General features: G+C 66.5%; 54 protein-coding genes and 1 tRNA gene (2 of these 55 only partly in view). 13 read left to right on the forward strand and 42 right to left on the reverse strand.

From position 1 onward, the window contains the following. Both Tchl_RS07830 and qhpE read left to right on the forward strand, forming a co-directional pair. On the forward strand, positions 1-365 hold the 3' end of the coding sequence (locus tag Tchl_RS07830) for an ABC transporter ATP-binding protein (RefSeq protein WP_075147908.1). The gene continues 1,333 nt to the left of window position 1, outside the view; the window shows 365 of its 1,698 coding nt (coding positions 1,334-1,698); its start codon lies off the left edge, out of view; its stop codon occupies positions 363-365. 13 nt (positions 366-378) lie between these two features. Continuing rightward, complete coding sequence (qhpE, locus tag Tchl_RS07835; RefSeq protein ID WP_083945297.1) at positions 379-1,137, forward strand: subtilisin-like serine protease QhpE; 759 nt, start codon at positions 379-381, stop codon at positions 1,135-1,137. Between the two features lie 90 nt (positions 1,138-1,227). Here qhpE and Tchl_RS07840 read toward each other — a convergent pair whose 3' ends face one another. The 14 genes from Tchl_RS07840 to Tchl_RS07905 form a co-directional block, all read right to left on the reverse strand. Beyond that, positions 1,228-1,578 (reverse strand): c-type cytochrome, encoded by a 351-nt coding sequence (locus tag Tchl_RS07840; protein WP_232311698.1) that lies wholly within the window; start codon positions 1,576-1,578, stop codon positions 1,228-1,230. Beyond that, positions 1,575-3,221, reverse strand: a complete 1,647-nt coding sequence (locus tag Tchl_RS07845; RefSeq protein ID WP_075147910.1) for an FAD-binding oxidoreductase — start codon at positions 3,219-3,221, stop codon at positions 1,575-1,577. The genes Tchl_RS07840 and Tchl_RS07845 overlap by 4 nt, the downstream gene beginning before the upstream one ends. Further along, a complete protein-coding gene (locus tag Tchl_RS07850) occupies positions 3,221-3,844 on the reverse strand; it encodes a hypothetical protein (protein ID WP_075147911.1) in 624 nt (207 codons plus the stop codon). Before Tchl_RS07850 ends, Tchl_RS07845 begins: the two co-directional genes overlap by 1 nt. 74 nt (positions 3,845-3,918) lie before the next feature. Beyond that, a complete protein-coding gene (locus tag Tchl_RS07855; RefSeq protein ID WP_075147912.1) occupies positions 3,919-4,926 on the reverse strand; it encodes a zinc-dependent alcohol dehydrogenase family protein in 1,008 nt (335 codons plus the stop codon). 38 nt (positions 4,927-4,964) lie between these two features. Beyond that, the gene (locus tag Tchl_RS07860) at positions 4,965-6,149 is read right to left on the reverse strand and encodes a lipid-transfer protein (RefSeq protein ID WP_075147913.1); all 1,185 of its coding nucleotides are present in this window, start codon (positions 6,147-6,149) and stop codon (positions 4,965-4,967) included. A 41-nt stretch (positions 6,150-6,190) separates the two neighbouring features. Further along, positions 6,191-6,937 carry an SDR family NAD(P)-dependent oxidoreductase gene (locus tag Tchl_RS07865; protein WP_198159001.1) on the reverse strand — a complete coding sequence of 249 codons (747 nt, stop codon included), beginning with the start codon at positions 6,935-6,937 and terminating at the stop codon, positions 6,191-6,193. 41 nt (positions 6,938-6,978) lie between these two features. Beyond that, positions 6,979-7,782: a glucose 1-dehydrogenase gene (locus Tchl_RS07870; protein ID WP_075147914.1), complete on the reverse strand. Its 804-nt coding sequence runs from the start codon at positions 7,780-7,782 to the stop codon at positions 6,979-6,981. A gap of 22 nt (positions 7,783-7,804) precedes the next feature. Next, complete coding sequence (locus tag Tchl_RS07875) at positions 7,805-9,340, reverse strand: FAD-binding oxidoreductase (RefSeq protein WP_075147915.1); 1,536 nt, start codon at positions 9,338-9,340, stop codon at positions 7,805-7,807. A gap of 127 nt (positions 9,341-9,467) precedes the next feature. After that, a complete protein-coding gene (locus tag Tchl_RS07880) occupies positions 9,468-10,349 on the reverse strand; it encodes an HAD-IIA family hydrolase (RefSeq protein WP_075147916.1) in 882 nt (293 codons plus the stop codon). Beyond that, positions 10,342-11,829, reverse strand: a complete 1,488-nt coding sequence (locus tag Tchl_RS07885) for a biotin carboxyl carrier protein (RefSeq protein ID WP_075147917.1) — start codon at positions 11,827-11,829, stop codon at positions 10,342-10,344. Before Tchl_RS07885 ends, Tchl_RS07880 begins: the two co-directional genes overlap by 8 nt. Before the next feature lies 1 nt (position 11,830). Next, on the reverse strand, positions 11,831-13,213 hold the full coding sequence (locus Tchl_RS07890) for an acetyl-CoA carboxylase biotin carboxylase subunit (protein WP_075147918.1): 1,383 nt from the start codon (positions 13,211-13,213) through the stop codon (positions 11,831-11,833). Then, on the reverse strand, positions 13,210-13,701 hold the full coding sequence (locus Tchl_RS07895; protein WP_075147919.1) for an acetyl-CoA carboxylase biotin carboxyl carrier protein: 492 nt from the start codon (positions 13,699-13,701) through the stop codon (positions 13,210-13,212). Before Tchl_RS07895 ends, Tchl_RS07890 begins: the two co-directional genes overlap by 4 nt. After that, positions 13,698-14,936 carry a Tm-1-like ATP-binding domain-containing protein gene (locus Tchl_RS07900; RefSeq protein WP_075147920.1) on the reverse strand — a complete coding sequence of 413 codons (1,239 nt, stop codon included), beginning with the start codon at positions 14,934-14,936 and terminating at the stop codon, positions 13,698-13,700. Before Tchl_RS07900 ends, Tchl_RS07895 begins: the two co-directional genes overlap by 4 nt. Before the next feature lie 36 nt (positions 14,937-14,972). Then, on the reverse strand, positions 14,973-16,967 hold the full coding sequence (locus Tchl_RS07905) for an acetoacetate--CoA ligase (protein ID WP_075147921.1): 1,995 nt from the start codon (positions 16,965-16,967) through the stop codon (positions 14,973-14,975). Positions 16,968-17,277: 310 nt separating this feature from the next. Here Tchl_RS07905 and Tchl_RS07910 point away from each other — a divergent pair, with 310 nt between their 5' ends. Then, positions 17,278-19,107 carry a sigma-54-dependent Fis family transcriptional regulator gene (locus tag Tchl_RS07910; protein ID WP_075147922.1) on the forward strand — a complete coding sequence of 610 codons (1,830 nt, stop codon included), beginning with the start codon at positions 17,278-17,280 and terminating at the stop codon, positions 19,105-19,107. A gap of 36 nt (positions 19,108-19,143) precedes the next feature. On the opposite strand, the gene Tchl_RS07915 is transcribed toward Tchl_RS07910, so the two are convergent. From Tchl_RS07915 to Tchl_RS07975, 13 genes are all read right to left on the reverse strand, one after another. Further along, positions 19,144-20,160, reverse strand: coding sequence for a hypothetical protein (locus Tchl_RS07915; RefSeq protein WP_075147923.1), 1,017 nt, complete (start codon positions 20,158-20,160; stop codon positions 19,144-19,146). Between the two features lie 31 nt (positions 20,161-20,191). Continuing rightward, a complete protein-coding gene (locus tag Tchl_RS07920; RefSeq protein WP_075147924.1) occupies positions 20,192-21,226 on the reverse strand; it encodes an IS630 family transposase in 1,035 nt (344 codons plus the stop codon). 221 nt (positions 21,227-21,447) lie between these two features. Further along, on the reverse strand, positions 21,448-21,918 hold the full coding sequence (locus tag Tchl_RS07925) for a universal stress protein (protein ID WP_075147925.1): 471 nt from the start codon (positions 21,916-21,918) through the stop codon (positions 21,448-21,450). A gap of 19 nt (positions 21,919-21,937) precedes the next feature. Continuing rightward, entirely contained in the window at positions 21,938-24,334 is a 2,397-nt protein-coding gene (locus Tchl_RS07930) for an efflux RND transporter permease subunit (protein ID WP_075147926.1), read from the reverse strand. Further along, on the reverse strand, positions 24,334-25,473 hold the full coding sequence (locus Tchl_RS07935; protein WP_232311699.1) for a WD40/YVTN/BNR-like repeat-containing protein: 1,140 nt from the start codon (positions 25,471-25,473) through the stop codon (positions 24,334-24,336). The genes Tchl_RS07930 and Tchl_RS07935 overlap by 1 nt, the downstream gene beginning before the upstream one ends. A gap of 164 nt (positions 25,474-25,637) precedes the next feature. Continuing rightward, positions 25,638-27,008: a DUF1329 domain-containing protein gene (locus Tchl_RS07940; protein WP_075147928.1), complete on the reverse strand. Its 1,371-nt coding sequence runs from the start codon at positions 27,006-27,008 to the stop codon at positions 25,638-25,640. Positions 27,009-27,036: 28 nt separating this feature from the next. Then, positions 27,037-28,722, reverse strand: a complete 1,686-nt coding sequence (locus Tchl_RS07945) for a DUF1302 domain-containing protein (RefSeq protein WP_075147929.1) — start codon at positions 28,720-28,722, stop codon at positions 27,037-27,039. Positions 28,723-29,138: 416 nt separating this feature from the next. Continuing rightward, complete coding sequence (locus tag Tchl_RS07950) at positions 29,139-30,590, reverse strand: aldehyde dehydrogenase (protein ID WP_075147930.1); 1,452 nt, start codon at positions 30,588-30,590, stop codon at positions 29,139-29,141. Between the two features lie 113 nt (positions 30,591-30,703). Further along, positions 30,704-32,254 carry an FAD-binding oxidoreductase gene (locus tag Tchl_RS07955; RefSeq protein WP_075147931.1) on the reverse strand — a complete coding sequence of 517 codons (1,551 nt, stop codon included), beginning with the start codon at positions 32,252-32,254 and terminating at the stop codon, positions 30,704-30,706. Positions 32,255-32,300: 46 nt separating this feature from the next. Further along, a complete protein-coding gene (locus tag Tchl_RS07960; protein ID WP_075147932.1) occupies positions 32,301-32,888 on the reverse strand; it encodes a hypothetical protein in 588 nt (195 codons plus the stop codon). A gap of 9 nt (positions 32,889-32,897) precedes the next feature. After that, complete coding sequence (locus tag Tchl_RS07965) at positions 32,898-33,200, reverse strand: c-type cytochrome (RefSeq protein WP_075147933.1); 303 nt, start codon at positions 33,198-33,200, stop codon at positions 32,898-32,900. Positions 33,201-33,460: 260 nt separating this feature from the next. Next, on the reverse strand, positions 33,461-34,843 hold the full coding sequence (locus Tchl_RS07970; RefSeq protein WP_075147934.1) for a sigma-54-dependent transcriptional regulator: 1,383 nt from the start codon (positions 34,841-34,843) through the stop codon (positions 33,461-33,463). After that, positions 34,833-36,980 carry a XylR N-terminal domain-containing protein gene (locus Tchl_RS07975; protein ID WP_075147935.1) on the reverse strand — a complete coding sequence of 716 codons (2,148 nt, stop codon included), beginning with the start codon at positions 36,978-36,980 and terminating at the stop codon, positions 34,833-34,835. The genes Tchl_RS07970 and Tchl_RS07975 overlap by 11 nt, the downstream gene beginning before the upstream one ends. Positions 36,981-37,242: 262 nt before the next feature. Between Tchl_RS07975 and Tchl_RS07980 the strand changes: the two genes are divergently transcribed. From Tchl_RS07980 to Tchl_RS07995, 4 genes are all read left to right on the forward strand, one after another. Beyond that, entirely contained in the window at positions 37,243-38,697 is a 1,455-nt protein-coding gene (locus tag Tchl_RS07980) for an alanine/glycine:cation symporter family protein (RefSeq protein ID WP_075147936.1), read from the forward strand. A gap of 72 nt (positions 38,698-38,769) precedes the next feature. Next, positions 38,770-39,669: an RNase adapter RapZ gene (rapZ, locus tag Tchl_RS07985; protein ID WP_075147937.1), complete on the forward strand. Its 900-nt coding sequence runs from the start codon at positions 38,770-38,772 to the stop codon at positions 39,667-39,669. Further along, positions 39,666-40,055, forward strand: a complete 390-nt coding sequence (locus Tchl_RS07990; protein ID WP_075147938.1) for a NusG domain II-containing protein — start codon at positions 39,666-39,668, stop codon at positions 40,053-40,055. Before rapZ ends, Tchl_RS07990 begins: the two co-directional genes overlap by 4 nt. Further along, positions 40,036-40,584 carry a Gx transporter family protein gene (locus tag Tchl_RS07995; protein WP_232311700.1) on the forward strand — a complete coding sequence of 183 codons (549 nt, stop codon included), beginning with the start codon at positions 40,036-40,038 and terminating at the stop codon, positions 40,582-40,584. The genes Tchl_RS07990 and Tchl_RS07995 overlap by 20 nt, the downstream gene beginning before the upstream one ends. A gap of 246 nt (positions 40,585-40,830) precedes the next feature. Here Tchl_RS07995 and Tchl_RS08000 read toward each other — a convergent pair whose 3' ends face one another. The 12 genes from Tchl_RS08000 to ybgC form a co-directional block, all read right to left on the reverse strand. Continuing rightward, positions 40,831-41,721 carry a dienelactone hydrolase family protein gene (locus tag Tchl_RS08000; protein WP_075147939.1) on the reverse strand — a complete coding sequence of 297 codons (891 nt, stop codon included), beginning with the start codon at positions 41,719-41,721 and terminating at the stop codon, positions 40,831-40,833. Between the two features lie 221 nt (positions 41,722-41,942). Further along, a complete protein-coding gene (gene infA / locus Tchl_RS08005; RefSeq protein WP_075147940.1) occupies positions 41,943-42,215 on the reverse strand; it encodes a translation initiation factor IF-1 in 273 nt (90 codons plus the stop codon). A 642-nt stretch (positions 42,216-42,857) separates the two neighbouring features. Then, positions 42,858-42,933: transfer RNA gene (locus Tchl_RS08010), tRNA-Lys, on the reverse strand. Between the two features lie 76 nt (positions 42,934-43,009). Next, entirely contained in the window at positions 43,010-43,714 is a 705-nt protein-coding gene (gene queC, locus Tchl_RS08015; RefSeq protein ID WP_075147941.1) for a 7-cyano-7-deazaguanine synthase QueC, read from the reverse strand. Positions 43,715-43,787: 73 nt separating this feature from the next. Continuing rightward, positions 43,788-44,450: a 7-carboxy-7-deazaguanine synthase QueE gene (gene queE / locus Tchl_RS08020; protein WP_408646125.1), complete on the reverse strand. Its 663-nt coding sequence runs from the start codon at positions 44,448-44,450 to the stop codon at positions 43,788-43,790. Between the two features lie 13 nt (positions 44,451-44,463). Next, positions 44,464-45,177 (reverse strand): tol-pal system protein YbgF, encoded by a 714-nt coding sequence (ybgF, locus tag Tchl_RS08025; protein WP_075147943.1) that lies wholly within the window; start codon positions 45,175-45,177, stop codon positions 44,464-44,466. 1 nt (position 45,178) lies between these two features. Next, complete coding sequence (pal, locus tag Tchl_RS08030; RefSeq protein WP_075147944.1) at positions 45,179-45,691, reverse strand: peptidoglycan-associated lipoprotein Pal; 513 nt, start codon at positions 45,689-45,691, stop codon at positions 45,179-45,181. 65 nt (positions 45,692-45,756) lie between these two features. Further along, on the reverse strand, positions 45,757-47,034 hold the full coding sequence (tolB, locus tag Tchl_RS08035; protein ID WP_075147945.1) for a Tol-Pal system beta propeller repeat protein TolB: 1,278 nt from the start codon (positions 47,032-47,034) through the stop codon (positions 45,757-45,759). Positions 47,035-47,074: 40 nt separating this feature from the next. Beyond that, positions 47,075-47,977, reverse strand: coding sequence for an energy transducer TonB (locus Tchl_RS08040; RefSeq protein WP_075147946.1), 903 nt, complete (start codon positions 47,975-47,977; stop codon positions 47,075-47,077). Continuing rightward, positions 47,974-48,387 carry an ExbD/TolR family protein gene (locus Tchl_RS08045; protein WP_075147947.1) on the reverse strand — a complete coding sequence of 138 codons (414 nt, stop codon included), beginning with the start codon at positions 48,385-48,387 and terminating at the stop codon, positions 47,974-47,976. The genes Tchl_RS08040 and Tchl_RS08045 overlap by 4 nt, the downstream gene beginning before the upstream one ends. Positions 48,388-48,409: 22 nt before the next feature. Beyond that, positions 48,410-49,078, reverse strand: coding sequence for a protein TolQ (gene tolQ / locus Tchl_RS08050; RefSeq protein WP_075147948.1), 669 nt, complete (start codon positions 49,076-49,078; stop codon positions 48,410-48,412). Beyond that, positions 49,075-49,533 (reverse strand): tol-pal system-associated acyl-CoA thioesterase, encoded by a 459-nt coding sequence (gene ybgC / locus Tchl_RS08055; RefSeq protein WP_075147949.1) that lies wholly within the window; start codon positions 49,531-49,533, stop codon positions 49,075-49,077. Before ybgC ends, tolQ begins: the two co-directional genes overlap by 4 nt. A 241-nt stretch (positions 49,534-49,774) precedes the next feature. Between ybgC and hslV the strand changes: the two genes are divergently transcribed. The 3 genes from hslV (at position 49,775) to Tchl_RS08070 (ending at position 52,624) form a co-directional block, all read left to right on the forward strand. Continuing rightward, positions 49,775-50,311, forward strand: coding sequence for an ATP-dependent protease subunit HslV (gene hslV, locus Tchl_RS08060; protein ID WP_075147950.1), 537 nt, complete (start codon positions 49,775-49,777; stop codon positions 50,309-50,311). A gap of 10 nt (positions 50,312-50,321) precedes the next feature. Further along, positions 50,322-51,659 (forward strand): ATP-dependent protease ATPase subunit HslU, encoded by a 1,338-nt coding sequence (hslU, locus tag Tchl_RS08065; protein ID WP_075147951.1) that lies wholly within the window; start codon positions 50,322-50,324, stop codon positions 51,657-51,659. Positions 51,660-51,748: 89 nt separating this feature from the next. Then, positions 51,749-52,624, forward strand: coding sequence for an AEC family transporter (locus tag Tchl_RS08070; protein ID WP_075147952.1), 876 nt, complete (start codon positions 51,749-51,751; stop codon positions 52,622-52,624). A gap of 16 nt (positions 52,625-52,640) precedes the next feature. Here Tchl_RS08070 and Tchl_RS08075 read toward each other — a convergent pair whose 3' ends face one another. Beyond that, positions 52,641-53,195, reverse strand: a complete 555-nt coding sequence (locus Tchl_RS08075; RefSeq protein ID WP_075147953.1) for an SEL1-like repeat protein — start codon at positions 53,193-53,195, stop codon at positions 52,641-52,643. Positions 53,196-53,415: 220 nt separating this feature from the next. Between Tchl_RS08075 and Tchl_RS08080 the strand changes: the two genes are divergently transcribed. Further along, complete coding sequence (locus tag Tchl_RS08080) at positions 53,416-53,838, forward strand: pilin (protein ID WP_075147954.1); 423 nt, start codon at positions 53,416-53,418, stop codon at positions 53,836-53,838. A gap of 116 nt (positions 53,839-53,954) precedes the next feature. Here the strand turns inward: Tchl_RS08080 and Tchl_RS08085 are convergent, their stop codons facing one another. After that, entirely contained in the window at positions 53,955-54,269 is a 315-nt protein-coding gene (locus Tchl_RS08085; RefSeq protein WP_075147955.1) for a hypothetical protein, read from the reverse strand. Positions 54,270-54,519: 250 nt separating this feature from the next. On the opposite strand from Tchl_RS08085, the gene Tchl_RS08090 reads away from it, so the two are divergent. Beyond that, positions 54,520-54,753 (forward strand): TA system antitoxin ParD family protein, encoded by a 234-nt coding sequence (locus tag Tchl_RS08090; protein ID WP_075147956.1) that lies wholly within the window; start codon positions 54,520-54,522, stop codon positions 54,751-54,753. Then, entirely contained in the window at positions 54,750-55,028 is a 279-nt protein-coding gene (locus tag Tchl_RS08095) for a type II toxin-antitoxin system RelE/ParE family toxin (RefSeq protein ID WP_075147957.1), read from the forward strand. Before Tchl_RS08090 ends, Tchl_RS08095 begins: the two co-directional genes overlap by 4 nt. A gap of 121 nt (positions 55,029-55,149) precedes the next feature. On the opposite strand, the gene Tchl_RS08100 is transcribed toward Tchl_RS08095, so the two are convergent. Next, positions 55,150-55,352 carry the final stretch of a GGDEF domain-containing protein gene (locus Tchl_RS08100; RefSeq protein ID WP_075147958.1) on the reverse strand. It continues 835 nt past the right edge of the window, so 203 of the gene's 1,038 nt are visible here — the last part of the coding sequence; the start codon falls outside the window, past its right edge; the stop codon is at positions 55,150-55,152.

Raw genomic sequence — 55,352 nt, forward strand, 5'->3', positions numbered from 1 at the left:
CCGAGGCCGACGACGCGGCGGTGCGCGCGGCCGCCGGTCGCGCCCGCCTCGACGAGCTGATCGCCAGCCTGCCGCAGGGGCTGGACACCCCGCTCGGCGAGCGCGGCCAGCAGCTCTCCGGCGGCCAGCGCCAGCGCATCGCGATCGCCCGCGCGCTGCTTCAGGCGCCGTGTGTGCTGGTCCTCGACGAGGCGACCTCGGCCGTCGATGAGGCCACCGAGGCGCAGGTGATCGCCGCGGTCGATGCGCTGTTCGCCGGCCGTACCCGGATCCTCGTCAGCCACCGCGCGGCCACCCTTGCCGGTTGTGAATGGCGGATCGTGCTCGACGGCGGCAAGGCCGACGTGCGGGCGATGCAGGCGTAGACCGGTGGAAGCGATGCGAAGCGAGCCGCTGCCGCCGCGGCCTGAGGATGAGGGAAACGCCGCCGCGGGCGGTGGCGACGCGGTGCGCGTCGGCCTCGTCGACAGCGGCCATGCTCCGGCGCTGGCGGCGCGGGTGGTGAGCGCGGCGGCGTTCGTCATCGGCGAGGACGGCGTTCGCTGCGAGGCCGCCGGCCCCGACCGCCTCGGCCACGGCAGCCGCCTGGCGGAAATCATCGCCGCGTGCGCGCCGCGCGCGCAGCTGTGCGTCGCCCAGGTGTTCCATGCGCGGCTGGCGACCACCGCCGCCCAGGTCGCGGCGGCGATCGACTGGCTGGTGGCGCAGCGGGTGGCGCTGATCAATCTCAGCCTCGGCCTGCGGGCGCCGCGGCCGGTGCTCGCCGAAGCCTGTGCGCGTGCGCGCGCGGCCGGCGTGCTGCTGTGCGCGGCCGCCCCGGCGCGCGGCGAGCCGGTGTACCCGGCGGCCTTTCCCGGCGTGCTGCGGATGACCGGCGATGCGCGCTGCGCGCGGATGGAGATTTCCGCCCTCGGCACCCGCTACGCCGACTTCGGCGCCCACGTCCGTCCTCTCGACGGCAGCCTCGCCGGCGGCGGCGCCAGCGTCGGCTGCGCCCACCTCAGCGGGCACATCGCCCGCTACCTCGACGACTGCCGCGCCGCCGGACGGACGGCGGACGAAGAGGACGTGCGGCGGTGGCTGTGCGCTCAGGCCCGTTATCACGGGCCCGAGCGGCGCAGCAGCCAGGAGACGTGATGCGCTCGAGTTGATGGAGCGGGCCCGGCTTCATCCGGTCGATTCATGCGTGCCGGAAGGGACTGGCGCGGCACGCATTTCGTGCAAGCGCTAGCGTGGGTTGTTACGTGACAGGTAGCTTCCCAACGCATCGAGTTCAGCATCGCTGATCTCGACCTTGCGGAAAAACGGCATCACCGAAATGCCGTTCCGCACGAATGCCCTGACGATCTCGGGGGACAGATCGGTGCGCTGCTCCAGCGCGCCCGGGAGGGCGCCCTGATAGCGAAGATCGAGCGCCTGCGTTCCCGGATGACCAGGGCCGATCCCGTGGCAGGAAACACACCACTCCTGGAATACTGCCTGGCCGCGCTCGACCCCTGCCTGTCCGCTGGCCCATATCTGACCGGATGCCAGCGCCGCCATCATCGCGGTGCCCACGCAAAGCAGCTTTTTCATCATGCGCCCTCCCGGTAGCGTTTGGGCCAGATGCCGCCGCGCCCCGGCGCCATGATGCCGTGAGGGTCGATGACGTCCTTGAGCCGCTCCTGGAATCTGAGCAGGATGTTGTTGTTGAAGGAGTACGTTGCCGCCACTGCGTCCTGGAATATGGGGGCAGTGCGGTATTCGGACCAGCCGTTTTCAGCGGCCAGTTTGATCAGCTTGTTGAAGTCGTCGACGGATTTCCGGTTGCGCTCCTTGTCGGAACGGGAAACGAACACCGGGAACAGGTAGAGGTAGGTACGGTACTGCCATGACATCGGCACGTTGGTGACGCTGATCGGGGCCGAGGTGATGTTCATTTCGCGCGCGGCCTGGGTGAAGACCTTGTGCGCGTGGATGAATTCTTCGCCATTGCGGGGGACGATCGGTGAAAACCACGCATGGCCGTCCCCGGGTTCCGGCATCGCCGCGGAGCGGGCGCCGATCGAGAAGATCGACATGTTCGGAATGCCCAGTGCAACCTTGTGACGGACCTTTTTGATCGCTTCCGGATTTTCGAGCGGGAACGCGTAGTTTTCGATTTCTTCGAAGCGGACGCCGGGAATGGCGGCGAAAACCGTCTTCTTGGCATATTCCCAGTTGGCGTAAACGGTTTCCTTCGGGCCGTAAAAATTGAGCATGACATTCCAGAATTCATGCCCCTGTTTCTCGGCATAGGCCTGGTACTCCTCGACCGTGGAGCCGCCTGGACGGCTGTTGAGCGCCATCAGCTCGGGGGTCGGCTTGTAGATTTCCGGCTCCATCTGCATGCAAAGCGGATCCATCGGGCAGCTGTAGCGCGGATGGCCGATCAGCCCCTGGTCTTCCATCTTGTTGACGCCGTTGATCAGCGGGATCAGGTCATGGTATTTCGGGACCTTGACCTGGCCGCTGAGGAAATGGTCCGGCTGCGGTTGCATCCAGAACCCCATCTTGGTGACGATGCCGAAATTGGATTGGGCGAACAGGCCATCGACGTAGGCGCCATAGCCGTACTTGTTTTCCGCCCAGGTCTTCGAGCCCGGTATCGCCGCCATCCCGGTGCGCATGATCTCGCCATCGGGGAGCACCACTTCCATGCCGCAATGAGAGCCGAAGTGGTCGCGGTAATTCATCCAGGTGTAGCCGAGGCCATGGTCAACCGCGTTCCCGAGCGGGCTGCCCCAGCCCGGATCGGGTACGTCCATCATGACCTTGAAGCCGCGCTCGTGGATGTACTTGTACAGATCGAAATAGGAAACGCCCGGCTCGACAATGCAGAAATTCCTCTTGTCATCGACTTCGATGACTTTGTTCATGCGCTTGAGATCGACGATGACGTTGCCCGCCATGTTCGGAGCGGAACCGCCGTAGCCCAGGTTCTTGCCGGTGGAGATGGCAAACAGCGGGATCCTGTACTTGCTGGCGATGCGCACCACGGCCTGGACTTGCTCGACGTTTTCCGGCGCAACCGCTGCGGATGCGACCAGTTCGTCGGGTTCTCCCCACTGCAGGGAATAGGCATCCCGGTACAGATGCATGTCCTCGTCGCCGGTGAACACCCAGTTTTCACCCACGACCAGGCGGAATTCTTTCAGTGCAGCGTTGAAGTCTTCGGCGCTGACGCCTTTGGGAAGTTTCATCACACGGTCCTTTCAACAGTAGCAAAAGCGTTGCGCGCCGAGGCGGAGGAGGGGCGCGGGGCAATGACCCAGGAAACCAGCGGAGCAGGGTTGGGCACAGCGTCCAGCCCGGGGCGGGGCCGTGCCGTGATCGCCAAGGTCGATGGCGTCTGCTCCGGACGGTAGCAGCGGGACAACATGCCGGCCACGCAGGCGCCCAGGCCGGGGTGCTCCGAAGCGGCCTTCTCGAATGCGTTCAACATCACGGCCGGGCCGGTCAGCTGGTGTTCGATGCGGCCGTTGCCCTGGCTGCGGTGCTGTGCGCGAAAAATGACGCGCAAGCCATGGTCCCACCCCATGCGCTCGAGCACGAACAGGGCGCTGGCATGGGTCAGACCCGCGATGGCCACGGGTTCGTGCCGCCACCGCGCGGCAAGGTGGTTCATCCAGAACTCGGTCACGTCGCCGTCGATGTCATGGGTGGCGTAGCCGTGCTGCCCGGCCGCAGCGCCGAAAGCGGCGCTGGGGGGAAAGCCGTTGTCGTAGAGGACGGAAAAAAGGGACAAGGGTGCGATGTCCCGGCCGGGGGCGAGCGCGGAGGTGAAGCCCGGGATCGACATCCCGGCGAGCGCCAGACCGCTCATTGTCATTGACCCTTGGAGAAAAGCTCTTCTTGAAAGCACAGGGAGTCTCCACGAAGACGATTGGGTGGCTACGCTCAGAATTCGAGGCAGATCTTGCCGAAATGCCCGCCGGCCTGCTGCAGGCGGAAGGCGTCGGCGATGGCTTCGAGGGCAAAGGAGCGGTCGATGACAGGCACGATCCCGGTCGCTTCGAGCGCACGGACGAGCTCGGTCTGCTGGCGGCGGTTGCCGACGATCAGCCCTTGCAGGCGTTGCTGGCGCTTCATCAGCGCGGCCGTCGGCACCGGCCCTGCGCCGCCCGTCAGCACACCGATCAGGGCGATATGTCCCCCGATCCGGCAGGCCTGGATCGACTGCGCCAGGGTGCCGGGCCCGCCGACTTCGATGACGTGATCGACGCCGCGGCCGCCGGTGAACTCGAGCACGCGCGACGCCCATTGCGCTTCGCGGCGGTAGTTGATGGTGTGGCTGGCGCCGAGTGCCCGGGCATGTTCGAGCTTCTCGTCCGACGACGAGGTCGCGATCACGCTGGCGCCCATCGCCTTGGCGAACTGGAGGGCGAAGATCGACACTCCTCCCGTGCCCAGTACCAGGACGCTGTCGCCGGCTTTCAGACCGCCGTTGTAGACCAGGGCGCGCCAGGCGGTGAGGCCGGCGGTCGTCAGCGTGGCGGCCTGGGCGTGGCTGTAGCCACGCGGGGTACGGGTGAATGCCGTCGCCGGGCGGACGACAACTTCACAGGCGTAGCCATCGACCCCGTCACCGGGGGTGGTGGAAAAATCCGCGATCGGAGCTTCGCCATCCTGCCAGTGTGGGAAGAAGGTCGAGACGACGGCGTCGCCGACGGCGAATTCATCGACCCCTTCCCCGACCGCTTCGACGACGCCGGCGCCGTCGGACATCGGGATGCGTCCGTCGGCGGCCGGCATCGCGCCGCTGACGACGCCAAGATCATGGAAGTTGAGGGAGCTGGCGTGAATCCTGACCCGGATCTCGCCCGGCCCGGGCCGCCCGGGATCGGGAAGTTCGACCAGGTCGAGGTGATCGAGGCCGCCGGGAGTGCGTAATCTGATTGCTTTCATGCAATTTTCCTACTGTCAAAAAATGGACGCGGACCTGATCAGATGCCTTTCCCATACAGGGTCACGACACAGGCGCCGCCCAGCCCCAGGTTATGCTGCAGCGCAAGGCGCGCCCCGCTGACCTGGCGGGCGCCGGCTTCGCCGCGCAATTGCGAAACCAGTTCCGTACACTGGGCGAGGCCGGTCGCGCCCAGCGGGTGTCCCTTCGACATGAGCCCGCCGGACGGATTGACGACGTATCTGCCGCCGTAGGTGTTGTCGCCGCGCGCGATGAAGCCTTCCGCCTCGCCCTCGCCGCAGAGCCCCAGCCCTTCGTAAGTGATCACCTCGTTCGAAGTGAAGCAGTCATGCAGTTCGACGACGTCGATGTCCTGCGGGCCGATCCCGGCCTGTGCGTACACTTGCGCGGCGGCGTTGCGGGTCATGTCGGCACCGGCGAGATCGATCGGGTTGTCGTTGCGGGCCGGACGGTCGGTGGTCATCGCCTGGGCGAGGATCGGGATGCCGCGGGCAAGGCCGTGGCGGCGGGCGAAGGCTTCGCTGCACACGACCGCCGCTGCCGCGCCGCAGGAGGGCGGGCAGGCTTCGAGACGGGTCAGATAGGGCGCGAAAATCACCGGCGACTGCATGACCTCGTCGACGGTGAGCGGCTGGTTGAAGATCGCCAGCGGGTTGTTCATCGCGTGCTTGCGGGTCTTCACCGCTACTTTGGCAAAGATGTCGGGGTTGGCGCCGGTCTTTTCAATGTAGGCCAGAGCGGCGGAGCCGAACAGGCGATGGGCGTTGGACGCCGGCGGTACGCCCGGCACGATGTTTTCGAGCTGATCTTCCATCTCGAGCAGCGGGGAGGTGCGATCGTTCCACACTGCGCCCAGTGCGCCCGGGCGCATTTCCTCGAAGCCGAACGCCAGCGCACAGTCGACGCTGCCGGAGAGCACCGCCTGGCGGGCCAGGAACAGGGCCGACGAGCCCGACGAGCAGTTGTTATTGACGTTGAACAGCGGGATGCCGGTCATGCCGACCCGGTACAGCGCTGCCTGGCCGCAGGCGCTGTCGCCGAAGACGTAGCTGGCGTAGGCCTGCTGGATTTCGTCGTAAGGGATGCCGGCGTCGGCAAGGGCGGCGCGAATGGCCTTCGACGCCATGATTTCATAAGGCTCCTGAGTGCCGGGCTTGACGAACTTGACCATCCCGACGCCGATGACCTGAACAGGTGCAGACATGAATGAATATTCCTTCGATGGATTTCAATGAGTGATGACGGTTATCGCGCCAGGTAGCCGCCGTCGACCGCGTAATAGCTGCCGGTGACGAAGCTGGCCTTGTCGCTGCTCAGCCAGGCGACCAGATTGGCGACTTCCTCGGTTTCGCCGAGGCGGCGCAGGGCGTGCATCTGTTCGAGCTGCTGGCGCGTTTCGGGAGGAACGTTCTGGACCAGGGTGGTATTGATGAAGGCCGGGCCGACCGAATTGATGCGGATGCCCTTGCTGCCGTATTCCCAGGCGACCGTTTTCGTCAGGCCGACAACGCCGTGCTTGGCGGCGGTGTACGGGGTGATTCCTTCGATCCCGATCTGCCCGGCGATGGAGGAAATATTCACGATCGCGCCGCCGCCGGTTTCGAGCATCGCGTGCAGCTGCGCGCGAACGCCGTAGAACACGCCCGACAGATTGATGTCGATGACGCGTTGCCACTGGGCATCGCTCGTTTCAGCCGTGGGGGTGAATTCGCCGCTGATGCCGGCGTTGTTGCAGGCCACGTCGAGACGGCCGAACGCACGTTTGGCCGCGGCGATCAGGACGTCATGGTCTTCGGCGCGGGCGGTGTCGGCGCGCTGGAAAATGGCCTTTCCGCCCTTGGCTTCGATCAGGGCGAGCGTTTCCCGGCCCCATTCTTCATTGATGTCGGAAACGACGACATTCGCACCCTCGGCAGCGTAGGTGAGGGCAATGGTGCGGCCGATGCCGTTGCCGGCGCCGGTGACCAGCGCGGTTTTTCCTTCGAGCAGCATGATGTTCTCCTTTGATCTGGCTTGTCCGGGCGGGTGGGGGATCAACTGATTGTCATGCCCCCGTCCACCACGATTTCGGTTCCGGTGATCCAGCTCGATTGTTCGCTGGCGAGGAAGAGGGCAGCGTTGGCAATGTCGCCGGGGACGCCGGTGCGGCCGATGGGATAGGTTTCCCGCATTTGCCGCAGTGCGGTTTCGCGATCGGCGAAAACCCCGAGGCCGACGAAATCATCTACGAGCTTGCTGCCCATGTCGGTATCGACCAGGCCCGGATGGATCGAATTGACCCGGATGCCGTAACCGAGGCGGCCGCACTCGACCGCGGCGGCCTTGCTGAGCAGCCGCACTGCGCCTTTCGAGGCGCTGTACACGCCCAGCGCCGGCGTGCCGATCAACCCGGCCACCGAGGACAGGTTGATGATGCTGCCGCCTTTGCCCGCGCTTCCGCCCGGGCGCATCGTCCGGATGGCGTGCTTGTGGCCGAGGATCACGCCGGCCACATTGACGGCGAGGAGCCGGTTGATGTCGGCCAGTTCGACGTCGGCGAGCAGGCCGGTCTGCTCGATGCCGGCGTTGTTGACGAGGATGTCCAGTCCGCCGAACTGCGCGACTGCGTGTGCCAGCGCGCGTTCCCATTGCGGCTCGTCGGCGACGTCGTGGTGAATGAACGCGGCCTTCCCGCCCTGGTCCCGGATCTGTGCGACAAGCGCCTCACCGCGCGCCTGCTGGACGTCGCCGAGAAGCACCGATGCGCCTTCCGCCGCGAAAACCCGGGCAATGGCGGCGCCGATTCCCGCCGCCGCACCGGAGACATAAGCGACTTTTCCAGCCAGATTCTGCTTCATGCAATGCACCTCCGCTGTCCGGTCATGAGCGATTGGCCAGGTCGATTCCCGACTTGCCCGGCGACAGGATGTTGTTCGGATCGAAGAGCTGTTTCAGGTCGTGGCAGATGTCCCGGAACGGTCCGAGCTTGCGCATCAGGTAGTCGCCGGTGGACAGTCCGGTGCGGTAGGGCAGGTAGCCGACCTCGCAGTAGCGGTCGTACATTTCCCGCTCACACAGCTCGGCGCGGCGGCGCTCTTCGGCATCGCTGCGATCGAACAGCAGCCAGATGATGTGGTGCAGATCGCGGCCGGTCCCCAGGATCAGCTCCGCGGCATAGTGGAAGCCGTACTTCGCGTAGGTCTCTTCGGCGATCCGGATCTGCTGTTCGACGGCCTCGTTGGTGACGGGGGCGACCGGCGAGATCCACAGCGCCCCCGCCTTGCCTTCCCAGTCCGACATGTCGAATTCCCACAGCGGCTCGCCGCGCATCGCCTTTTCCCGCGCACGCCAGTAGGGGCTCGCCGCCTGTTCTTCCGCGCTCAGGAAGCGGCAGCCGGGAAGGGCCGAGCGGAAGGCGTCTTCGACGATGCCGCGATAGGTCCGGACCGTTTCTGGCAGGCCGTAGAGCGCGCCGGCGAAGTTCCACTCACCCAGCGCGTACGTCTCTTTCAATGCCTTCAGGGTTTCCGCCGGGTAGTCGAAGCGCCGGCCGACCCGGGGCAGGATGTTTTTCCCCTCGCCCCAGCACGCCGTCAGTCCCAGCGCCTTGCGCACGTGGGTGACGCAGGCGCCGTTGGGGATGACCATGTTGAGCTTGAGCGGGCGCAGGATTTCGACCGCCTTGTAGACCGCCTCCGGGTCGTCCATGGTCACCGCGAGCGGTTCGTAGGCCGGCGGGCGCGGCATCAACCAGAAGCCGGCCTTGGTGACGATACCGAAATTGGACTGGGTGAACAGGCCGTCGAGCGACGGTCCGTAGCCCCACTTGAAGACCTGCCAGGTCTGCGAGTTCGGCAGCGTTCCGGTGCCGGTGCGCAGCACCTGTCCGTCGGCGAGGACGACTTCCATGCCGCAGCTGAACAGGAACTTCTCCCCCAGCGGGGTGTACCCGGCCCCGCGCTCGGTGATGTTGCCCAGGCACGAGCCTTCGGGGCTGCCACTCGGGACGTCCATCCACAAGGGAATGTCGTTGTCCCTGAGATAGCGATAGAGCTGGGCGAAGGTCACCCCGGGTTCGACCAGGGCGTAGGCGAGCTCGACGTTGACCTCGAGGATGCGGTTCATCCTTTTGAGGTCGATGATGAGGGTCCCCGGCGTGGCGGCACAGGCCATGCCGTAGCCGCGGTTCTGCCCGCCGCTCAAGGTCCATACCGGTGTCTTGCAGGTGTTGGCAATTTTCAGCACCTGCTGGAGCTCTTCCGTCGATGTCGGCCGTACCACGGCGGCGGGCAGGATGTCGGCGGTGGCGAGCATGTTGACGGAATACCGCGAAAGGGTTGCGGTGTCGGTCAGCAGATGTTCCGCGCCGACGACGCGCTCGATCTCCTTCAGTGCCTGTTCTACGGTCGGTTTCATTGCACTGTGCCTCCGTTGCGTGGATCGCTGGACCGGAATGTCCGGCTTGTTCTGGAAAAAAGGGAAGGCCGCTGCGGGCCGGCGCCGGGGGGAAGGGATTCATCGGGCGCCGGATGCATGGCGGGGTCTAAAGTGTCTGGCCTTGCAGCAAGCGCAGCAGCTCATCGACGCCGTGCACGGTCAGGTGCGGCCAGCGCGCCGGCGGCAGATGCGAAAACGAATCTGCATCGCCCAGCCCGGTATTGACCGCGACGGCGAGCGAGCGGCCGCGGTGTGCCATTGGGACCTCCAGTTCGGGATCGTCGCCGACCACCGCCAGGTCCTTGGCCCGCACCCCGAGGCGGCGGGCTGCAGCGCTCAGGGCATGGATCGAGGGCTTGCCCACGATCTGCACCCGGCAGCCGGTCAGATCCTTGAGCATTGCGGAAATGGCCCGGGACGTGCCCAGCGTCTTGCCCGCCGCGGTGGCGAAAAACATGGCCTGTGACGAGCTGAAGGCCTGCGCCCCGCCCCAGACCGCGTAGCAGGCCGCTTCGAGGTTGTTCATGGTGAATTCGCGGTACCAGCCGATCAGCACGGCATCGGCCTGGGGCCGGCCCACCGGGGCGACGACCTCGATTCCCGCCTTGCGCAGCGGCATCGCCAGGCCGTCGCCGCCGAGCACCAGCACGCGCTTGTAGCCGCGCTGGACGAACAGATCCACCGCGCTGCTCGCCGGCGTCATCATCGCTGCGTCGGGCAGCGCGAAGCCGAGCTTGCGCAGCGTGGTGGCGTACTCTTCGGGCGAGCGCGCGGTGCCGTTGGTGAAGACGGCAAACGGGATGCTGTGCTCGCTCAGCCAGTGGGTGATTTCCAGCGCGCCCGGGAGCGGCTTCATGTCATGGTTGCGCTCATTGCCGAGCAACAGCGTGCCGTCCATGTCGAAAACGAAACCGCGGGTGCGGCCGAGGCGGGCGAGAGTGGCTGCGGGGATGCCCTGCCCGGTAAAAGCGATGCTGTCGTCACGCATTGGCGTTCTCCTTGCTGCCGTTACCGTGCAGTTCGAGGTGGAAATTGGGTTTGTCGATCACGATGTCGGAGACGCCCGGGCGGGTTTGCAGCGCGCGCAGCAGCTTCAGCACCGGTTGCACGTCGGGGTTGTAGTGCCGGCGCGCGGGGCCGGCGGCGAGCATGGCCTCGACCTGTTCCGCCGGCATCGTCGCGCGCAGCAGGAACTCTTCGTCCGAAATGCCGGGCGGGAACTGGCGGCGCATTTCCGCCAGCGGCGGCGGCGGCGGCTCGTTCATCAGCTCCTTGGCGCGCGGACGGGCCAGGATGCGGTCCTTGACCTGGGGGTCGATGATGCCGGTCGGGCGGCCGAAGTTGCCGAGGACGTAGCGGATCACCTGGTCCGAGACGTTGGCGTAGCGTTCGTTGCCGATCACGTTGTAGAAGGCCTGCGAGCCGAGCATCTGGGGGAAGGGCGTGACCATGATCGGATAGCCCAGTTCGGCGCGCACCCGGCTCAGCTCCTCCATGACTTCGTCGAAGCGATGTTCGAGCTTCAGTTCCGCGAGCTGGCGCCGGGTGGTCGAGATGTAGCCGCCCGCGGCCTGGTGGCGCAGGAAGGCGGCATCGAACTCCTGGGGCATGCCCACCGGCAGGTTCTCGGCGGCGGCGATGCGGGTAAAGTAGTTCGACACCAGGGCCAGCGCGCGGTCGTCGACGTCCACCGTGTGGCCCAGTTCGCGCAGGTTGGCGACGACGCGCTGCGCGTTCGGCAGCGCCGTGCCGCTGCTCAGTGCGCCGCAGCCGATCTGCAGGGCGTCGATGCCCAGCTCGGCGGCGGTCATGTAGGTGATCGGCGCCAGCCCGATGTTGCAGTGGGAATGCAGTTCCAGCGCCTTGCCGCCCAGTTGCGCCTGGATCGCCGGGATCAGCGTGCGCGCCCGTTCGGGCGTCAGGATGCCGGCCGGGTCCTTGATGTAGAGGCGGTCGATGTCGGGCGAGCGGGCCAGTTGCGCGGCGAAGTTCGCGTAGTAGGCATCGTCGTGCACGACGCTGATGGTGTAGGTCAGGGCCGCGATGATCTCGCTGGCGCCGGCCTTGCGCATCATCTGCGCCGATTCGAGCATCGCCTGCGCATCGTTCATCGGGTCCATGACGATAAAGCGCGAAATGCCGTTGATGACGAGCCGGTCATACACGAGTTGCATGAACTCGGGGTGCTGACTCTCCCAGGAGATGAAGCGCAGCCCGGTGCCGATGAATTCCAGCGGGGTGTTGGGCATCGCCGCGTGGGTGAGGCGGATGCGTTCCCACGGATCTTCGCGGTGGGTCTTGATCGCCATCCCCATGTGCGTGCTCGAGGCGTAATTGATGGCGCGGAAACCGACCCGGTCGAGGATCGGGGCGATCGACAGGATCTGCGGGGTATTGAGCCCGGTTGCGCCCCACAGGCTCTGGTTGCCGTCGCGGATCGAGGTGTCGATGAGCTGGAGATGGGCCATGTCAGCTTCCTTTCGCGACACACGGGTCGCGCAATGCGGTCGCCCGGTTTTCCAGGAACCAGGGGAAATAAGCGGTATTCACGCCGCCGCGGGCGAACTCCTCCTGCTGCATCAGTTCGACGTGCATCGGCAGGTTGGTGCTGACGCCGGTAATCTCGCACTGCGCCAGCGCATGGCGCAGGCGCTCGAGGGCCTGGGCGCGGTCGGGGCCATGGACGATCAGCTTGGCAAGGAGGGAGTCGTAGAACGGCGGTACGCGCGCGCCGCTCTGGATGTGGGTATCGACGCGCACGCCTTCGCCGAGCGCAAACAGCGCGCGGCTCACCGTGCCGGGGCTGGGGCGGAAGTCCTGTGTCCAGTCTTCGGCGTTGATGCGGCACTCGATGGCGTGACCGGCGAGATGCACATCGTCCTGGGTGAAACGCAGCGGCTTGCCTTCGGCGACCGCGATCTGCTCGGCCACCAGGTCGAGCCCGCAGATCGCCTCGGTGACCGGATGCTCGACCTGGATGCGCGCGTTCATTTCGAGGAAGTAGAAGGTGTCGCGCTCGCAGTCGACGAGCAGTTCGACGGTGCCCAGCCCGCGGTATTCGAGGTGCCTGGCGAAAGTGACCGCGGCCTCGTGCATCGCGGCGCGCAGGCCGTCGCGCAGGTTGGGGGCCGGCGCTTCTTCGACCAGCTTCTGGTAGCGGCGCTGGATCGAGCAATCGCGCGTACCCAGATGAATCACGTTCTCGCCGTCGCCCAGCACCTGCACTTCCACATGACGGCCGGAGGCGACATAGCGCTCCAGGTAGACCCGCGGATCGCCGAACGAGGCATGGGCTTCGGCCATCGCCAGTTCGATCGTCGCCGCGAGCTGGCCCGGTTCGTGCACCAGCTTCATGCCGCGGCCGCCGCCGCCGCTGACGGCCTTGATCAGGACCGGCCAGCCCGTTTTTTCAGCGACCGCGCGCGCTTCCTCGATGCTGTCGACTTCGCCGCCCGGGACCACCGGAAGCCCGGCGGCCAGCGCGTGGCTGCGCGCCTTGAGCTTGTCGCCTACGGCATCGAGCTGGGCTGCGGTCGGGCCGATGAAAATGATCCCTGCGGCAGCGCAGGCCTGGGCGAGACGCTGATTTTCGGACAGGAAGCCGTATCCGGGATGGATCGCATCGGCTTTGGCCGTGCGCGCGGCGCCGACCACGGCATCGACGCTGAGGTAGCTGGCGGACGACTTCGCCGGGCCGATGCAGATCGTCCGGTCGGCCAGGCGCGCCGCCAGCGACTCGAGATCAGCCTCGGAGGCGGCGAGGACGGTTTCGATCCCGAGGCGCTGGCAGGTGCGCACGATGCGCACCGCGATCTCGCCGCGGTTGGCGATGAGAATGCGGCGGATGGTCATGCGTCCTCCGGCTCGATGAACATCAGGATTTCGCCGTGCTCGACGGTGGCCGCGTCCTTGGCGCAGATCTCCACCACCGTTCCGGTTGCCCCGGCATATACCGAATTCATCAGCTTCATCGTTTCGACGATGCCGACCAGGGTGTCGGGCCCGACGCGGCTGCCGACTTCCACGAACGCGGGGGCGCCGGGCTTGGGCGCACGGTAAAAGGTCCCCAGCAGCGGCGTGCGGACCGGGGTGAGGTGTTCCTTTTCCGCGTGCCTGGTTTCCTGCGGCGCATGGGCGGCCGCGGTGGCCGGCGCTGCTGCGGTGGCGGCCGGCGACAGCAGCTCGGGGGCGGCAAGGATTTGCGCTTCCTGCGTCCACATGCCGTCGCTGCCACGGCGCAACTGCAGCTTGAAGCGCAGGGTCTGCAGGTTCAGTTCGTTGAAAGGTCCCGCGTCCAGCAGCTGCAGGATCTCGTTGACGTCTTCGTTGGTCAGTTTCATTGGCTTGCAGCCTCGCTGCGATTTTTGGAAAAAGCGATGGCCTGCTCGACCAGCGCGTCGGCGAATTGCTCGTCGTTGATATGGAGGGGCAGCTCGATCACCGGTACGCCGGGGGGCATCACCTGTTTCAGGTGGGCGGCGAACACCGGAGGCAGGGACGGATCGTGGAGGTGGCCATCCGGGCTGTCGTGATTGGAAAAGCCCTGCAGTGGCACGAAGAAGGCGACCGGCCCGCGGGCATTCCGGATCAGGCCGGCAAGGTGCTCGGCATCATTGCGGAATTCCTGCGCTTCGGCGCGCACTGCAGTCAGTGCGGGGTTGTGCTCGTGGTAGCGTTTGCCGGGGAATCGCACCCTGGCTTCCTCCAGCGGCCCGGCGACGAGGAAATCCAGATTGCCGGGGGCGAAAATGGTCGGCACCCCTTTCTCCAGCGCTGCCTTGCCGCGATCCGGACCGGTCGCGCACAAGCCGCCATGGAGGTATTCGCTGATCTCGATCAGGGACAGATCGATGACGACTGCGACGTCGCGCTCGCGGATGATCTGCTCCATCGCCGCGCCGCCGGTGCCGAGGGTGTGGAACACCATGACCTCGAAGCCTTGCTCCTCGAGCGATCGGCGGATACGTGCGCTGCATTTTTCCGTGGTGCCCAGCGTCGAGATGGTCACCAGCGGCTTGTTCCCGGCTTCCCCGGACGGGTAGTCGTGGGCCATCGCCGCCACGGCAAGCGCGCCACTGCGGAAGGCGCTGCGGGTGATCGAATTGAGCCCCGAAATGTCGCACACCGGGTTCACCATCACGATGTCCTTGGCGCCGACGAACGGGCGGGTCATGCCCGAGGCCATGGTGGAAATCATGACCTTGGGCAGGCCGTAGGGAAAGGTCTGCATGATCCGGGTGGCAAGCACCGTCCCCATCGAGCCGCCCAGGCCGATGATGCCGCTCAGGCCCACGTCGCGGTCCAGCTCGTGGACACACTTGAGCGCGCCCTCGATCATCGCTTCCAGGCATTTCCCTTCGTGCCTGAGCGCGCGGATTTCGGGCATCGTCCTGCCTGCGGCGGCGGCGATCTGCTCAGGTCCGATCTCGGCCCCTTCGTCCACCGTGCGACGGATGCTGGGGTCCAGGTGGACGACCTCGACCCCCGCCTCTTCCAGGCATTCCCGTATGTATTTCGCTTCCTGATCCTTGGTGTCCCGGGTGGCGATGAGAAGCACCTTCGGTTTGTCGGCCATGATTGTCTCCGGATCTTGTGGTTGCCGTGCCCGCAGTCAGCTCAGTGAATAGTCCTGCTGGGTCTTCGCGTAGTGGATGAAAAAGTCGAGTGCCTGGGGGTTGGCCATGGCGTTGCGATTGACCGCCTTTTCGACCGCCACGCCCATCAGGATCTTGCGCACCGGCACTTCCATCTTCTTGCCGGTGAGGGTCGCCGGGATGGCGGGTACGGCGATGATCCGGTCCGGCACGTGGCGTGGCGTGTATTCCCTGCGCAGGAGGGCGTTGATCCGCTGCACCAGGTCGGCATCGAGCTGGATGCCGGCACGCAGCTTCACGAACAGCGGCATGAAGAACGCGTTGTGCGGCAGATCGAGATTGACGATCAGCGCGTCCTCGATCTCGTCGAGCGCGGCCAGCGCCCGGTAGATTTCCGCCGTGCCGATGCGCACGCCCTGGCGGTTCAGCGTTGCGTCCGAGCGGCCGAGCACGAAGCAGCCGCCGCGCGCGTTGATGCGGAAGAAGTCGCCATGGCGCCAAACCCCAGGAAATTCTTCGAAGTAGGCTTCCCGGTAGCGCACCTGCCCGGGGTCGTTCCAGAAGCAGACCGGCATCGACGGCAGGGGCTCGGTGATCACCAGCTCGCCGACTTCATCGACGACCGCCTCGCCGCGCTCGTTGAACGCGGCCGCGGCCACCCCGAGCGACGGCGCCTGGATCTCGCCGGCATGAACCGGCAGCGTCGGCACGCCGCCGACGAAGCCGGTGCAGCAGTCGGTGCCGCCGCTGCCGGTGGCGATCCACAGATCCTTCTTGACGTTGTCGTAGAACCAGGCGGTGCACTCGGGCGACACCGGTGAGCCGGCCGGCATGATCGCGCGCAGTTTCGACAGGTCGTAGCGCGCCCCCGGCACGATGGCGGCCTTGTTCATGATGTCGACATAGGTCGGGCTGGCGCCGAAAAAGGCGGCGCTGCAGTCCTGGGCCATCTTCCACAGCACGTCGGGGGTCGGATAGGCCGGGTTGCCGTCATAGAGCACGGGGCACGCGCCGACCAGCAGCGAGCTCGCGACCACGTTCCACATCATCCAGCCGGTGGTGGTGAAAAAGAAGCTGCGCTCGCCGGGATGGATGTCCATGTGGAAGGCGAGCAGCTTGTGCATCTCGAGGAGGATGCCGCCATGGCCGTGCACGATGGCTTTGGGCAGGCCGGTCGTGCCCGACGAGAACAGGATCCACAGCGGATGATCGAAGGGCAGCTGCTCGAACCGGAAACCGTCGGCCGGAACGGGAGGGTGATCGAGCAGGCTTTCCCATGACCGCACCCGTTCATCGGCCGGGGCCGGGCTGTGCGGCTCCAGGTGCGGCAGATGTATGACGTGCTCGATGCTGTCGAGTGCGCCGATGATTTCCCGGACCTCGTCGCGGCGGTCGAAGGCCTTGCCGCCATAGCGGTAGCCGTCGACGCAGAACAGCACTTTGGGGGCGAGCTGGGTGACCCGGTCGAGAACGCCGTGAGAGCCGAAATCCGGCGAGCAGCTTGCCCACACGGCACCGATGCTCGTCGTCGCCAGCAGGGCGATGATCGCCTGCGGGATGTTGGGCAGGTAGGCCAGGACGCGCTCGCCAGGCTTCACGCCCAGGCGGCGCAGTTGCGTCGCGAGGATGCGCACCTGGCCGGCCAGTTCTTCCCACGCCATGGCGGTCAGGGGGGCGTTCTCGCTCAGGTACATGAGCGCGTCACTGCCGGCGCGTTCCTGGCGCAGGACGTGCTGCGCGTAGTTGAGCTTCGCCCCGGGGAACCACTGGGCGCCGGGCATTTTCCGGGAGCCGAGCACGCAGGTGGGCGGAGACGAGGCCTCGATCGAAAAATAATCCCAGAGCGCGCCCCAGAACGATTCCAGGTCGGTGACCGACCAGCGCCAGAGCTCGCCGTAATCCGCGAATTCCAGCTTGCGGGTGGCTTGCAGCCAGTTCATGAACGCAGTCACGTTCGCGTTCGCTACCCAGTCGGCGCTGGGGGTCCAGAGCAAATCGCCTTCCTTGATCATCGATGCATCCCGGGTCCGTTGGACAAAAATTTGGTGCTTAAACTGCGTACATCGCTCGATGTCTGATGTTCGTCACGCTGCCTTGTATTGAGCAAGACTGATGCCAGGATGGTCGTGGAAGCGCGGATTGTGCGGCGCAGCAAGTTTTGATCATCGATTTTCGATAGACATTCCTGCTGGGTGGATCAAAAATACTGCTGTGCAGCATTTATGGCCTCTGGCCTGGGTTCATAAAATCGTGAAAACAGTCCTATGAATTTGCGGTTGAATTTATAAAAATGGAAATGTGGTTCAGTGAAGGAGACATGTCGTGATCAAAAGCAAAGGCAGGGCTGCGACCGGAGAAGAAGGCTCGGAATTCTCGGCATCGCAGCTCGGAGACTATGCCAGCTCGCGCGCTGACGCCCGGCCATCGTTATCGGACATTTCGGCATGTCTGTCGTTTTCGCCTGATGACGGATATATCTGGCTCAATGATCAGCGCATGATCTTGATGCATGGCAATGCATTCGGAGCACTGCGGCGCGAGCTGATCGACAGTCTGGGAATGGAAAAGGCAAGAGGTTTATTCACCCGCCTGGGCTATATCGCGGGAGCGCGCGATGCCCGCATGGAGCAGGCCCGCTGGCCCGATGCCGATTTGTCCGCACTGTACAAGGCCCGCCTGCATTCCTTTGAGGGCATGGTCAAGGTCGAGCCGGTGAGATTCAACTTCGACCAGAAGAACGGCCAGTTCGACGGTGAGTACTTATGGCATCACTCGATCGAGGCGGACGAGCACATCGCCGCCTATGGCCTGGGGACTGCAGCGACCTGCTGGATGCTGACCGGTTATGCGATGGGGCACGGGAGCACCCTGCTCGGACACCTCGTGATTGCGCGTGAAGTCAGTTGCCGGTCGATGGGGGATTCCGTGTGCCGCCTGATCGCAAAATCGGCTGAGCTGTGGGACGACATCACCGAGGACATGCGGCGTCTCAATGCCGAAGACTTTGTCGGCTCTCCGACGGGCAGTCGTGCCTCTTCCGTGGTGGTGCCGGTGACCGGGCTGAAAGACAGCGCGGGAATGCTTGCGCAGAATGCACCCTATCACGCCGCAATGGTTGGTGCGTCGGCCGCTTTCAATGCAGCCTGCCATCAGCTCCGGCGCGTCGCCGGTACTGATGCCACTGTCCTGTTTACGGGGGAGTCCGGGGTCGGTAAGGAAGTGTTCGCCAACATGCTCCACCGCATCAGCACGCGGGCTGAAAACCCCTTCGTCGCCGTCAACTGTGCCGCGATACCGGACACGCTGATCGAGTCCGAACTGTTCGGTGTCGAGCGTGGTGCCTATACCGGAGCGGTTGCGTCGCGTCCCGGCCGATTCGAGCGGGCCGATGGCGGAACCTTGTTCCTGGATGAAATCGGGACATTGAGTCCGATCGCGCAGGGAAAGCTGCTACGAGCGCTGCAGGAAGGGGAAATCGAACGAGTCGGAGGCAGCCGGAGCACCCGGGTCGACGTGAGAGTGGTTGCTGCGACCAATGTCGATTTGCGGCAGGCGGTGCAGGATGGAAATTTTCGCGAGGATCTGTTCTACCGATTGAACGTGTTCCCCATTCGACTCCCTCCGCTTCGCGCTCGCAAGGACGATATTCCGCTGTTGATGAATCATTTCCTGAACTATTACTGCGACAAGTACCATCGAAAAGTGGTGGGTTTCACGCCCGCAGTCATCAGAGCCTTCCTCTCGTACGAATTCCCCGGAAACATAAGAGAACTGCAAAACCTGGTCGAGCGCGGCGTGATTTCTGCCGAGGATGACGGGGTGATCGACTTGCCAAACCTGTTCACCAGTGGTGAAACCCTGCCGCCGGATGTCCTGTCGATTGCGATGGGGGCGGGAAAGGGCGTGCTCAGGAATGCGCAGTCCGAAACCGGCGAAGTCCCTGATACGTCACCCGACCTGCTGCAGATGTTGCTGCAGACGCAAGGAGACGGAAAAAGCATTTCCCTGGAAGAAATAGAACGGACCCTGGTTGAGAACGCAGTATCCGTTTCAAATGGGAATTACTCCGCTGCGGCACGACTGCTTGGCATTACCCGGTCGCAACTGGCGTATCGATGCGAAAAATACAAGCTCGCTGGCGGCGAAGGCTGACATTCCGGAAGGCCGGGAGTGGCTTCAGCGCTGAGTTCAATGCCTGTCGTCGTTTTTGAGTGGCCAGAATGCGAATCCTTCTGCATAGGCGACGATGAGAGGGAAGGTTATCGACAGCATCGCCGTCGCTATCCACAAATCCAGGTCATATGCCGGCGGACCTGCCTGAATATGGGCGAAGGCATTGATGGAGGCGAAACGATAAAGCTCGTAGGTGAGCAGCGCCAACAGCGCAGAGCCGAAAATGAGCGCGCATCCCTTTGCCGGCTGTGCCAGTTTTTGAAACGGAGCGGTCTGAAACAGGGTCAGAAGAATGAACGTGCCGAATACGAAGGAGACTGGAATACGAACGAGGTAATCCACCGTGTCCATACCTGACAGATTGACTCCGGTCTCCCAGACGACTCCGGCAACGGACAGCACGATCACGGTCGAAATCAGGCCGAAATAAGGCTGAGTGCCGAATGCGGGTTTCTTGCTCACGATGGTCGTAATCGGCCAGAAGTCGAGCAGGATGAGCCCCATGATCACCGCGACAGTCGTGATGGCGTATGAGAGGACGTTCCATGCCGGGAATGCACCTTGGGGGTCAAGATGCTCATGGTAGAAGGGCGCATCCTGCATCGCTCCAAAATCGAATCCAGACCGGAAAACGACCCAGGCAGAAAGATAGGAAAGCATCAGTGTTCCGAGTCCGAGCACTGCGGGATGCGATGAAATCGCCGAAGATGGCCAGCACTGGAATACTGCGACCAACCAGAAAGTCGCAACGATGCTCAGGATTATGTACATGTTCAGGAACGGCGTGGGAGGTGTGATACCCCCGCCGACTAGCACCAGGGTTGTCGGGGCGATCACACTTCCGGCCGCAATCAGGAGGCCGAGAATGGCTATCCCCCGCGCAGGCTGAGGCAGTCTGGCAAGAACGCCGGGATAGCGGTTGTTCCAGACGAGCCCGATGATGATTTGTGTCGGGACGATGCACATCGCAAGAAAGGCCACCCATGAACCAAAGAAGCGAGGCTCGAATCCGATGCTTATTGCCAGCGACAATCCGATTGTACTAACTTTTCAATAAGTAGTGTCATCCCAGGATATAGCGGCACTCTGGCTGCCTGAAAAATGACTTCACGAGTTCGGGGAGCTTCTGGATGCTACGCAAAGCACGGAGCGCGAGCCGTTTCATTTCCTCGGCACTCTCTACCAACTGCCGCGAAACCCTCCGCTTCACATGAGCCCAAACCGTTTCATCCGGATTCAGATGCGGAGAGTACGGCGGCAGGTAGAACAACTTGAGCTTGCCGCCCAAGCTCTCGATGTAGCTCTTGACCATCTTCGCCTTGTGGATCGGATGACCGTCAACAATCAGAAAGACCGGCTTCTCGGCGTTGACCATCAAGCGCTTGAGGAACTCGACGAACACTTTCGCACCGACCGATCCTTCATGTAGCATGAACCGAAATTCGCCCTGCGTGCCGACGGCCGAAATCATGTTCAGCGAGAAGCGCCGGCCCGTCGCCTGCACCACCGGTGTCTGTCCCTGCGGCGCCCAGGTCGTGCCAGTGTGGTAGTCCGAGCGGATGCCCGACTCGTCACCGAAGTAGATCGTTGCACCGAGCCGCTTGGCTTCGGCGCGAATCGCGGGGTAGGTCTCCGTCTCCCAGGTTCGCACCAGCACCGGATCTTGCTGCCACGCTTGGTAGAGCGGCTTCTGGGCACTGAAGCCCAGGATCTTCATCAGACGATGGACCGAGGAGACCGACAGCTCTTTCTTGAACTGTCGTTTGATCAGGTGACGGATCAGGGACAGCGTCCACAAGCCGAACTCGAACTTGAACTGCTGAGGGTTATGGTCACGAACCGCTTTCGCAATCCACGAAAGCTCCTCGGCATTGAGTTTGCTGGGGCGCCCCGGAATCGGCTTGGCGAGCAATGCGTTCTGTCCGCCATTGGCAAACTCGGCGAGCCACCGGAAAACGCTGCGCTCATTCACGCCAAACGCCGCCGCGACGCTTTGCACCGTCTGGCCCTCACGTACGGCTTTGACGGCCTGCTGCCGCATGACCTGCAAGGTGTGATGATCGAAAGCCCGGCCGTCGGAAAGTCGTTTGCATTTCATGGGCGATATTATCGCTCACCTGACACTACTTATGGGAAACTTAGTAATTGCGGCGCCAATCAATCCAGCAGCCGGCTGTTTCATGACATTGTCAGGCATGGGGCTCCATCCTTTTCAGATTGCATTCGTGTTCAAGCGAGAAAGCCTGGCTTCGTCTCGCAGCGGGAAGGGGGCGTTCATACCCCCGGTCCAGTGAATGACCGTGTGCCGATGACGATTCTTCACGCCGTCATGTCGTTTCCTCGGAGAGGCGCAGCCTTTGCGACAAAGACCGGCAGCGGCGAATGGGTGAGCACTTTCTGGGTCTGCGATCCGAGCATCAGCGCCTTGAGTCCGCGACGGCCGTGGGACGCCATGTAGATCAGGTCGCAGCCCTTGTCCCGGGCGACCTCGATGATCTGCACGTACGCTTCCGAGCCGACGCGCACGACCGCGTCACAGGTCAGTCCGGCCGCCTGAGCGGCCTCCGTGGCTTTGGACAGGATGGCCGAGGCCTGGCGCTTCATCTCGGTTTCGAACCTTTCGGGAGACAGCGTGCGCATCAGCGCCCCTTCCTGGGTGGCGCCGTAGTCTTCGACCATCGTGAAGAAGGTGATGCGGGCGCCGAGGGCGCGGGCGAATTCGACGGCCTGGGCGAGCAGGGCGCCGGCCAGCTCCGAGCCATCGAGCGGCACGAGGATGTGACGGTACATTGCATTTCTCCCTTGTCTTTCAGCCCCGCGCGACCTGTTTTGGCCGCAGCAGGAAATGCCCCAGCGCGGGCAGCAGGATCAGCGCGCCGAGCATGTTCCAGATGAACATGAACGCGAGCAGGATGCCCATGTCGGCCTGGAACTTGATCGGCGAGAACGCCCACGTCGCGACGGCGATGCCGAGTGTGATGCCGGTGAGCACCACCACCTTGCCGGTGAAGGTGAGCGCCTTGTAATAGGCGTCCGACAGGCTCATGCCTTCCTTGAGCCGGGCCAGGGTGACCGTCATCACGTAGAGCGCGTAATCGACGCCGACCCCGACCCCGAGCGCGATCACCGGCAAGGTGGCGACCTTGACGCCGATGTCGAGCCACACCATCAGCGCTTCGCACAGCATCGAGGTGATCGTCAGCGGCACCACCGCACACACCACCGCCCGCCACGAGCGGAAGGCGATGAACGCGAGCACGATCACCGCCGCATAGACCAGGAACAGCATCTGCACGTTGGCCTTCCTCACCACGATGTTGGTCGCGGCCTCGATGCCGGCGTTGCCCGCCGCGTTCAGAAAGCGCACCTCCTCGGTGCCGTGGCGCGCGGCGAAGGCTTCGACCACCTCGACCACGCTTTTGAGCGTGTCGGCCTTGTGATCCTTCAGGTAGGCATAGACGGTGAGCAGATCGCAGTTCTGGTTGAACATCTCGCGCGGGGCGCGGGTGATGATCGCGTTCAACATGTCCTGCGAGCGCGGGATCTCGAACCACTTCAGGCTGCCCTCGTTCATGCCCGCGTTGGCCACTTTGGCCAGCCCGGCCAGCGAGCTGGTCGTCTCCACCCCGGGCAGCTGCTGCAGCTCGCGCTCGAGCGCATCGACCGCCATCAGCGTGTCGTACTGGCCGCAGGCGTACTGGGGCGTGCGCACCATGACGATGTACACGTCGCTGCTCGCGGCGTAGTTGGCGGTCATGAAGGCGTTGTCGCGGTTGTAGCGCGAGTCCGGGCGCAGCTCGGGCGCGCCCGGGTCGATGTCGCCGATCTTGAGCTGAAAGCTCACCGCGAGCCCCACCGCGCCCATCGCCAGCCCGGCCAGCACCGCGATGGAGGCCCACTTACGCTGCGTGAAGAGATCGAGGAAGGCCCAGAACGGGTGCTTGTCATGCGTCCCGCTGGCCTCCATGAGCTCGGCCTTCAGGCTGCGCTGGGCCGCCATCGGACTCACCCCGGTGTAGGAGAGCAGGATCGGCAGCAGCACGAGGTTGGTGAAGATCAGCACTGCCACCCCGATGCTGGCAGTGATCGCCAGATCCTGGATGACCTGGATGTCGATCACCATCAGCACCGCGAAGCCCACCGCGTTGGCCAAGAGCGCGGTCATGCCGGCCAGGAACAGGCGGCGGAAGGTGTAGCGCGCCGCCACCAGCTTGTGCGTGCCGCGGCCGATGTCCTGCATGATGCCGTTCATCTTCTGCGCGCCGTGGCTCATGCCGATGGCGAAGACGAGAAAGGGCACCAGCACCGAGTAGGGGTCGAGCTCGTAGCCCAGCGTGGGCAACAGGCCCAGCAGCCACACCACGGCCACCACCGAGCACGACACCACCAGGAGCGTGCTGCGCAGGCAGCGGGTGTACCAGTACAGCACCGCGGTACAGATCACGATCGCCATGGCGAAGAACACCATCACCTGCAGCAGGCCCTCGATCAGATCGCCCACCACCTTGGCGAAACCGGTGACGTGGATGCGGATCGTGTCCGACTCGTATTTCGCCCGCAGCGCCTCGATGCGCTGCGAGAGCGCGTGGTAGTCGATGCGCTCGCCGGTCTCGGCGATCCTGTCCTGCAGCGGCACGAGCAGGATGCTCGACTGATAGTTGGCCGCCACGAGCTGGCCGATCTCGCCCGAGCGCTCGACATTGACCCGCACCTGCTCGATCGATTCGGGCGAGCCGTCGTAGTCGTCCGGGATCACCGGGCCGCCGTCGAGCCCTTCCTCGGTGACTCCGGTCCAGCGCACCGCGGGTGCCCACAGGGATTTCATGTAGGGGCGATCGACGCCGGGCAGCAGGAACAGCTCGTCGCTGAGCTTGCGCACGGTGTCGAGGTACTGTGCGTCGAAGATGTCCCCTTCGCTCACCGCCACGGCGATGCGCAGGCTGTTGCCCATGCCCGCGAGCTGGCTGCGGTTGTCGAGGAAATTGACGACGTACGGGTGGCTGGTCGGGATCATCTTGTCGAACGCGGCGTTCAACTTCAGTCCGAGCGCCTGATAGCCGAGCACCAGCGTGGCCAGCAGGCACAGCAGGACGATCACCAGGCGGTTGTTGAACAGCACGCGCTCGGCCAGCGAGCCCGAACGCGCATCGAAGTCGGCCAGGTTGGCGATCACCGCTTCGGCCGGAAGGGAATGTGCGACAGCCATTATTTGCGTTCCGTAACGACGAGTTGAGCGGCATCGACGCGGTTCAGGCCGCGTGCGCCGGACAGCACCAGGGCGCCGCCCTCGATCTGCACCAGGGCGGTGACCGCGTTGGGGGCCTTGGCCTCGAGCGCGCGAAAGCTGCGCCCCTGATCGTCGCTGCGCAGCAGGCGCCCGCTCTCGTCGGCGAGCACGACGGCGCCGTCGGCCAGGCGCAGGCCGCTGGTGAGGGTGATTTCCTGGTCGAGGGCGATCTGCGCCCAGTTCGCGCCCCCATCGCCGCTGCGCCAGACGTTGCCCCGCAGGCCGTAGGCCAAGAGCGTGTCCGGCCCGAGCGCGAGGACGCCGAAGAAGGTGCCCGGGTAGGGGGTGCGCACTTCGGCAAACGATGCCCCGCCATCGTCCGAGCGAAACAGCGCGCCCTGCTCGCCGGCGATGAGCAGGCGGGCGCCGTCGGCGCGCACCTGATAAAGGTGCTTGCCGCGCGGGTTGGGCAGGCGCGCGATGAAGGCCTGCCAGGACTGGCCGCCATCGTCGGTGGTGAGCGCCAGGCCGTAGGCGCCGACTGCCCAGCCGCGGCGTGCGTCGGCAAAATGCACGCCCAGCAGCGGCTTGTCCGGGCCGTCCTCGACCATCGCCTGGGCCTCACGCAGGCGTCGCTCGGCCCCGTCCGCGCCCGCCGCTTCGAGCGCGCGGGCTTCTTCGAGCGCCGCCTGTGCGCCCTGGCGGCCGTCGAGCTGGCGCACCCAGGTTTCGCCCCCATCGCGCGAATGCAGCACGATGCCGCTGTGGCCGACCGCCCAGCCCCGTTGGTCATCGACGAAGCAGACGTCGGTGAGCGCCACGCTCGCGGGCACCGCGCGCGCCTGGCGCCAGCTCGCTCCGCCGTCGTCCGACAGCAGCACGGTGCCGCGCGCGCCCACCGACACCAGCCGCTCGCCCGCCCGGGTCACCGCCAGCTGGACCGTGCTGGTGGCGCGCACATCGGCACGGGCCGGCAGCTCCAGCAGGTCCGGCACCGGCTGGCCGGTCGTCGCCGGCGCGGCCGCGGCCGGCGCAGCGGTCGCCGCCGCCGCCAGCGGGCAGATCAAGCTCAAAAGGGTGGCCGCCAGCAGGGGCCGCAGCGCAATGTTCAGAACCATGTGGCCTACTCTCATGCGCGCTCCGTCACGCAGCAGCGGACCCCGCGGGGCGGTGCCGTGGACGGAGCGTCGTTCAACAACGAAAAATCGGGTCTGAAAAGCGGAGGGCCCGCCTGCCCGCAGCCCGGCAGGCCCTCCGGCGACTGTCCAGCCGCCGGGCGAGATCAGCGTGCTGCGTCGGCGGCGACGGCGTCGCCGGTGAAGAAGGTCTCGGGCTTGCGCGGCACGACGCGGTAGGTTTCGTCGTTCAGCCCCTGCACCGTGCTCATCGTGCCTGCCTGCAGGTTGAACACCGTCACCTGCTTGACCAGGAGCGCCGGAACGGCGGGCACGAAGAAGTTGGGCATCTGCGAAGTGCGCCAGAGCTTGCCTTCGGCATCATAGCCATCCATCAGCACCATCAAGCCGGTGTCCTCGTCGAAGTAATACTTGCGCTTCGGCACTGCATGGCGCTTGCCCGACACCACCGTGCCTTCGACCTCCCATACCCGGTGCAACTCCCAGCGCACCTTGGCCGGATTCAGGTGGAACTTGTCGTAGGCGTCGGCAACCTTGGCCGTGACCAGTTCATTGTTGTTGTAGGGGATATACATCTCCCGTTTGCCGAGCAGCTTCCATTCGTAGCGGTCGGGGTGGCCGAAGAAGCCTTGCACCTCGTCGAAATAGTTCGCCCCCGAGGCGACGAAGTCCGGCGTGTCGTAGGCCACGGTCGGCGCACGACGCACGCGGCGCTGGCCGACCAGGTACTGCCAGGCCTGGCGCGGGGTCTTGGGGTCGATGCTGTCGCGGATCACCAGCGACTCGCCCACCTTGAAGGAGGGGGCCGTGGTACTGAAGCGCTGCAGGAAGTACTCGCCCTTGCCGTCCTTCGACCAGGTCTCCCACGAACCATCCTTGTAGTTGTAGGGGTGCTGGAAGAAATTGTCGTTGCGGGTGGCCAGGGTGTGATTGCCGTCGGAGGAGCCGACGATGTTCTTGAAGCCGAATTCGATCGATTCGGGTTCGACCCGCAGCAGGTAATTCCACACCACCTCTACACCGGCCTGCGGAACCGGAAACGGGAGCCCGCCGAAGCAGCCCTCGATCGAATTACCACCTTCCGTCGTCTTGCAATCGGTCGCATTCTTGAACGTGTTTGCCGCCACGTGCTCCGGCACCGTCGCCGTGCGATGGGTCGGGTACACGTCGACACGGAACGTGTCCGGGTATTTCTTCAGCAGCGCCTGCGTGCCCTCGGAGAGCTTGTCCGCATGCTGGGCCATGTTGGATGCGGTGATCTGCAGGGCCGGCTTTTCATCCGGGAAAAGATTCACCGGGATGTCGCCCACTTTCGGCCCCGCGACCGGGCCGGTCTGCCCCCCGGTCCACGCCGGAATGGTGCCGTCCTTGTTGCCGGCTTTCTCACCGCCGAGCGGGGTCAGCGAGGTTTTGAGCTTGGCCGCTTCGTCTGCGCTCACCGCGGCCATCGCGCTCTGCATGCCGGCGCTCAGCGCCAGGATCGAGACGCACAGCAAGGTCTTTTTAAACTTGAACATATTGATCTCCTCGGTCGTTTTATAGGAATCAGAACGTGCGCTGGATCGTGAGCGACACGAAGTCGCGGTCGCCGTGGAAATTGTCATAGGACAGCTCTCCGGCCGGATTGACGATCGAACCCGAGGAGCCGATGTAGTGGGTGTAGTTCAGCCCGCCCTGCCAGGTCTTGCGGTAATCGGCCTTCACCCCGATGCTCAGGCTGCCGCCGTTCTCCGCCGGGAACAGCACGCCATTGACCGAGGAGCGTCCGGCCAGGCCGTAGTTCACGCCGATCGGCACCTGCAGATCGAGCCCGGGCGCGACCTGGAAATATTCCGGGGTGAACACGAACTGGATCGCGCTGGCTTCGCGGGTGGCATTCGGGTCGAGCGCGGCCCGGTTGTCGGTGACGCTGAGCACCCGGTTGTAGGCGAACTCGCCGACGAAGGCGGCCCCGTCCCACAGCGCATTGGCCGGCAACACACTGATTGCCGACAGGCTCAGGTGCATCGTCTTGCCTTTCGGAAAGGTGGCATCGTCGTCGTTGTCCGCCCCGCCCAGGCCGAGCGCGACGTTGCCCGTGGCGACCAGCGGCTGGTTTTCACGGAACGACAGTTCGCCCGAGACGTTGGTCTCCCCCACCAGCGTGGCAAAGCTGGCGCCGATGGTGCGGATGTTCTCCGCATAGACGAGGACGTAGTCGCCATCCACGCCGCGGCCCGGATCGGCGTTCACGCCGGGGCGGATGTAGAACTGCGGCAGCTTGTCGTGGAACTGGGCGGCGTACAGCCCGTACTCGGTGTCGCCGGCACGGAACTTGACCTGAATACCGCCCTGACCGGAGTCCTTCGCATCCATGTCATCGCCCCGGCGCAGCGTGCCGTTCGGCCCGAACGGCCCGTACAGAAACTCGCCGCCGGCACCGGCGAAATCTGCAAACGCGAAATAGCTTCCCGCCCCCGGCAGACGCGAGTCGCGCCATTCGTACTGGTAATAGGCGCCGATCGACACGTCGGGGCTGAGCTGCAGCTGCGCCGAAACCTGTCCGACCGGGCGCGCCACTTCCTTGAACTGCGAGTTCGGTACCGACAGCGCACGCGCCAGATCGAGCGGGGTCTGGGCGCCGGCGATGCCGTTCGCGCCGAAGAACAAAGTTTCGCCGTAGAGCTGGGTGAAGCGCCCCGCCTTCAGGTTCAGGCCCTTGCCGGCGATCTCGGTGCGGCCATAGACGAAGGCATCGAGGAACTCCGCCTTGCGCCCGTGGAGCTTTTCGGTGGCGGTGGTGAATTCGTCGAAATCGGCCGAGCGCTGATTGAGCGACCAGGCGTAGCGTTGGCTGCGGTCGTTGGATTCGTTGTACACCTGGTCGTACCAGGCGGCGCCGCTGACCCGGAAGCCCATGTTGTTGCGATAACGCAGGTCGAATTCGGAGAGCAGGTCGAGACGGTTCGAAATCAGGCCGCGGCTGAAATTGCGGTCGCCGTCGTTGGTGTTGATCTGCGCCCCCGCGTCCGAGGCGGGCCCGCTGCCGTCCGCCTCCTCGACCCGCCAGCTGGCGTTGTACTTGAGTGTGTTGTCCCAGCGCACCGACAGGTCGGAATTGCCCGTGTCGATGGTGAAGCCGAACGCCGCGCCTGAAATTGCCATGCCGGCGCAAACGGTGGCGACGGCCCTGCCGATGGGTGAAACCCGCGGCGCGAAGCCGGGATCGAAACGGGACGGCTTGTCGTTCATGTCTTCCTCCTTGAGCAAATATAACTGCGGCTTTTTTTGCCTGTAGCCAGTCACGGCGGCAGGTTTGTTGCAGGAACATTTCGAATGGCCGGATTAATGAACAGCAGCCACCCGCTTTTAATAATGATGTGAACTGATCTTCAGTTTCTTCGGATAAAAAGCATGGATCATGCCAGTCATTTTTCTAATGCACTGATGTTGCGGTGCGGGAAGTGACTGCTCCTACAAAAATGCGGGCTTGATTCGGGTGACGCAACACGCTTTGCGCAGTGCAGAAGAAAAGCATTTTCCGGCTGCTTGAGAAATTCGTGAAAAATCTCACCGAGGATATTGCTGGACTTCATACTTTTCGCGCTTCGCTTCGGGCTATCGCAAGGATCCGCATCCTCTCGATAAGTGGCATGCGGATCCGGAAATCAGAACGGGTAATGGCGCGCCGTGGTCTGCATCGTGATCCAGCGCAGCTCGGTGAAGGCATCGACGCCGGCCTGGCCGCCGAAGCGGCCGTAGCCCGAATCCTTGACCCCGCCGAAGGGCATCTGCGCTTCGTCGTGGACGGTGGGGCCGTTGATGTGGCAGATCCCCGACTGGATGCGCGACGCCACCTGCCAGGCGCGTGCGAGGTCGCGCCCGAAGACCGCCGCGGCGAGCCCGAAGGGGTTGTCGTTGGCGCAGGCAACGGCCTCGTCGACGCCGCGCACGCGAACGATGCCCTTCACCGGGGCGAAGGTCTCCTCGTGGTAGATGCGCATCTCGGCGCTCACGTGATCGAGCAGGGTGGCGGGCATCAGGGTGCTGTCGGCCTTGCCGCCGCAGACCAGGGTGGCGCCCTTGGCCAGGGCGTCGTCGATCAGCGCGTTGCAGCGTTCGACCGTGCCCATGTCCACCACCGAGCCGAGCACCACCGGACCCCGGCGCGGGTCGCCCAGCGGCAGGGCGCGGGCGCGGGCAGCGAGGCGTTCGACGAAGTCGTCGGCGACGGCGGCGTCCACGATGATGCGCTCGGTCGACATGCAGATCTGCCCCGAGTTGGCGAAGGCGCCGAAGGTCGCCGCGGCCACCGCGGCGTCGAGGTCGGCGTCGTCGAGCACCACCAGCGGCGCCTTGCCGCCCAGTTCGAGCACCGCGGGCTTGAGGTATTTGGCGCAGGTCTGCGCGATCAGGCGCCCGACCCGGGTCGAGCCGGTGAAGTTGACCCGGCGCAGCGCGGGGTGGGCGACCATCGCTTCGACCACCGCGCCAGCATCGGCCGGGGCGTTGGTGACGAAGTTGACCACGCCCGGCGGCAGGCCGGCTTCCTGCAGCGCCTCGATGATCAGGCCGTGGGTGGCAGGGCACAGCTCCGAGCCCTTGAGCACCACGGTGTTGCCGCAGGCGAGCGGGGTGGCGATGGCGCGCACGCCGAGGATCACCGGTGCGTTCCACGGGGCGATGCCGAGCACCACGCCGGCGGGCTGACGCACCGCCATCGCCACGTTGCCGGGGACGTCGGAAGGAATCAGCTCGCCGTTGATCCGGGTGGTCAGCGACGCGGCTTCGAGCAGCATGCCGGCGGCCAGGTGGACGTTGAACCCGGCCCAGATTCCGGATGCACCGGTTTCGGCGGCCATTGCCGCGGCGATCGCCTCGCCCTTGGCCTCAAGTGCCTGGGAGGCCTTCAGCAGCAGGGCGCGCCGTTCGCCCGGCCCCAGCGCGGCCCAGGCCGGAAACGCTGCGGCGGCGGCGTCGACCGCGGCGACTGCATCGGCGGCGGTGGCGGCCGGTGCGCGTGTGGCGACGCTGTGGTCGAGGGGATTGCGGCGCTCGAAAGTGGCGCCGTTGGCGGCGGCGCGTGGCTCGCCACCGATCAGCATGCGGATGTCAGTCATGGTGTCTCACTCCTCGATCGTCGACCGCCGCCGTTCCCGCCGTAGGGGCGGCACGGCCGGCGATCGCTGAAGGTTGTGGTTGCGGAAAGCGTGTTGCGGTGTCGTGCTGATACTCACAGGCTGATCCCGCAGCGCCCCGGAGCGATGATGTTGTTCGGGTCGAGGGCGCGCTTGAGGCGGCGCTCGACGTCGCGCTTGACCGGGCCGTAGGTGGCAGCGACCTTTTCCGCGAAGGCGGTGTTGGCGCGATAGACGCCATAGCCTTCGCGGGCGAAGGCGTGGAGCAGCTCGTCGTAGCAGGCGTAGGCGTTGCGCGTCTGCTCGTCGTCGCTGCGGTCGAACAGCAGGTCGATGACGTGGTGCATGTCGCGCCAGCCGACGATGAACTCGCCGACGTAGTCGAAGCCGTACTTGGCGAGGATGTCCTTGGCCAGCTTCATCTGCTTCAGGGTCTCGCTGCCCTTGGCCTGCGATACCGGGGCGAACCACACCGAACCGCCGCCTCCGCGCCAGTTGTAGAGATCGAATTCGCCGAGATTGGGCTTGCCTTTCATCAGGTCGAAGCGGTACTGGGTGGCACGCCCGCCTTCGTCCGCGGACTCGGTGACCAGCTTGCCGCCGGTGGCCGCGGCGACCGCTTCGATGATCTTCCAGTGGGCGTCGTTGGTCTCGGCGGTGCCGTAGAGCGCGGCATAGACGTTCCACGCGCCGATGTTGTGGTCCTTGCGGATGCGCTTGACTTCGTCGTCGGTGATCGCTCCCGGTCCCGGGTGGTAGTCGGCGCGGTTGACCTTGGAGCAGGGTGCCTCCCACAGCGTGTGCGCGATTACCACCGCGTTCGGGATCACCATCGCGATGCGCAGCGGGCGCAGCGCGTCGACGATCTTGGTGATGTCGGTGTCTTCGGGGTACTGGATCAGGAAGGGGCGGTAGTCGGGCGGGGCCGGCATCAGCCACATCCCCATCTTGGTGACGACGCCGTAGTTCGACTGGGTGAAGATGCCGTCGAGGGTCGGCCCGTAGCCCCACTTGAACACCTGCCAGGTGTTGGAATTGGGCATCGAGCCCATGCCGGTGCGCAGCACCTCGCCGTCGGCGAGCACCACCTCCATGCCGGACGAGAACAGGAAGTGCTCGCCGTAGGGGGTGTAGCCGACACCGCGGTCGACCATGTTGCCGAGCGGGCCGGCGATCACCGAGGGCGCGGGGCAGGAGAACCACAGCGGCAGCTTCTTTTCCTGCAGGTAGTCGTAGAGCTGCTGGTAGGTGACGCCGGGTTCGACCAGCGCGGTGCACAGCTCGGCGTCCACGTCGAGGATGCGGTTCATGCGGCGCAGGTCGAGGACGAGCTGGCCGCGCTCGACCGGCGCCGCCGAGCCGTAGCCGAGGTTCTTGCCGGTGGAGATCGGGTACACCGGGATCCGGCGCTTGTTCAGGATGCGCATGATCGCCTGCACCTGCTCGACGCTGTCAGGCATCACCGCGGCCGAGGGCGCGTGCTGCTCGTCGGGCACCGGCATCATGATCTTGTTGTAGGGGGCGAGCTGCGGCGTGTCGGCAAGGACGTGGGCGTCGCCGACGATGGCGCGGATCTCGGTGAGCGCCTTGTCGAAATCGCTCGCGCTGACGCCCTTGGGCAGGAGGGTGCGCTTGGGTGTGCTCATTTCTTCTCCAGGATGCGGATGAGGTTGCGGGGGCGTGGGCAGCGCTTCAGAGCCGGATCAGGAAGGACGCCAGCGCGCCCTCTGCGGCAGTGATGGCGGCTGCGGGCCGGATCGAGGCGGGGGGGGCGGTGCGCTCGCCGAGGGCGGCAAGGTAGAACTGCCCGACGTGCTGCGCCTGGTCATCCCCGGCTCCGTTCCAGGTGATCGGCTGCGGGTATCCGGCGGCGCTGCAGCAGTGACGTGTGGCGCTGCTACTGCTGCGGTGATGGGCGCTCGCCAGCGAGTGCGCACCACGGCTGCCGGCGACGGCCTGGAAGATGACCGCGGCGGCATCGTCCATGATGCCGAGCAAGGGGGTTCCGGGCGGATGGTCGAGCAGGGCGTCGAGGCTGTCGATGCGGCGCAGTTCGCTGCGACCGGGCAGCAGCACCGCCGTGCGCAGGCCGGCACCGTGAAATGCTTCTTCCACCCGGCGTGCCAGCGCCACTGCGGCAGGCAGGTCACCCTGGCCGAGGAGGATCAGCTGCGTGCGCCCGGCGGCGAAATTCACATTCTGGAAGGACAGCGCCGAAGTCGACAACGCGGCGAGTGATGCGCCGCCGCCGGCACGGCGGAAAAATTCACGTCGGTCCATGGCGGCCACCTATTTCGGGCCGCCGGCAGGCGAGGCCGACACCCACTGGATGACGCCGGCGAGGGCCTTGTCGTCGATTTCCGCGGGGCGGAAGCTGGGCATCGCGCGAAAACCGTAGCGCACCACGTGCTCGATGTAGGCGGGCTGCAGCTGTCGTCCGAGGATCGCCGGGCCGATGCCCTGGTCGTGGCAGTAGCTGCACACCTTGGCGTAGACCGGATCGACCGGTTGTGCGGGGCCGTCCTGTGCGGCCGCGACGTGCATCGCGCTTGCCGCGAGACAGGCCAGGGCCAGTTTCGATACTGAATGCATTCGTCTCCTCCTGTACTGGGATTACGGTGTTCCCTTGGAGAAAGACAAAGCAAGGCTCGGGCCAGGTTTGTTAAAAATACAAATACACAGATAAAACAAATATTTATTTTATCTCGTGGCGGGAAATGGAATTCCGATGATGTCGCAATGCGCTACAGGGCATTGCGTGAAAGCGGCGCCGGCGGTGGAAATCCCTTGCTGTCAGTGGGTTCTGGGCAAGCGTTGCAGCCTGCAACGGTGTTGCAAAATGCGACAGCACTTCAGTGCGCGGGCCTGTCCACCTTCGGCTTCAGGTTGCGGTAGATCGTCGATCGGGCGACGCCCAGGCGGGCGGCGGCGGCGCTGACGTTGCCTTCGAGGGCGTCGACGACCCAGCGGATGTAGGCCTGTTCGACTTCGGCGAGCGGTGCGATGCGGCTGAAGCCGGCGGGCGAAGTCGCGGCCGGAGCCTCGCCGGGTGTCGACAGGATCGAGTTCGTGATGGCGGCATCGATGACCTCGCCGTCGCCGAACACCAGCAGGCGCTCGATGACGTTGCGCAGTTCGCGCACGTTGCCGGGCCAGGGGTAGTCGATCAGGCGGGCCATTGCGCAGGGACTCAGGCGCGGCACCGGGCCGCTTGCATTGCGGCGCAGGGCGCGGCGCATCAGATGTTCGACCAGCAGCGGAATGTCCTCGCGGCGTTCGCGCAGTGGCGGCACCTGGATGTGTACGACGTTGAGCCGGTACAGCAGATCGTGGCGGAAACGGCCTTGCTCGACCAGGGCTTCGAGGTCGCGGTGGGTGGCGGCGATCACCCGTGCCTCGGTGTGGCGCAGCGCCGAGGCGCCGAGCTGGCGGAATTCACCGCTGTCGAGCACGCGCAGCAGCTTGGCCTGGCACGAAGCCGGCAGTTCGCCGATCTCGTCGAGGAACAGGGTGCCGGCGCTGGCGACCTCGAACAGGCCCTCGCGATCGCCGGTGGCGCCGGTGAAGGCGCCGCGCTTGTGGCCGAACAGCTCGCTTTCGACCAGTTCGCCTTCGAGCAGCCCGCAATTGAGCGGGACGTAGGCTTCGCCGGCACGTTTGCTCCAGCGGTGCAGCGCGGCGGCGACGACTTCCTTGCCGGCACCGCTCTCGCCGGTCACCAGCACCGGCAGATCGAGCGGTGCGGCGCGGTGCACGCGCTCGAGCATCTGCTGCCACGCTGCGCTGCGACCGACCATCTCGGCGTCGTCGGACTGGCGCAGGCGCTTCACTTCGGCGCTGAGGGCCTCGCAGCGAAGGGCGAGGGTGCGCCGGTCAAGGGCGCGCTCGACGATCAGGTCGAGCTCGGTGAGCTTGTAGGGTTTGGTCAGATAATCGAAAGCGCCCAGCTTCATCGCCGCGATCGCGGTGTCGACGCTGCCGTGGCCGGTGAGGACGACGACTTCGATCTGGGGCGCGAGCTGCTTGATCCGCCCGAGCAGCTCGATGCCGTCCATCCCCGGCATCTTGATGTCGATCAGCGCGAGGTCGATGCCGGTGCGCTCGATGTGCTGAAGGGCGCCCACCCCGTCGGCGGCTTCGCTGACGCGGTAGCCTTGCCGGGTCAGGCGGCCCGACAGCAGTTCGCGGTACAGCTCCTCGTCGTCGACGACGAGGACGTGCCGGTTATTGCCCATGCGCGCCGCCTCCCGGAGTGTCGTCCGCGCACGGCAGCAGCACGCGGAACCAGGCCCCGCCCTGCGCCCGGTTGCCACAGCTGATGCGGCCGTGGATCTCGTTCATGATCGAATAGCAGATCGACAGGCCGAGCCCGGTGCCCTTGCCCGGCGCCTTGGTGGTGAAGAACGGGTCGAACACGTGCTCGATGACGCCGGGCGCCAGTCCCGGGCCTTCGTCGCCGACCTCGATTTCGATGCCTTCGGCGGTGTTGCGCACGCCGAGTTCGATGCGGCCCTTGCCGTTCATCGCGTCGCGCGCGTTCTTCAGCAGGTTCTGGACGACCTGTTCGAGCAGGGCCGGGCTGGCGAGTGCCGGGGGCAGCCCGGGTTCGATCGCCACCGCGACCTCGACGCCCCGGGTCAGGCCGGCGTCGTTGAAGAAGGCCAGCCGTTCGGCGAGGAACAGGCCGACATCGACCGTCTCCAGCGCCGCGCTCTGGCGCCGCGAGAACGACAGCAGGTTGTCGGTGATCGCCTTGCAGCGGTGGGCCTGCTGCTGGATCGTCACCAGCCCGCGGCGCAGGGTCTCGAGCTGGGGAATGTCCTTGCTTCCGGCGCTGGTGTCGAGCAGCGCCTGCAGCTCCTCGGCGTAGCCGGACACGAGGCCGAGCGGGTTGTTGATTTCGTGGGCGACGCCGGAGGCGAACTGGCCGAGCGCGCTCAGGCGGTTGGCCTGGGCGAGCTGCTGCTCCATCTGGCGGCGGGCGGTGATGTCGCGCGCCACGCCGATCACGCCGTCGGCGGTGTCGTTGCCGACGAACAGCGCTGAGTTCACTTCCAGCAGCACACTGCCGCCATCGCCCTGCGGCAGCATGATCTCGAACGGCTGGCCGCTTTCGCCGCCGATGCGGCGGGCGAAGTCCTTGTCGATGCGGGTGGCGGAGGCGGCGGGCATCAGTTCGCCGACCGGGCGGCCGAGCGCCGCTTCGGGAGCGGTGCCGAGCAGCTCGGCCATGCGCGCGTTGATGAAGGCCAGCCGGCCACTGCCGTCGAGGATGTAGACGGCGTCGTTGATCACGTCCTGGATCTGCTGCTCGCGCGATTCGAGCTGGCGCGCGTACTCGGTGAGCGCGCGCTCGCGCTCGAGCTGGGCGCTGATGTCGAGCGCGAGGCCGCTGTAGCCGACGATCTTGTCGTCCTTGAATACCGGTTCGACCTGCAGGCGCACCGGGAAGGGGCGGCCGGCGGCGTCGCTCATGACCACGTCGATGTCGGTGGTGCTGCGCCGGATCGCGATGTCCTTGAGGAAGCCGGCGGCGCGGGCGACGTATTCGGGCCGTACCAGGTCCTTCAGGCGCAGCGTCGGCAGCTGCGCCTCGCTTACCCCCAAGCGCAGGCGTGCGGCCTTGTTCAGGTGCAGCAGGCGGCCCGAGGCGTGGAGCGCGAACACCATCTCCGGCAGGTCTTCGATCAGGTTGCGGTAGCGTTGCTCGGAAGCTTCCAGTTCGCGCGTGCGCTCGAGCACGCGGCTCTCGAGCACGTTGATGCGGTCACGGATGTTGAGCGGCTTGAAGTATTCGCGCAGCCCGGCCAGTTCGGGGGCGCAGTCGCTGGCGTTCATCAGCGTCCATGCACAATGCGCATCGCCACGGCCTTCGCAGGCGTGCTCGACGCAGATCATGTCGGCGTCGAGCACGCGCGAGGCGAAGCCCGAGGCGTAGCCGGTGAGGGTCCAGCACACCGGATCTTCCGAACGTCCGAACAGGCGCAGGTGCTGCTCGGCCTCGTAGGAGTGGCGCCAGCGTCCGCTCATGCGGTAGCGGCCGTGGTCATGGTCGATCTCGGGATGCCCCGGCTCGACTTCGGCGATACCCGAGAACATGTGGGTGCGCGGACCACCGAGAATGAATTCCTCGAGGCTGTCGGGGTGCATGTAGCCGGCGAGCAGCTCGGCGTCCTCGTAGCCGCAGCTGAAGCCGTAGCGGGTGAGGATGACCTTGGCGATGTCGAGGCCGACGGTCTCGACCAGCTCCTTGCGCAGCGCGCCCATCGAGTCGGCATGGACCAGGATCGCCCGGCGCCCGCAGAAGCTGATCGAGCCGGTCTCCGGCAGGAAGTCGATCAGCGAGTGGAAATCGAGTTCGTCCGAGCGCATCGCTCATGACTCCTGCACGAAGGCGGGTGGGGCGGTGGGCCGACAGGGCGAAGGGGCGGCTCCGGCAGTCTGCCGGCGCGCCCAGTCGATGGCAGCAGGATCGAAATTATACATGGCGGCATGAGCCGATATGATGAGGGCGCGTGCCGCCCGATCGCCAGCCTTTGCGGTGCCCGGGCAACAGCTCGGGTCCGGGCTTCCCGCTGCCGGAGCACGGGAACGGGCGATACAATCGGGCCTTCTCCGTTCCGGAACCGATCCCATGCAAGAATCCGTCGACTGGATCAACGGCTGGGTGTGGAGCCCCGCCCTCGTCTATCTGTGCCTGCTGGTGGGGTTGTATTTCTCGATCCGGACCCGCTTCATGCAGGTGCGCCATCTTGGCGAGATGCTGCGCGCGATCTTTCGCGGCAAAAGCTCGGCCGCCGGGGTGTCGTCCTTCCAGGCGCTGACCATCGCCCTGTCGGGCCGGGTCGGGACCGGCAACATCGCCGGTGTCGCCACGGCGATCGGCTTTGGCGGGCCGGGGGCGATCTTCTGGATGTGGATGGTCGCGTTTCTCGGCGCCGCCACCGCCTACATCGAATCGACGCTCGGCCAGATCTACAAGACCGAGCACCACGGCCTGTACCGCGGCGGCCCCGCCTACTACATCGAGAAGGGCCTGGGCTGGCGCGTCTATGCGGTGGTGTTCGCGCTCGCGACCTTGCTCGCGTGCGGCATCCTGCTCCCCGGAGTTCAGACCAACAGCATCGCAGCCGGCATGGAAAACGCCTTCGGCATCGCTCCGGCGGTGACCGGCACGGTGATCGTGATCCTGCTCGGGCTGATCATCTTCGGCGGGGTACGCCGCATCGCCCAGGTCACCCAGGTCGTCGTCCCCTTCATGGCGCTGGGCTATATCCTGGCGGCGGCCGTGGTGGTGCTGCTCAACGTCGAGAAAGTGCCCGCCGTGGTCGGCCTGATCCTGTCTTCCGCATTCGGCTTCGAGGCCGGTTTCGGCGCCATGATCGGCCTTGCCATCCAGTGGGGAGTGAAGCGCGGGGTGTATTCGAACGAGGCCGGCCAGGGCAGCGGCCCGCATGCGGCGGCGGCGGCCGAAGTGCCGCATCCGGCGGCGCAGGGTCTGGTACAGGCGTTCTCGGTGTATGTCGACACCTTGTTCGTGTGTTCGGCCACCGCGTTCATGATCCTGATCACCGGCACCTACAACGTCATGGGCGCGGAAGGCCAGCCGGTATTCACCGGGCTGGCGGGCATCGCCGCCGGCACCGGCTACACCCAGGCGGCGATGGAGACCGTGCTGCCGGGCTTCGGTGCCGTGTTCGTCGCCGTCGCCCTGTTCTTCTTCGCGTTCACCACCGTGCTCGCGTATTACTACATCGCCGAAACCAATCTTGCCTACCTGACCCGCAGCTTGCACTCGGATGTGCTGGTCTTCGTGCTGCGGGTGGCGCTGATCGCCTCCGCGCTGTACGGCTGCGTGCGCACCAGCGACCTCGCCTGGGGGCTGGGCGACATCGGTGTCGGGATCATGGCCTGGCTCAACATCGCCGCCATCCTGGCGTTGCGCAAGCCGGCGCTGGCCGCGCTCGAGGACTACGAGGCACAGCAGGCGCGGGGGCGGACGGTGCCGGTGTTCGATCCCCGCCCGCTGGGGATCGAACACGCCGAGCTGTGGGTCGAACGCTTCGAGCGGGGCGTGCGCGAAACCTGAGCCGGGCGCTGCCGAGACCCCGCCCGCCGGCGCTGCGTTATAGTGTCGGCGGGCTTTTTCATGTGCAGGACCATGCAGATCGTACTCATCAGCGGGCTTTCCGGTTCGGGCAAGAGCATTGCGCTCAACGTCCTCGAGGACGCCGGCTATTACGTGGTGGATAACCTTCCGGCGGCACTGCTGCCCGAGCTCGTCGACCATCTGCGCAGCGCCGGCGGGGAGCGGGTCGCGGTGGTGGTGGACATGCGATCGGGGGCGAGCATCGAGGTGCTGCCGCAGGAGGTCGCCGCCCTGCGCCGGAGCGGGGCCGATCTGCGTTTCATCTTCCTCGAGGCACGCGACGATGCGCTGATCGCGCGCTTTTCCGAAACCCGCCGCCGTCATCCGCTCGCCGTCGGCGGCGTGACCCTGGAGGAGGCGATCCAGCGCGAGCGCGATGCGCTTGCCAGCATCGCCGAACTCGGCCACCGCATCGACACCAGCGACCTGCTTGCCAACACGCTGCGCGCCTGGGTGAAGGGCTTCATCGATCTGGCACCGGCCGAAGGCCTGACCCTGATGTTCGAGTCCTTCGGCTTCAAGTACGGCATTCCGCTCGATGCCGACCTGGTGTTCGATGTGCGCTGCCTGCCCAACCCGCACTACGACCCCCGGCTGCGTCCGCTCACCGGGCGCGATCAGCCGGTGATCGACTTCCTGCGCACGATTCCCGAAGTCGCCCGCATGGGCGAGGACATCCGCCGCTTCCTCGCCGACTGGCTGCCCGCCTACGTCGGTGACAACCGCAGCTATCTCACCGTGGCGATCGGCTGCACCGGGGGCCAGCACCGCTCGGTGTACCTCGCCGAGTGGCTCGCCACCCAGTTCCGCGGCCGGCTCGAGGTCATCGTCCGCCATCGCTCCGATGCGCGCCGGATCGCCGACCGTGCGGCCGCCGGGGCCAATGATGCGGCGCCCGGGCCGGCGGCGTGAAATTCGGCTTTACCCAGTGGAGGACGCTGCTGCGCCCCGGTGACGTGGTCGTCGTCTGCGCCGGCCTGGTGCTGTGCATCCATGCGGTGCTCGTGCTGTGGCAGGGCGGGGCGCCGGATGGCGCGGTGATTCGCGCCGGCGGCCGGGTGGTGGCGGAACTCGATCTGTCGCGCGCGCGCCTGGTCGAGGTCCCTGGTCCGCTCGGCGTGACCCTGATCGAGATCCAGCCCGGGCGCGCACGCGTCGCTGCCGATCCCGGTCCGCGCCAGTACTGCGTGCGCCAGGGCTGGCTGACCCAGGCCGGCGCGGTGGCGATCTGCGCCCCCAACGAAGTCAGCCTCAGTCTCACCGGGCGGAGCGCGAACTATGACACCCTCAGCTATTGAACTGACGCCTACGGTCGAGGACCGGCGCATCGCCCGCCATGCGGCGGCGGCGATCGTGCTCACCGTCGCCGAGGCGGCGATTCCGCTGCCCTTGCCGGGAGTCAAGCCGGGGTTGGCGAACATCGTCACCCTGGTGGTGCTGGCGCGCTGGGGCTGGCGCGAGGCGGTGTGGGTGTCGCTGCTGCGCGTGCTCGCTGGCAGCCTGCTGCTCGGCCAGTTCCTCGCCCCGGGCTTCTTCCTCAGCCTGTCGGGGGCGATTGCCAGCCTGGTGGTGCTGGGGCTGGCGATGCACCTGCCGCAGCGCTGGTTCGGCCCGGTCAGCCACAGCATCCTCGCCGCCTTCGCCCACATCGGCGCGCAGCTGGTGGTGGCGCGGCTGTGGCTGGTGCCGCACGACGGGGTGTTCTACCTGCTGCCGGTGTTCGCCCTCGCCGCGGTGGTGTTCGGCCTGGTCAACGGGCTGGTGGCGGCGCGCCTGCTGGCCGAGATCGGCCAGCGCACCGCGTCTCCGCAAGCGCCGGAACGCTAGCGCTTCGCCTGCGTCCAACCTGCGACCCGTCCGGAGGCCGTTCCGGCCCGGAGGTCGTGGAGTGGAGGCAACATGCGCAGCCGGTGGTGGAGCTGGATCAGTGCGGTGCTGGCGGTGCTGTGCGGTCTCGCGTTCGGCTGGGTGGCGGGCAGCGGCCTGGTTCGCGCTGCTGCACTGGTGCCGGCGTTCCCCGTGGCAGCGGCGAGCGCCTGTCACGGGGTCGGGCACGGGAGGACAGGGCTGGTTTCAGCCGAGGTGGGCTTCGAACCAGGCCTGCATGCGCCGCCAGCCGTCCTCGGCCTCGTCCCTGCGGTAGCTCGGCCGGTAATCGGCGTGGAAGGCGTGGGGGGCATCGGGATAGACGACGATCGTGCTACTGCTGCCGGCTTGCTGCAGCGCGCCGCGCATCGTGTTCACATCGGCGAGCGGAATTCCCTGGTCCTGGCCGGCGTACAGGCCCAGCACTGGCGCGTGCAAGGCGGCAGCGACATCGACCGGGTGCCGCGGCGTCAGTGCTGACCGGGGACCGTCGAGACGACCGTACCAGGCCACACCGGCCTTGAGCCCGGGATTGTGTGCAGCGTATAGCCAGGTGATCCGCCCGCCCCAGCAAAAGCCGGTGATCGCCAGGCGTTCGGGGTCGCCGCCCCGGGCCATGGCCCAGTCGGCGCAGGCGTCGAGGTCGGCCATCACCTGGGCGTCGGGCACCTTGGCGACGATTTCCTGCAGGATTGCGCCGACATTGTCGAGGGTGCGCGGATCGCCCTGGCGAAAGAACAGCTCGGGTGCGACCGCCAGGTAACCCAGGCGGGCGAGGCGCCGGCAGAGGTCGCGGATATGGGCGTGCACACCGAAGATTTCCTGCACCACCAGCACGACGGGAAGCCGGCTGCGGCCGCCGCGGGCTGCGGGAGCGGCAAAGTAGGCCGGCAGTTCGCCGCCGGTGACGGGGAGGCCGAGATCGCCGCTGTCGAGACCTTCGTCGCTGGTGTGGATCAGCGTACTGGCGTGTACCGGTAGTACCGCCGCAGCGAAGCCGGCGGCGGCGAGGGTGGCGACGAAGTCGCGGCGCTCCATGCGCGTTTCCGGCAGCAGGCTGTCGAATTCGGCGGGTGTGGCGGGCGGGGGCAGGGACATGGCACTCTCCTCGGAAGGCGCCGGGCGTGGGCAAGACCCATCATCCGTGGCCGGGCAGGCAGATGCAGTGATTGTGCCGTGGACCGGACGTCGATGCGATCCTCCCGGCGCCGATGCTTTTTTGCCGTGCCTGCCGCTCTCGTGCCACCGTCGGCGAGGGAACGCTCCCCTCTCCCCGCACCCACTCCCTCTTGCGTGCGGGGAGAGGGTGGGAAGGGAGGTCAGCGCCGCCGTGCGGGGCGGGCCGTAGCCGCTGCGCTGCCGGCCGGGCGGCCGGGCAGATGGCGGAAGGTGATGCGGCCCTTGCTCAGGTCGTAGGGCGACATTTCCAGCGATACGTTGTCGCCGGCGATGATGCGGATATGGTGCTTGCGCATCTTCCCGCCGGAGTAGGCGATGAGGTTGTGGCCGTTGTCGAGGGTGACGCGGTAGCGGCCGTCGGGCAGCACCTCGGTAACGGATCCATGCATTTCGATGAGTTCTTCCTTGGCCATGTCGGGGCTCCTTGTCGTTGTGCCAGTGCAGCGCGATCGGGCGCGGTACCGGGCAGACTCGCTTCCGCCGGGAGCGAGCCGGAGGCCAGCGGCCGCACTGTGCATCGGTGCGGCGAGCGGCCTGGCAGTATCGGCACCATGAACGGCGGGCCGGCGAAGTTCGGTGCGGCGGCGCGCAAAACGCGCACCGGATGTGAGCAGCGTGCGGGACAGCGTGAGCGCGCTGCGTTACGGGGGATCGAGTCTCGGTACTGAGGCCCTGATCGCGAGCCTGTTTGGCAGGCCCGGGAAGTCGCTCGAAGATCGGTCGAAGGATTGAATACGCGGATATCAATCTTTCTAGACATCGGCGGGAAACTATACGCTTTTTTATGCCCTGCGTCCATGCGCCTTTTGCGCTGCAGCATCCGGTTCAGCCGGTTCGTGAACGCTTCCCTGTGCGCCGAAGCCCGCTGCCTGCAACCCCTGATTGACCAGGGCACCGACCCGCGTGAACAGAAGCGCACGCCATGATGAAAAAACGATGATGCCAAGAGCGACAGGGCAGCCGGGGGCTTGCTGGATTTGGCCACATGGTGGCGACACGATGCCGGAAAGCAAAAAGGGCAACCCCGGAGGATTGCCCTAAGCGCTTTGTTTTCTTGGTAGGCCGTGCTGGGCTCGAACCAGCGACCAACGGATTAAAAGTCCGCTGCTCTACCAACTGAGCTAACGACCCGAAAAACGAGCGCGAATCATAGTAGATGGCTGCCGATGCGTCAACAGCGGAATGCCGTCTGCAGCGCGTGTGTGCTTCAGCCGAGGTGTGGCTGGTATGGCGTCGGGTCGTCGATGGCGGCGGCGGCGAAGCCGGCGGCGCGCAGGCGGCAGGCCTCGCAGCGGCCGCAGGCGCGGCCGGCGTCGTCGGCCTGGTAGCAGGTCACGGTGAGGCCGTAGTCCACGCCGAGCGCGGTGCCGCGGCGGATGATGTCGGCTTTCGACAGCGCGATCAGCGGCGCGTGGATGCGCAGGCGGGCGCCTTCGACGCCCGCCCGGGTGGCGAGGTTGGCCATGGTCTCGAAGGCCGCGATGAACTCGGGGCGGCAGTCGGGGTAGCCGGAATAGTCCACCGCGTTGACGCCGACGAAGATGTCGCTGGCGCCGAGCACTTCCGCCCAGGCCAGCGCGATCGACAGCATCACCGTGTTGCGTGCCGGCACGTAGGTAACCGGAATGGCCGACTCGCCCTCGTGGCCGCCTTCGTCTTCGGGCACGGCGATGGCGGGGTCGGTGAGCGCCGAGCCGCCGAACTGGCCCAGGTTGACCCGCGCCAGGCGGTGCTCGCGGGCACCGAGGGCGTCGGCGACCCGCTTCGAGGCGGTGAGTTCGGCGGCGTGGCGCTGGCCGTAGGCGACCGACAGGGCGTAGGTCTCGAATCCCTGGTCGCGGGCGATCGCGAGGCAGGTGGCGGAATCGAGGCCGCCGGAGAGGAGGACGACGGCGCGGGGAGGCGTGTTCATGAGGCGGAGCTCCAGGAAATCGGAAACGAGCGGCGAAGCCGGCCTCGCGGGCCCGGCGTTGCGGGGCGCCGCTTCAGCGCCCGCGGGCGTCGTCCCACAGGATCTTGTGCAGCTGCAGCTGGAAGCGCACCGGCAGGCGGTCGCGCACGATCCAGGCGGCCAGTTCGGTGGGCGCCAGGCTGCCGGCCACCGGCGACAGCAGCACCGGGCAGCGTTCGGCGAGGGCGTGCTCGGTGATCTGCCGCTTCGCCCATTCGTAGTCGGCGGCATCGGCGAGCACGATCTTGAGTTCGTCGTGCGCGCTGAGCAGGGCGAGGTTGGCGTAGCGGTTCTTCGCCGCTTCGCCCGAGCCCGGCGCCTTGAGGTCCATGACACGCGACACGCGCGCATCGACGCCGCCGATGTCGAGCGCGCCGCTGGTCTCCAGCGACACCGAATGGCCGGCGTCGCACAGTGCGGCGAGCAGTTCCAGGCAGGCTTTCTGCGCGAGCGGCTCGCCGCCGGTCACGCACACGTGGCGCAGGCCATGGCGGGCGACTTCGGCGAGGATGTCGTCGAGGCTGCGGGTGCTGCCGCCGCTGAAGGCGTAGGCGGTGTCGCACCAGGTGCAGCGCAGCGGGCAGCCGGTGAGGCGGACGAATACGGTGGGCAGCCCCACCCGGGTCGATTCGCCCTGGATCGAGGCGAAGATTTCGGTGATGCGCAGGCGGCCGGCGGCGGCCGTCCCGGTCTCCATCGACGGCATGCGGTCAGCGGGCGCTCAGGCGCTGGCGCGCGACCTGGGCGGCGTTGCTCTGCGGATAGCGCTCGACCAAGCCCTGCAGCGTGCGGCGCGCGGCGGCGGCATCGCCCATCGCCTGCTGGCTGTTGGCCAGCCCGAGCATGGCGTCGGGGGCGACGTTGTCCTGCGGCCAGTTCTGCAGCACGGCATTGAAATGCTTGTTGGCGCTGGCGGTGTCGCGCCCTTGCAGGGCGGCGTTGCCGGCCCAGAAATGGGCCCCGGCGCTGAAGCTGCCGTTCGGGTAGCGGGCGAGGAAGGTGTCGAAGGCGGTGAGCGCGTCCTGATGCTTGCCTTCCTTGAGCAGATTGAGGGCGGCCTCGTAGTCGGCGGACTCCGCCGCCGGGTCGCCGCCCGCCCCCGCACGGGGGGCGCCGGTTTCGATCTGGCGCAGGCGCGCGTCCAGATCGACGTAGAAGTCCTTCTGCCGCTGCTTGAGCGTTTCCACCTCGTTCGTCAGCAACTCGATCTGGCCGCGCAGGCGCGCCACCTCGGCGCGCAGCTGCTCGTTCTGCATCGCGAGTTCGAGCTGGCCGCGGCCGGTGGTTTCGAGCTGGCCCTGGACGTCCTGGCGCAGCCGATGGATCTGGTTGCGGGCTTCCGTGTCGCCGCCGAACAGCTGGGCCTGGGCCGGGCCGACGGCAGCGAAGGTGAGCAATGCCGCCAGCGGCAGAAGGCGCTTCATTTTAGAACTCGCCGGAGTAGAGCATTTCGCCGCGGCGGTTCTGGGCATAGCAGGCCTCGGTGCGGTCGTCGCAACGCGGCTTCTCTTCACCCAGGCTGACCGACTCGATCTGCGCTTCGCGCGCGCCCAGCAGCATCAGCGCCTGCTTGACGACGTCGGCGCGCTTCTGCCCCAGGGCGAGGTTGTACTCGCGGCTGCCGCGCTCGTCGGTGTTGCCCTGGACGAGCATCTTCATCTGCGGGTTCTGCACCAGGAAGCGGGCGTGGGCTTCGACCAACGGACGGGCTTCGGGCTTGATGACGAAGCTGTCGAAGTCGAAGAACACGTTGCGCTTGGACAGGATGTTGCTGGGGTCGGTGAGCGCGGCGATGCCGCTGCCCGCAGCGCCCGGGGCGGTCACGGTGGCGACGCCGGCGCCGCGGTCCTCGACCGAAGCTCCGGTGGTTTCGGGACCGGTGCTCGAGCAAGCGGCGAGGGCCAGGGCGAGCAGGGCGGGGAGGGCGAGTTTCTTCATGAGAGTGCTCCAGTACTTGTGTTGTGAAGACAGCAGAGGGGTGCGGCGTTTGCGCCGCGTTGTCGTTACCGGATCTGCGGACCCCAGGCGGGTTCGCGGACGTCGGCGGCCTGCACCGTCAGTCGCTGGCGGATGCGCCCGTCGGTCGACACCGCCGACAGCACGCCCCGGCCACCGCTGTCGGTGGCGTAGAGGATCATGCGGCCGTTGGGGGCGAAGCTGGGCGATTCGTCGCGTGCCGAATCGGTGAGGATCGTGGTCTGCCGGCTGGCGAGGTCGAGCACGGCCACCTGGAAGCGGCCGGCGTTGCGGGTGATGAAGGCAAGCAGCTTGCCGTCGCCCGACAGGCGCGGCGAAACGTTGTAGTTGCCGTCGAAGCTCACCCGTTCGGCGCTGCCGCCGCTGGCGGGAATGCGGTAGATCTGCGGGCTGCCGCCGCGATCGGAGGTGAAGTAGATGTGGCCGTCGGCGCCCCAGAACGGCTCGGTGTCGATGCCCGAGGACTGGGCCAGGCGGCGCACGCCGGAGCCGTCGGCGCCGAGCGCGTAGAGCTGCGACTGGCCGTCCTTGGTCAGCACCACGGCGAGCTGGCTGCCGTCGGGCGACCACGCCGGGGCGGAGTTCGAGCCCTTGAAGTTGGCGACTACGCGGCGCTGGCCGGTGGCGAGCGTATGCACGTAGACGATCGGCTTCTTCTGCTCGAAGGACACATAGGCCAGGCGTGTGCCGTCCGGCGACCACGCCGGCGAGATGATCGGCTCGCGCGAGCGCAGCGCGGTGGCGGCGTTCATGCCGTCGGCGTCGGCGACCTGGAGCTCGAAGTTCGGCCCGGCCTTGATCACGTAGGCGACGCGGGTGGCGAAGTAGCCGGGCAGTCCGGTGAGCTTTTCGTAGACGAAGTCGGCGATGCGGTGGCCGATGAGGCGGTGCTGCGCCGGGCTCATCGGCAGCGCCATCGCCCCCAGCTCAAGCTGCTTCTGGGTGTCGAACAGGCGGAAGCGCGCTTCGTAGCGGCCATCGGCGAGCGGCGCCAGGGTGCCGGTCAGCACCGCGTCGGCGCCGCGTGCGCGCAGCCCGGCCAGATCGGGGCGCACCGCCTCGGGCAGCGGCAGCGGACCGAGATCGACGAGGCTGAACAGGCCGCTGCGCTCGAGGTCGGCGCGCACCACGTCGGTCACGCTCTGCGGCAGGCGGCCTTCGTTTTCGAAGATCGGGATCGCCACCGGGAAGCGCGCGGCGCCGGCGCCGGTGATCTCGATCGAGAGCTGGGCGTGGGCGGCGAGGGCGAGGCCGGCAAGCAGGGTGGCGATGAACAGGCGCAAGGCGGAAAGGGGATTGATCATGACAGTTCGGCTCCAGCCGCGGATTATAGACATGGCGGGCTCAATCGTCCGCCAGCGGGCGGAATTTCAGTTCCAGCGTGCGCTGGAACAGGCTGCGGTTTTCGGGCAGCGGCAAGGGGCTCGAACGCCGGATCGCGCGCTCGATCGCATCGTCCAGCGCCGCCACCCCCGATGAGCGCTTGAGGCGCACGTTGAGCACTTCGCCGCTGGGCAGCTGGTCGACCTCGAACACCGCTTCGGGGTTGCCGGCGAGGCCGGGCGGACGCAGCAGGTTGCCGCGCACCTTGCCGGCGATCGCCGCGCGGTAGCGGTCCACGTCGCCTGCGCTCCCCGCCGCGGCGGCGCGCGCGCCTTCCTGGCGCAGCAGGTTGTCGAGGCGCGCTTCCTCGGCGCGGCGGGTTTCCTGCGCCAGGCGCTGCGCCATGTAGTCGTCCTGGACCGGCTGCGGGGCGGGTTTCGGTTCGGGCTTCGGATGCGGCTTGGGTTCGGGTTTCGGCGCCGGTTTCGGCTCGGGCTTCGGCTTGGGTTCGGGCTTCGGTTTCGGTTCAGGCTTCGGCGCGGGTTTGGGGGGCTCGGGTTTTTTCTCCGGCGCCTTGGTCACGATCTCGGGCTTGGGGGCCGGCGCAGGCTTGGGCGGCTCCGGCTCCGGCTCCGGCTTGGGTTCGGGCTTCGGCTCCGGCTTGGGTTCCGGTTTCGGTTCGGGTTTCGGTTCCGGCTGGGGGGCTGGTTTCGGCTCGGGCGCCGGGGCCGGCGCGGCAGTGGGCGCCGGTGCGCCCGACAGCGAGACTTCCAGCGTCGCGGGCGGCGCGCTTTGCCAGCGCACGCCGAAGAACAGGAACAGCGCCAAGCCGAGGTGCACCGCCAGGGTCAGGCCGAGCGAGGCCCATTTGCCGGGCCTGTCGCGCCCGGCGGCGGGGCGGGGGAGTGCGCCGCGGACGTTCATCGACCGCCGCCGCCGGACTTCGTCTGCAGGCTGATCTTGCGCACGCCGGCGAGGCGCGCGGCTTCGAGCACGTCGATCACCTTCTGGTAGTCGAGCTTGCTGTCGGCGGCGACGAGGAAGGTCTGCTCCGGGTTCTTTTGCAGCGCCTCGCCGAGCGCGCGCTGGAATTCGAGGTTGCTCACCGGGCGTGCGCTGGCGCTGGTGCTGGGGCGCAGGGCGAGCGTTCCGTCGGCCTTCACTTCGATGACGATCGCCTCGGCCGGGGTGGCCGAGACCTGCCCGGCCGAAGGCACGTCGATGTTGCCGGTCTGGACCATCGGCGCGGTGACCATGAAGATCACCAGCAGCACCAGCATCACGTCGATGTAGGGCACGACGTTGATCTGGTTCATCAGGCGGCGCTGTCGCATGGGGCTGTGCTCTCCGGTCCGTTCAGCGCAGGTTGCGCTGGAGGATGTTGGAGAACTCTTCCATGAAGCTCTCGAAGCGGATGCCGAGGCGGTCGATGTCGTGGGCGAAGCGGTTGTACGCCACCACTGCCGGAATCGCCGCGAACAGGCCGATCGCGGTGGCGACCAGGGCCTCGGCGATGCCGGGGGCGACCTGGGCGAGGGTGGCGGAGCCGACGCTGGACAGGCCGCGGAAGGAGTTCATGATCCCCCACACGGTGCCGAGCAGGCCGATGTAGGGCGACACCGAGCCGACCGAGGCGAGAAAGGCGAGGTGGGCCTCGAGGTCGTCGATCTCGCGCTGGTAGGTAGCGCGCATCGCGCGGCGCGCGCCGTCGAGGGTGGCGCCGTGGTCGTGGCCCTTGGTGCGCAGCTTGGTGAATTCGCGGTAGCCGGCCTCGAAGATGCGTTCCATGCCCTCGGCCTGGTGGCGGCCGGCGGATTCGGCCAGGGTGTTGAGGTCGCCGCCGCTCCAGAAGTCGCGCTCGAAGCCGTCGGTGTCGCTGCGCGCCTGGCGGATCTGGAACGACTTGCGGAAGATCCAGTACCACGACACCAGGGACAGGCCGGCGAGCAGCGCCATGACGAGCTGGACGAGGACGCTCGCCTGGCTGATCAGGCTGAGGATGGAAAGATCGTGGGTGACGGTCATGCTGGGCTTTGGAGAAGGGCGTGGAGGGACGGGGGAATCGCCGCCGGGCGCTGGCGGCGCAGATCGACACAGGCGACAAGGACTCGTGCGGAGAACAAAAGTTCGGCGCCGCGGCGTACCTGCTGGTCGAACTGCAGGCTGGCGCGGCGCAGGGTGGCGATGCGGCTGACGACTTCGAGGGCGTCGTCGAGCCGCGCCGAAGCCAGGTAGTCGGCATGCAACGAACGCACCACGAAGGCGATGCCCTCGGCGGCGAGCAGCGCCTGCTGGCCGACGCCGAGCGCGCGCAGCCATTCGGTGCGCGCACGTTCGCAGAACTTCAGGTAGTTGGCGTAGTACACGACGCCGCCGGCATCGGTGTCCTCGTAATAGACGCGGACCGGCAGGACGAAGTGCGGCGCGGCGGCGGACGGGGTGCTGGCGTCGGCCGCGGCGCGAGGGATTCTCGGGTGCATCGCAGCATTCTAGCCGAGCGCGCGCGGCCGGTGCATGAGCTGTTGCAAATCTTGATGATTCTGTTTGTGCAAAGCTTAATCCTTGTTGTAAAAGCATTTTTGCTGAAACATGGTTTTCCGCGCGGCGCCTGCCCGGGCGTCCGGGGGGGCGCGCCGCCCTGTTCCTCCCGGTGCCGTATCGCGCATACTTGCAGGTTTACGTCGTCACACGGCGCCGGCACCCGGCCGGCGAGGAATCGTCATGGAACAATATCGCGGCACCACCATCCTGTCGGTCCGGCGCGGCAAGCGCGTCGCGCTCGGCGGGGACGGCCAGGTCACCCTGGGCAACATCGTCATCAAGGCCTCGGCGCGCAAGGTGCGCACCCTGTACAACGGCCAGATCCTCGCCGGCTTCGCCGGCGGCACGGCGGACGCCTTCACCCTCTTCGAGCGCTTCGAGGCCAAGCTCGACAAGCACCAGGGCAACCTGCTGCGCAGCGCAGTGGAGCTGGCCAAGGACTGGCGCACCGACCGCATGCTGCGCCGCCTCGAAGCCATGCTCGCGGTCGCCGACCGCGAGCACTCGCTGGTGATCACCGGCAACGGCGACGTGCTCGAGCCCGAGCAAGGCATCGTTGCCATCGGCAGCGGCGGCGCCTACGCCCAGGCCGCGGCGCGCGCGCTGCTCGAGAACACCGAGCTCGAGCCCGGGGAAATCGTCTCCAAGGCGCTCGGCATCGCCGCCGACCTGTGCATCTACACCAACCACCACCACACCATCGAAGTGCTGGACTGAGGGCGCCCCCATGACCCAGATGACCCCGCCGGAGATCGTCTCCGAACTCGACAAGCACATCGTCGGCCAGGACAAGGCCAAGAAGGCCGTCGCTATCGCCCTGCGCAACCGCTGGCGGCGTGCCCAGGTGGACGAGCCGCTGAGGAGCGAGATCACCCCCAAGAACATCCTCATGATTGGCCCCACCGGCGTCGGCAAGACCGAGATCGCGCGCCGCCTCGCGCGCCTCGCCCATGCGCCCTTCATCAAGATCGAGGCGACCAAGTTCACCGAGGTCGGCTACGTCGGGCGCGACGTCGACACCATCATCCGCGACCTGATGGAAATCGCGGTCAAGGACGGCCGCGAGCGGGCGATGAAGGCGGTGCGCGACCGCGCGCTGGACGCCGCCGAAGACCGCGTCCTCGACGCCCTGCTGCCGCCGGCGCGCGCGGTCGGTTTCGATGCCGCGGCCGAACCGGCGCCGGATTCGTCCACCCGGCAGAAATTCCGCAAGAAGCTGCGCGAAGGCGAACTCGACGACAAGGACATCGAGATCGAGCTCGCTGCGCCCTCGATGCAGGCCGAGATCTTCGCCCCGCCGGGCATGGAGGAGCTCACCCAGCAGATCCAGGGCATGTTCCAGAACATCGGCGGGGGCAAGAAGAAGCAGCGCAAGCTCAAGATCCGCGAGGCCTTGAAGCTGCTCGCCGACGAAGAGGCCGCGCGCATGATCAACGACGAAGAGGTCAAGCTCGACGCGGTGCGCGCGGTCGAGCAGAACGGCATCGTGTTCCTCGACGAGGTCGACAAGATCGCCGCGCGCAGCGACGCCCACGGCGCCGACGTCTCCCGCCAGGGCGTGCAGCGCGACCTGCTGCCGCTGGTCGAAGGCACGACGATCTCGACCAAGTACGGCATGATCAAGACCGATCACATCCTGTTCATCGCCAGCGGCGCCTTCCATCTGGCCAAGCCTTCCGACCTCATCCCCGAGCTGCAGGGCCGCTTCCCGATCCGCGTCGAACTGGGCTCGCTGGCGGTGGAAGACTTCGAGCGCATCCTCACCAGCACCGACGCCTGCCTCACCCGCCAGTACCAGGCCCTGCTCGCCACCGACGGGGTGGCGCTCGAATTCACCGCCGACGGCATCCGCCGGCTGGCCGAGATCGCCTTCCAGGTCAACGAGAAGACCGAAAACATCGGCGCCCGCCGCCTGTACACGGTGATGGAAAAGCTCCTCGAGGAAATCTCGTTCGAAGCCGGCAAGAGCGCCGCCCTGGGCAAGGTCGTGATCGACGCCGGCTACGTGGACGGCCGCCTCGATCTGCTCGCCCAGCGCGAGGACCTGGCGCGCTACGTACTCTAAGCCGCGCGCGTTTCCGATTGCCGGGTCGGCCTGCGTGGCCGCCCCGGCTGCGTTTCCGCCCCGGAGCGGCCCCTGCCGAGCGCGACCCCATGCTGCTGCGAATCGTCTCCATCCTGTTCCCGCTGTTCGCGATCACCGCGCTCGGCTACTTCGTCGGTCGGCGCATGAAACCCGACCTGGCGCACGCCAACCAGCTCAACATGGACGTCTTCGTCCCCGCGCTGATCTTCGCTGCGCTTGCCGGCAAGACCTTCGAGCTTGGCGCCTACCTGCCGCTGATCGCCGCCACCGCGCTGGTGGTGGCGGGCTCGGGGGTGGCGGCGTGGGGGCTTGCGCGCGCCACCGGGATCGCGCCCAAGACGCTGGTGCCGCCGATCATGTTCAACAACTGCGGCAACCTCGGCCTGCCGCTCGCGGTGCTCGCCTTCGGCGACGCCGCGCTGGCGCCGATGGTGGTGATTTTCATGGTCTCCAACCTGGCGCATTTTTCCTTCGGCGCCTGGCTGCTCGACCACCGTGCGCGCCTGCACACGGTGTGGCGCGTGCCCTCGGTGTTCGCCACCTTCCTCGGGGTGGCGGTCAGCCTCAGCGGCTTCGAAGTGTGGCCGCCGCTGCTGATGGCGATCCGCATGCTGGGCGAGATCTCGATTCCGCTGATGCTGCTCGGCCTCGGCGTGCGCCTGGCCGACTCGCGCATCGGCGAAATCGGCATCGGCGTGCTCGGCGCGCTCGCCCGCCCGCTGATCGGGATGGCGCTGGCCTGGCTGGTGCTGCAGCTCATTGAGCTGCCCGCGCGCGAGCAGGCGATGCTGCTGGTGTTCGGCGCGCTGCCGCCGGCGGTGCTCAACTTCATGTTCGCCGAACGCTACCGCCAGGAGCCGGCCAAGGTCGCCTCGATGGTGTTGATCGGCAACCTCGCCGCGATCGCCTTCCTGCCCCTGGCGCTGGCCCTGGTGCTGGACTGAGCGACGCGGGCCGCGTTCAGCCCGGCGCGGCGGTGTCGTGCAGCGCCTGCAGCACCACCGCGCGCTCGATCGCATCGAGCGCCGCGGCCAGCTCCGCGGGGCTTTGCGCCGGCCGTGCCGGGTCCTGCAGGTGGCGCATCAGCTGCGGGGCGATGACGTGGCCGCGGCGCGCCGCCTGGCGCAGCCATTCGATGCCCGCGGCCTCGTCGGCGGCGATGCCGGTGCCGGCCAGGGTGCACCGCCCCAGCCAGTACAGCGCCTCGGCGTCGAGCTGGCGCGCGGCCTTCTCCAGCCACGCCAGCGCCGCCGTCACCCAGCCGTGTTCCAGCAGCAGCAGCGCCAGTTCGCACTGCGCCGCCGGCGCGCCGCGGTCGGCGTCGAGGATCATGCCGCGCGCTTCTGCTTCCAGGGGCAGCGGCGAGCGCGCCAGCACTTCGTCGAGCCGCACCCGGGTGGCTTCGCCGGCCGCGCCGTCCACCGCGCGCAGCGCGCCGCCCGCCAGCCGCCGCCATAGCGTGCGCTTGCTCAGGCCGGTGAGGGCGGCGGCGGTGTCGAGGCGGATGGCGTCCATGGCGGGGCGAGGCGGGGCGGGGGGACACAGTTTAGCGCGGCGCTGGCGCGCCCGCGCGGGGCGCTTGGCACGGGCGGGTGTGCCAGCCGCGCCGAAAACCGCCTCCGGCGGACGGTGGCGGGGGTGGCGCGGGGCTTGCTTTGGATAGGTCGAGGCGCAGGCCGCATCGCGGCCGGCGGCAGCAGTCTCACTGGGCACAACCCCTTCAAGGAGAAGGAAGATGAAGAAAATGCAACAGGGCTTCACCCTGATCGAACTGATGATCGTGGTGGCGATCATCGGGATTCTGGCGGCCGTGGCGCTGCCGGCGTATACCGATTACACGGTAAGAGCAAGAGTGTCGGAGGGGTTGGTAGTTTCGAGCGCTGCAAAAACAACGGTTTCTGAAAATCTTACTAATGGTGTCGCCGCTGCTAATTCGTGTAACGGCGTTACCGTTGGTCTTGTCGGAAAGACTACGATTAGTTGTTCTTCTGGCGTAATTACTGCTTCTGTTGCCGCGGATTCTAGTACAACTGTTGCTCTTACTCTCAGGCCAACATTGGTTACGACTGGTGCTGGTGGCGTCACATGGGCATGTACAACTGCTGACACAAACTTTAAATACGTTCCGGCAGAATGCCGTACAGCTACCCCGACGTAAAAATTGGTGGGAAGCAGGGGGTAGACCGGGAAATAGCGGACGGGCCCCAATTTCCCTAGCTTAGGCTCATACCGAAGCCCGCCGAGGTTCCGCCCCGGCGGGCTTTTGTTCGTGCTTCAGCCGACCACGCGCAGCACTTCCCAGCGCGGCGAGCCGGAGACGACGAAGGGTTCGAGGTCCTGGCTCCACTGCTTGTGGGCCTCGAGGGTGGCGAGCTTGTCCCAGGCGGCATTGAGCTCGGCGAGGTCGCGGATCAGGATCTCGGCCTGTACCGTGGCTTCGCGCGTGCCCACCGAGCCGCCGAGGATGCGGACGTTTTCCGCCTTCCAGCCGATCTCGCTGCCGATTTCCCTCATCCAGCGTTGCAAGGCGTCGACCACCTGCGCCTTGTAGCCGAAACGCGCGTCGATGCTCCAGCGTGCGACCATCATGATGGTTCTCCTCTCTCTCTGTGGGGCGGGGGCGGCCCGCGTCGTCGATGCCCCCTCGTCGAGGTCTGGTCCCCGATCTCCCCCTGGCAACATCCACCTCGGCGGCCGGGCTTTTACTATAGTTCACCGCCCCTCGGGCGCTACGCGGCGCCTGGGAAACAGGGGCCGGCGGAGGGCGCAGGCGGACGCGTTTGATCACGTGATTGGGCGCAGCTACAATTGTGGTAACGCGAAGTTCAAGGAGCTTGTGATGAGCACCGTGTCTGTACGTATTGATGAAAACCTGGTCAGTGCCGCACGCGCAGCGGCCAAGGCGGAATTCCGCACCGTGCAAGGTCAGGTGGAGTTCTGGGCCAGGGTCGGCCGGGCCGCGCTCGACAACCCTGATCTGCCGGCCTCATTCATTGCCGAGAGCCTGATGAGCATGGCCGAGCCGGGCGAGGACAGCACCGTCTTTGTACCCCGCTCGGCGGCCAGGGCATGAACTGGGACGTTCGGCAAACCCGACGATTTGCCCGCATCTACAAAAAATTGCACGACAACGTGGCGGCCGAAGTGGACTCGGCGGTCGAGGCGGTGGCCCAGGATCCCGACATCGGGGAGAAGAAAAAAGGCGATCTCTCTGAGCTGTGGGTTTACACGTTCCGCTGCCTGGGCCAGCTCTACCTGCTGGGTTACACCCGCGATGACAGCGCACGCCTCGTTTACCTGGAAGCCGCCGGCCCCCACGAAAACTTCTACCGCGACCTCAAACGCTAAGCTCGCGCGACCTGCCCCGGTCTCCCTGATTTTCCGCCGGCCGGAAGCGCCGCGCCGCCTCGAGCGGACCGATGTCCTGCCGGGCCGACGCAGCGGGCGGGGCGTCATAGTGGGCGGGGCGTCATTTGAGGTCGAACAGCGCGTCGATGTCGAAGTCGGTTCCGGCCGGTGCTTCTTCCTTCCTGGCGATGAGGCCATCGCCGAGTAGTCGTTCGTAGCAGGAAACCCGGTTGCGGCCGTTGTCCTTGGCGAAATAGAGCGCTTCGTCGGCGCGGCCGACGACGTCGGTCGGCACGTCCGTTTCCGATACCGCGGTGAAGCCGA

This window comes from Thauera chlorobenzoica (assembly GCF_001922305.1).
In the GTDB taxonomy this organism is placed as follows: Bacteria; Pseudomonadota; Gammaproteobacteria; order Burkholderiales; family Rhodocyclaceae; genus Thauera; species Thauera chlorobenzoica.

What these genes read in the sequence shown, in the direction of transcription:
- qhpE (WP_083945297.1), top strand. Translation starts at nt 379, where the DNA reads ATGCGAAGCGAGCCGCTGCCGCCGCGGCCTGAGGATGAGGGAAACGCC.
- Tchl_RS07840 (WP_232311698.1), bottom strand. Translation starts at nt 1,578, where the DNA reads ATGATGAAAAAGCTGCTTTGCGTGGGCACCGCGATGATGGCGGCGCTG.
- Tchl_RS07845 (WP_075147910.1), bottom strand. Translation starts at nt 3,221, where the DNA reads ATGAAACTTCCCAAAGGCGTCAGCGCCGAAGACTTCAACGCTGCACTG.
- Tchl_RS07850 (WP_075147911.1), bottom strand. Translation starts at nt 3,844, where the DNA reads ATGAGCGGTCTGGCGCTCGCCGGGATGTCGATCCCGGGCTTCACCTCC.
- Tchl_RS07855 (WP_075147912.1), bottom strand. Translation starts at nt 4,926, where the DNA reads ATGAAAGCAATCAGATTACGCACTCCCGGCGGCCTCGATCACCTCGAC.
- Tchl_RS07860 (WP_075147913.1), bottom strand. Translation starts at nt 6,149, where the DNA reads ATGTCTGCACCTGTTCAGGTCATCGGCGTCGGGATGGTCAAGTTCGTC.
- Tchl_RS07865 (WP_198159001.1), bottom strand. Translation starts at nt 6,937, where the DNA reads ATGCTGCTCGAAGGAAAAACCGCGCTGGTCACCGGCGCCGGCAACGGC.
- Tchl_RS07870 (WP_075147914.1), bottom strand. Translation starts at nt 7,782, where the DNA reads ATGAAGCAGAATCTGGCTGGAAAAGTCGCTTATGTCTCCGGTGCGGCG.
- Tchl_RS07875 (WP_075147915.1), bottom strand. Translation starts at nt 9,340, where the DNA reads ATGAAACCGACCGTAGAACAGGCACTGAAGGAGATCGAGCGCGTCGTC.
- Tchl_RS07880 (WP_075147916.1), bottom strand. Translation starts at nt 10,349, where the DNA reads ATGCGTGACGACAGCATCGCTTTTACCGGGCAGGGCATCCCCGCAGCC.
- Tchl_RS07885 (WP_075147917.1), bottom strand. Translation starts at nt 11,829, where the DNA reads ATGGCCCATCTCCAGCTCATCGACACCTCGATCCGCGACGGCAACCAG.
- Tchl_RS07890 (WP_075147918.1), bottom strand. Translation starts at nt 13,213, where the DNA reads ATGACCATCCGCCGCATTCTCATCGCCAACCGCGGCGAGATCGCGGTG.
- Tchl_RS07895 (WP_075147919.1), bottom strand. Translation starts at nt 13,701, where the DNA reads ATGAAACTGACCAACGAAGACGTCAACGAGATCCTGCAGCTGCTGGAC.
- Tchl_RS07900 (WP_075147920.1), bottom strand. Translation starts at nt 14,936, where the DNA reads ATGGCCGACAAACCGAAGGTGCTTCTCATCGCCACCCGGGACACCAAG.
- Tchl_RS07905 (WP_075147921.1), bottom strand. Translation starts at nt 16,967, where the DNA reads ATGATCAAGGAAGGCGATTTGCTCTGGACCCCCAGCGCCGACTGGGTA.
- Tchl_RS07920 (WP_075147924.1), bottom strand. Translation starts at nt 21,226, where the DNA reads ATGAAATGCAAACGACTTTCCGACGGCCGGGCTTTCGATCATCACACC.
- Tchl_RS07925 (WP_075147925.1), bottom strand. Translation starts at nt 21,918, where the DNA reads ATGTACCGTCACATCCTCGTGCCGCTCGATGGCTCGGAGCTGGCCGGC.
- Tchl_RS07930 (WP_075147926.1), bottom strand. Translation starts at nt 24,334, where the DNA reads ATGGCTGTCGCACATTCCCTTCCGGCCGAAGCGGTGATCGCCAACCTG.
- Tchl_RS07935 (WP_232311699.1), bottom strand. Translation starts at nt 25,473, where the DNA reads ATGGTTCTGAACATTGCGCTGCGGCCCCTGCTGGCGGCCACCCTTTTG.
- Tchl_RS07940 (WP_075147928.1), bottom strand. Translation starts at nt 27,008, where the DNA reads ATGTTCAAGTTTAAAAAGACCTTGCTGTGCGTCTCGATCCTGGCGCTG.
- Tchl_RS07945 (WP_075147929.1), bottom strand. Translation starts at nt 28,722, where the DNA reads ATGAACGACAAGCCGTCCCGTTTCGATCCCGGCTTCGCGCCGCGGGTT.
- Tchl_RS07950 (WP_075147930.1), bottom strand. Translation starts at nt 30,590, where the DNA reads ATGACTGACATCCGCATGCTGATCGGTGGCGAGCCACGCGCCGCCGCC.
- Tchl_RS07955 (WP_075147931.1), bottom strand. Translation starts at nt 32,254, where the DNA reads ATGAGCACACCCAAGCGCACCCTCCTGCCCAAGGGCGTCAGCGCGAGC.
- Tchl_RS07960 (WP_075147932.1), bottom strand. Translation starts at nt 32,888, where the DNA reads ATGGACCGACGTGAATTTTTCCGCCGTGCCGGCGGCGGCGCATCACTC.
- Tchl_RS07965 (WP_075147933.1), bottom strand. Translation starts at nt 33,200, where the DNA reads ATGCATTCAGTATCGAAACTGGCCCTGGCCTGTCTCGCGGCAAGCGCG.
- Tchl_RS07970 (WP_075147934.1), bottom strand. Translation starts at nt 34,843, where the DNA reads ATGGGCAATAACCGGCACGTCCTCGTCGTCGACGACGAGGAGCTGTAC.
- Tchl_RS07975 (WP_075147935.1), bottom strand. Translation starts at nt 36,980, where the DNA reads ATGCGCTCGGACGAACTCGATTTCCACTCGCTGATCGACTTCCTGCCG.
- Tchl_RS07980 (WP_075147936.1), top strand. Translation starts at nt 37,243, where the DNA reads ATGCAAGAATCCGTCGACTGGATCAACGGCTGGGTGTGGAGCCCCGCC.
- rapZ (WP_075147937.1), top strand. Translation starts at nt 38,770, where the DNA reads ATGCAGATCGTACTCATCAGCGGGCTTTCCGGTTCGGGCAAGAGCATT.
- Tchl_RS07995 (WP_232311700.1), top strand. Translation starts at nt 40,036, where the DNA reads ATGACACCCTCAGCTATTGAACTGACGCCTACGGTCGAGGACCGGCGC.
- Tchl_RS08000 (WP_075147939.1), bottom strand. Translation starts at nt 41,721, where the DNA reads ATGTCCCTGCCCCCGCCCGCCACACCCGCCGAATTCGACAGCCTGCTG.
- infA (WP_075147940.1), bottom strand. Translation starts at nt 42,215, where the DNA reads ATGGCCAAGGAAGAACTCATCGAAATGCATGGATCCGTTACCGAGGTG.
- queC (WP_075147941.1), bottom strand. Translation starts at nt 43,714, where the DNA reads ATGAACACGCCTCCCCGCGCCGTCGTCCTCCTCTCCGGCGGCCTCGAT.
- queE (WP_408646125.1), bottom strand. Translation starts at nt 44,450, where the DNA reads ATGGAGACCGGGACGGCCGCCGCCGGCCGCCTGCGCATCACCGAAATC.
- ybgF (WP_075147943.1), bottom strand. Translation starts at nt 45,177, where the DNA reads ATGAAGCGCCTTCTGCCGCTGGCGGCATTGCTCACCTTCGCTGCCGTC.
- pal (WP_075147944.1), bottom strand. Translation starts at nt 45,691, where the DNA reads ATGAAGAAACTCGCCCTCCCCGCCCTGCTCGCCCTGGCCCTCGCCGCT.
- tolB (WP_075147945.1), bottom strand. Translation starts at nt 47,034, where the DNA reads ATGATCAATCCCCTTTCCGCCTTGCGCCTGTTCATCGCCACCCTGCTT.
- Tchl_RS08040 (WP_075147946.1), bottom strand. Translation starts at nt 47,977, where the DNA reads ATGAACGTCCGCGGCGCACTCCCCCGCCCCGCCGCCGGGCGCGACAGG.
- Tchl_RS08045 (WP_075147947.1), bottom strand. Translation starts at nt 48,387, where the DNA reads ATGCGACAGCGCCGCCTGATGAACCAGATCAACGTCGTGCCCTACATC.
- tolQ (WP_075147948.1), bottom strand. Translation starts at nt 49,078, where the DNA reads ATGACCGTCACCCACGATCTTTCCATCCTCAGCCTGATCAGCCAGGCG.
- ybgC (WP_075147949.1), bottom strand. Translation starts at nt 49,533, where the DNA reads ATGCACCCGAGAATCCCTCGCGCCGCGGCCGACGCCAGCACCCCGTCC.
- hslV (WP_075147950.1), top strand. Translation starts at nt 49,775, where the DNA reads ATGGAACAATATCGCGGCACCACCATCCTGTCGGTCCGGCGCGGCAAG.
- hslU (WP_075147951.1), top strand. Translation starts at nt 50,322, where the DNA reads ATGACCCAGATGACCCCGCCGGAGATCGTCTCCGAACTCGACAAGCAC.
- Tchl_RS08070 (WP_075147952.1), top strand. Translation starts at nt 51,749, where the DNA reads ATGCTGCTGCGAATCGTCTCCATCCTGTTCCCGCTGTTCGCGATCACC.
- Tchl_RS08075 (WP_075147953.1), bottom strand. Translation starts at nt 53,195, where the DNA reads ATGGACGCCATCCGCCTCGACACCGCCGCCGCCCTCACCGGCCTGAGC.
- Tchl_RS08080 (WP_075147954.1), top strand. Translation starts at nt 53,416, where the DNA reads ATGAAGAAAATGCAACAGGGCTTCACCCTGATCGAACTGATGATCGTG.
- Tchl_RS08085 (WP_075147955.1), bottom strand. Translation starts at nt 54,269, where the DNA reads ATGATGGTCGCACGCTGGAGCATCGACGCGCGTTTCGGCTACAAGGCG.
- Tchl_RS08090 (WP_075147956.1), top strand. Translation starts at nt 54,520, where the DNA reads ATGAGCACCGTGTCTGTACGTATTGATGAAAACCTGGTCAGTGCCGCA.
- Tchl_RS08095 (WP_075147957.1), top strand. Translation starts at nt 54,750, where the DNA reads ATGAACTGGGACGTTCGGCAAACCCGACGATTTGCCCGCATCTACAAA.